General features: G+C 47.1%; 36 protein-coding genes and 1 tRNA gene. 9 read left to right on the top strand and 28 right to left on the bottom strand.

Going from position 1 to position 55310, the window contains the following annotated elements; all coding sequences use genetic code 11:
- The coding region (locus ACX93W_RS26350; protein ID WP_459395344.1) for an IS3 family transposase at nt 1-244 on the top strand (244 nt) is incomplete at its 5' end.
- A gap of 274 nt (nt 245-518) precedes the next feature.
- Here the strand turns inward: ACX93W_RS26350 and ACX93W_RS26345 are convergent.
- Nucleotides 519-1103, bottom strand: coding sequence for a hypothetical protein (locus tag ACX93W_RS26345; protein ID WP_459395343.1), 585 nt, complete (start codon nt 1101-1103; stop codon nt 519-521).
- A gap of 115 nt (nt 1104-1218) precedes the next feature.
- Between ACX93W_RS26345 and ACX93W_RS26340 the strand changes: the two genes are divergently transcribed.
- Together ACX93W_RS26340 and ACX93W_RS26335 are read left to right on the top strand one after the other, a co-directional pair.
- The gene (locus ACX93W_RS26340; protein ID WP_459395342.1) at nt 1219-2202 is read left to right on the top strand and encodes an alpha/beta hydrolase family protein; all 984 of its coding nucleotides are present in this window, start codon (nt 1219-1221) and stop codon (nt 2200-2202) included.
- A 77-nt stretch (nt 2203-2279) separates the two neighbouring features.
- Nucleotides 2280-2798, top strand: coding sequence for a DinB family protein (locus ACX93W_RS26335; RefSeq protein WP_459395341.1), 519 nt, complete (start codon nt 2280-2282; stop codon nt 2796-2798).
- 158 nt (nt 2799-2956) lie between these two features.
- Here the strand turns inward: ACX93W_RS26335 and ACX93W_RS26330 are convergent, their stop codons facing one another.
- The 10 genes from ACX93W_RS26330 to ACX93W_RS26285 form a co-directional block, all read right to left on the bottom strand.
- Nucleotides 2957-4003, bottom strand: a complete 1047-nt coding sequence (locus tag ACX93W_RS26330) for a LacI family DNA-binding transcriptional regulator (protein ID WP_459395340.1) — start codon at nt 4001-4003, stop codon at nt 2957-2959.
- 254 nt (nt 4004-4257) lie between these two features.
- Nucleotides 4258-8010: a DUF5695 domain-containing protein gene (locus ACX93W_RS26325; RefSeq protein WP_459395347.1), complete on the bottom strand. Its 3753-nt coding sequence runs from the start codon at nt 8008-8010 to the stop codon at nt 4258-4260.
- Between the two features lie 239 nt (nt 8011-8249).
- Nucleotides 8250-9080: a carbohydrate ABC transporter permease gene (locus ACX93W_RS26320; RefSeq protein WP_459395339.1), complete on the bottom strand. Its 831-nt coding sequence runs from the start codon at nt 9078-9080 to the stop codon at nt 8250-8252.
- The gene (locus tag ACX93W_RS26315) at nt 9081-10004 is read right to left on the bottom strand and encodes a carbohydrate ABC transporter permease (RefSeq protein ID WP_459395338.1); all 924 of its coding nucleotides are present in this window, start codon (nt 10002-10004) and stop codon (nt 9081-9083) included.
- Between the two features lie 88 nt (nt 10005-10092).
- Entirely contained in the window at nt 10093-11478 is a 1386-nt protein-coding gene (locus tag ACX93W_RS26310) for an ABC transporter substrate-binding protein (protein ID WP_459395337.1), read from the bottom strand.
- Between the two features lie 171 nt (nt 11479-11649).
- Nucleotides 11650-13623 carry a glycoside hydrolase family 127 protein gene (locus tag ACX93W_RS26305; RefSeq protein WP_459395336.1) on the bottom strand — a complete coding sequence of 658 codons (1974 nt, stop codon included), beginning with the start codon at nt 13621-13623 and terminating at the stop codon, nt 11650-11652.
- A gap of 33 nt (nt 13624-13656) precedes the next feature.
- Nucleotides 13657-14508 carry a carbohydrate ABC transporter permease gene (locus ACX93W_RS26300; RefSeq protein ID WP_459395335.1) on the bottom strand — a complete coding sequence of 284 codons (852 nt, stop codon included), beginning with the start codon at nt 14506-14508 and terminating at the stop codon, nt 13657-13659.
- 1 nt (nt 14509) lies between these two features.
- Nucleotides 14510-15382: a carbohydrate ABC transporter permease gene (locus ACX93W_RS26295; protein ID WP_459395346.1), complete on the bottom strand. Its 873-nt coding sequence runs from the start codon at nt 15380-15382 to the stop codon at nt 14510-14512.
- Between the two features lie 180 nt (nt 15383-15562).
- Nucleotides 15563-16918, bottom strand: coding sequence for an ABC transporter substrate-binding protein (locus tag ACX93W_RS26290; protein ID WP_459395334.1), 1356 nt, complete (start codon nt 16916-16918; stop codon nt 15563-15565).
- A 409-nt stretch (nt 16919-17327) separates the two neighbouring features.
- On the bottom strand, nt 17328-18473 hold the full coding sequence (locus ACX93W_RS26285) for an SGNH/GDSL hydrolase family protein (RefSeq protein WP_459395333.1): 1146 nt from the start codon (nt 18471-18473) through the stop codon (nt 17328-17330).
- A 323-nt stretch (nt 18474-18796) separates the two neighbouring features.
- Between ACX93W_RS26285 and ACX93W_RS26280 the strand changes: the two genes are divergently transcribed.
- Entirely contained in the window at nt 18797-20863 is a 2067-nt protein-coding gene (locus ACX93W_RS26280; RefSeq protein WP_459395332.1) for a methyl-accepting chemotaxis protein, read from the top strand.
- A gap of 24 nt (nt 20864-20887) precedes the next feature.
- Nucleotides 20888-21334 (top strand): YdeI/OmpD-associated family protein, encoded by a 447-nt coding sequence (locus ACX93W_RS26275; RefSeq protein ID WP_459395331.1) that lies wholly within the window; start codon nt 20888-20890, stop codon nt 21332-21334.
- A gap of 402 nt (nt 21335-21736) precedes the next feature.
- On the opposite strand, the gene ACX93W_RS26270 is transcribed toward ACX93W_RS26275, so the two are convergent.
- The 5 genes from ACX93W_RS26270 to ACX93W_RS26250 form a co-directional block, all read right to left on the bottom strand.
- Entirely contained in the window at nt 21737-22819 is a 1083-nt protein-coding gene (locus ACX93W_RS26270; RefSeq protein ID WP_459395330.1) for a helix-turn-helix transcriptional regulator, read from the bottom strand.
- A gap of 176 nt (nt 22820-22995) precedes the next feature.
- Nucleotides 22996-24594, bottom strand: a complete 1599-nt coding sequence (locus ACX93W_RS26265; RefSeq protein WP_459395329.1) for an S-layer homology domain-containing protein — start codon at nt 24592-24594, stop codon at nt 22996-22998.
- Nucleotides 24591-30281 carry a hypothetical protein gene (locus ACX93W_RS26260; protein ID WP_459395328.1) on the bottom strand — a complete coding sequence of 1897 codons (5691 nt, stop codon included), beginning with the start codon at nt 30279-30281 and terminating at the stop codon, nt 24591-24593. The genes ACX93W_RS26265 and ACX93W_RS26260 overlap by 4 nt, the downstream gene beginning before the upstream one ends.
- Before the next feature lie 3 nt (nt 30282-30284).
- Entirely contained in the window at nt 30285-37130 is a 6846-nt protein-coding gene (locus ACX93W_RS26255) for a hypothetical protein (RefSeq protein WP_459395327.1), read from the bottom strand.
- Nucleotides 37131-37175: 45 nt separating this feature from the next.
- Complete coding sequence (locus tag ACX93W_RS26250) at nt 37176-38930, bottom strand: clostripain-related cysteine peptidase (protein ID WP_459395326.1); 1755 nt, start codon at nt 38928-38930, stop codon at nt 37176-37178.
- Between the two features lie 194 nt (nt 38931-39124).
- On the opposite strand from ACX93W_RS26250, the gene ACX93W_RS26245 reads away from it, so the two are divergent.
- Both ACX93W_RS26245 and ACX93W_RS26240 read left to right on the top strand, forming a co-directional pair.
- Entirely contained in the window at nt 39125-39736 is a 612-nt protein-coding gene (locus ACX93W_RS26245; RefSeq protein WP_459395325.1) for a stalk domain-containing protein, read from the top strand.
- A 159-nt stretch (nt 39737-39895) separates the two neighbouring features.
- Nucleotides 39896-40261, top strand: a complete 366-nt coding sequence (locus tag ACX93W_RS26240; protein ID WP_459395324.1) for a DUF4870 domain-containing protein — start codon at nt 39896-39898, stop codon at nt 40259-40261.
- Between the two features lie 80 nt (nt 40262-40341).
- Here the strand turns inward: ACX93W_RS26240 and ACX93W_RS26235 are convergent, their stop codons facing one another.
- The 5 genes from ACX93W_RS26235 to ACX93W_RS26215 all read right to left on the bottom strand — a co-directional run bounded on the left by ACX93W_RS26235 (nt 40342) and on the right by ACX93W_RS26215 (nt 43298).
- The gene (locus tag ACX93W_RS26235) at nt 40342-41397 is read right to left on the bottom strand and encodes a hypothetical protein (protein WP_459395323.1); all 1056 of its coding nucleotides are present in this window, start codon (nt 41395-41397) and stop codon (nt 40342-40344) included.
- 197 nt (nt 41398-41594) lie between these two features.
- The gene (locus ACX93W_RS26230) at nt 41595-41747 is read right to left on the bottom strand and encodes a small acid-soluble spore protein P (protein WP_459395322.1); all 153 of its coding nucleotides are present in this window, start codon (nt 41745-41747) and stop codon (nt 41595-41597) included.
- Nucleotides 41748-41776: 29 nt separating this feature from the next.
- Entirely contained in the window at nt 41777-41953 is a 177-nt protein-coding gene (locus tag ACX93W_RS26225) for a hypothetical protein (protein WP_459395321.1), read from the bottom strand.
- Between the two features lie 13 nt (nt 41954-41966).
- Complete coding sequence (locus ACX93W_RS26220) at nt 41967-42314, bottom strand: hypothetical protein (RefSeq protein ID WP_459395320.1); 348 nt, start codon at nt 42312-42314, stop codon at nt 41967-41969.
- A 207-nt stretch (nt 42315-42521) separates the two neighbouring features.
- On the bottom strand, nt 42522-43298 hold the full coding sequence (locus tag ACX93W_RS26215) for a hypothetical protein (RefSeq protein WP_459395319.1): 777 nt from the start codon (nt 43296-43298) through the stop codon (nt 42522-42524).
- A gap of 99 nt (nt 43299-43397) precedes the next feature.
- On the opposite strand from ACX93W_RS26215, the gene ACX93W_RS26210 reads away from it, so the two are divergent.
- Nucleotides 43398-44288, top strand: a complete 891-nt coding sequence (locus tag ACX93W_RS26210; protein ID WP_459395318.1) for a hypothetical protein — start codon at nt 43398-43400, stop codon at nt 44286-44288.
- 607 nt (nt 44289-44895) lie between these two features.
- Here the strand turns inward: ACX93W_RS26210 and ACX93W_RS26205 are convergent.
- From ACX93W_RS26205 to ACX93W_RS26175, 7 genes are all read right to left on the bottom strand, one after another.
- Nucleotides 44896-44984, bottom strand: a tRNA-Ser gene (locus tag ACX93W_RS26205).
- Nucleotides 44985-45103: 119 nt separating this feature from the next.
- Nucleotides 45104-46384 (bottom strand): serine--tRNA ligase, encoded by a 1281-nt coding sequence (gene serS / locus ACX93W_RS26200; protein WP_459395317.1) that lies wholly within the window; start codon nt 46382-46384, stop codon nt 45104-45106.
- Between the two features lie 70 nt (nt 46385-46454).
- Nucleotides 46455-47039 carry a pyridoxal 5'-phosphate synthase glutaminase subunit PdxT gene (pdxT, locus tag ACX93W_RS26195; RefSeq protein WP_459395345.1) on the bottom strand — a complete coding sequence of 195 codons (585 nt, stop codon included), beginning with the start codon at nt 47037-47039 and terminating at the stop codon, nt 46455-46457.
- A 70-nt stretch (nt 47040-47109) separates the two neighbouring features.
- Nucleotides 47110-47991 (bottom strand): pyridoxal 5'-phosphate synthase lyase subunit PdxS, encoded by an 882-nt coding sequence (pdxS, locus tag ACX93W_RS26190; protein WP_459395316.1) that lies wholly within the window; start codon nt 47989-47991, stop codon nt 47110-47112.
- Nucleotides 47992-48111: 120 nt separating this feature from the next.
- Nucleotides 48112-49413, bottom strand: coding sequence for a D-alanyl-D-alanine carboxypeptidase family protein (locus tag ACX93W_RS26185; protein ID WP_459395315.1), 1302 nt, complete (start codon nt 49411-49413; stop codon nt 48112-48114).
- A gap of 162 nt (nt 49414-49575) precedes the next feature.
- Nucleotides 49576-51033 (bottom strand): IMP dehydrogenase, encoded by a 1458-nt coding sequence (gene guaB / locus ACX93W_RS26180; RefSeq protein WP_459395314.1) that lies wholly within the window; start codon nt 51031-51033, stop codon nt 49576-49578.
- Nucleotides 51034-51176: 143 nt separating this feature from the next.
- Nucleotides 51177-52397 carry a GNAT family N-acetyltransferase gene (locus ACX93W_RS26175; protein ID WP_459395313.1) on the bottom strand — a complete coding sequence of 407 codons (1221 nt, stop codon included), beginning with the start codon at nt 52395-52397 and terminating at the stop codon, nt 51177-51179.
- A 369-nt stretch (nt 52398-52766) separates the two neighbouring features.
- On the opposite strand from ACX93W_RS26175, the gene ACX93W_RS26170 reads away from it, so the two are divergent.
- Nucleotides 52767-54461, top strand: a complete 1695-nt coding sequence (locus tag ACX93W_RS26170; RefSeq protein ID WP_459395312.1) for a methyl-accepting chemotaxis protein — start codon at nt 52767-52769, stop codon at nt 54459-54461.
- Nucleotides 54462-55310: the final 849 nt, after the last annotated feature.

Below are 55310 nucleotides of genomic sequence, written 5' to 3'. Positions count from 1 at the left end.
GACCTTTAAAATTGGACGCTCTCTTAGTAAGAAGGCCTGTCCCTATGACAATGCGGTGGCAGAAGCCACTTATAAGATCATGAAAACCGAGTTCATCAACCAGATGAGCTTTAACAGCCTGCAACATCTTGAATTGGAACTATTCGATTACGTGAACTGGTTTAATAAGCATCGGATTCATGGAACGCTGGGATACCTGACACCTGTTCAGTATCGTCAAGAAGCCCTTAAAAAAGTTGTCTGATTTACTGTTGACAATCCAGCAGCAACTTTCCGCATAACGAAAGGCCTTGGGTATGCCTCTGCACTACGCCTGATGATAATGAGGAATTTAGAAAATATGCTTTATCGCTTTGATCTGGATGGCACCTTTATCCAAAACTCCTTTTGAATCTAGCGACCAGTCTCAGTAACATGGGTTCCACTTTGATTAAGCTGCTGCCCCTTGAGCCGTAAGATGACGGTTTAAGGGGCAGTACTTCTGTTCACATCAACTTTGACGTTAAACCGCAATTCATCTATATGCACAGATATAATTCTTGGGCCCTATCAGCGTCCCAATGATCAATCAGATATTCATAACTCTCCAGTCCACCCACGTTTTGCGGCAATTCACCCCATACCTTTGAAATACGTTCTAACTCCAACTTCAAGTCATCAATGCTGACAAAAGTTCTGGTTTTGCAAGTCCTCAGCTCAAACGCCTTATAATCATCCCTGTAATAGTCCAACAGCTGAGATTGGAAGGAGCCGATATAATAAGAGGTGTTTGCGATCGAGTCGAGCGTAGCGGCTTCGGGAGTTCTGTTTTGAAAGCTTTTTCGTAAGGTTTTGGCCGTAATTTCCGCTACCTCCGCATGACTAAGTAGTCTGGTCCACTCTCTAGCATCCGCTACTTTCCCCTCATTGTGCAGCTTGATTAAACTCTCAATATTATCGAACATAGACCTATAGGCACCCGATAATGTCTCTCTCAAATCATTCTGCGTGGATTCCTTGCTTTTGCTCACGACGGAGTATTGATTCCAGCCGTATAAGCCCGCGGCAAGAAGAACGATAGAGAATACACTAAGGATTTTAATGATGGCTTTATGGGGGGCCATTTTTCCACCTCATTTTCTGCATAATTTTCCCTCAATAAAGTGATATGTTATGATTATACTAAATTATCCCTATTAAATGAAATTATAGAGAATCCAAACGAGGTGATGGTGATTTATGCTCAACATCAATCCAGCATTTTCGACAAAGCGGCGTTTGTTATGGCTTATTTCCTTCATTGTTCTGATAGCGGCATTGGCGGCCAGCGCGGTCATTTTGTTTTCAAAGCTCCAGTCAACTACGCCTGATGGAACAATCATTTCCAGCGAGCTGATAAAGGTGCCCGGACAAAATCCCAATATCAATATTCACAAAATCTTTTATTATAGCGACGGGGTCAAAGTTGAGGCGCTGCTGACTGAGCCCAAATGGTCCTCCGGCCAATATCCTATGATTGTAAAGCTTCATGGGGGGCTGATTTTTGGGGCCGAACCCGTCATCAACAACCTCCCTGAAAATATCCTCGATGGCTATAACGTCGAAAACATCAGTAAAGAATCTCATAAAGTGATTACGCTCTACCCGCAATATCGCGGATATGGGGAAAGCGATGGTCAGCCGCAGGGACTGGTCGGGAGCACTCTCGATGCGCAAAATGCAATTAAAGCCGTACAGTCGATGGTAGGCGAAAAATGGCAGCAGGATGAGTTGTACCTGATCGGTTATTCATTTGGCGGTGGCATAGCATTACGGACAGCCTCCGAGCGAAACGATGTTAAAGCCATCGCTACTGTTGCGCCATATGTTGGTTCAGATACGATCGTGCGGTGGCTGGAGGAAAATCCGGAAGATGAAACGTTACCCGCGCCAATTTATCGAAACACCATCGAAAGCTTTCGGAATGAGGCTCTTCGTAACAAAGGCACGTTATTAAATGTCATACCACAAATTAATGCTCCTGTTCTTTTCCTGCAAGGGAACTACGATCACTCCATTATGTGGGAAATGGTTCAACTATTCGTTAACGAGATGGAAGAAGCGGACAAGACGGTCAAGTTTATTAAATACCCTAGCGGGCAGCACAACCTGATTCAACAATTTCCAGAAGCAGAGCATGAAATTTGGTACTGGTTCAATGAATATGGCTTGGAGAAATGGTGATGCGCCCTAGCGTTCCTATACCTTGGTCACGGGATCATGATACAATTAAATGAAAAGAATAATTGGAGGTTTTAGCAATGATCGGAACACCATCGGCAGAAGAATACGCTTCCTTTTATGAAAAGTACGTCACACTTGTCCCGGAGGGAAACGTCATTGAGCATCTGGAGGAACAGGGGAAAGATGTTCAAGCGTTGCTGGCATCTCTAACCGAGGAGCAGGGCAATTACAGATACGAGACCGGCAAATGGAGCGTAAAAGAAGTTATCGGTCATCTTAACGATAGCGAAAGAATTATGAGCAACCGGCTCCTGCGCGTCGGTCGCGGCGACAAGACGCCACAGCCTGGCTTCGACCAGGATGTGCTGATGCAAAATGATCCGTTTGGCTCCTACACCGTTGCTGAAATTGCAGAGGATCATGCAGCCATTCGCCGCTCGTCGCTGGCCCTCCTCAAAAAGCTAGCTCCCGAAGCTTGGCTGCAAATGGGCGTCGTAAGCGATCATCCCGCTTCGGCACGTTCCATTGCTTATGTAATTGCCGGCCATGAGCTTCATCATTTGAATATCATTAAAGAACGGTATCTGGCAAAATAAATCCACTGATTTCAGCAAAAATAAGCCCCTCCGGCTGCCGCTAACATCGTTAACGGACAAGCCGGAGGGGCCGTTTAAATTTCGTGGTTCATGTTTCATGCTACTTGGTTTCTGGTTCGCGCGCATTACATCCCTTTTGATTCCGATTTCCCCCGCAGTCACTGGCCTCCCGCAATTGGCGAGGATACGGAATCCCGCTCGATCAACGTACACAAAGGAGAGAAATTGCCTTCTGGCGGCTCGCCTTTTATCATGCCGGTTAATGTCTCCATAGAGCTGTATCCCATCTGCCGAAGCGGCAAATCCATCGTAGTGATGCGCGGCGTCAAATATTCGCTGAACTCCCGGTTGTCGAAACCGATGAGCGACAGGTCGCCGGGAATGGAGATGCCTGCCTGTTGAGCCGCCCGCAGCGCGCCTACCGCCATAATATCGTTCATGACCAAAATGGCAGTGGGTGGAACTTCCAGCTCCAGCAGCTCCCGGGTCATCGCGTACCCGGATTCCAAACCCCAATCGCCCACCTTAATCAACGACGTATCAAAAGGCAGCTCGGAATTGGTAACTGCTTTGAAATAACCATTAAACCGTTGTCTTGATGGGAAAGAGTCCATCGGACCGCTAATAATGGCGATTCGCCGATGCCCCCTCTCTGTCAAATAAGACATTGCATCGTAGGAGGCCTGTTCGTCATTGTATTGAATGGAGACTCCATCCTGGGTATAGCAATACGTATATACGATGGGTTTGCCCTTGGCATTGATTAGACCCGTCACATCCCGAGGATGTACCCCGATATAAATAATACCTTCCACCTGGTTGGACAACAGATCCGCTACGGCGTTTTCCGCATGGCGGCGATATTTATCCACCTCGCTGTAATTATGGCCGACCCGACGATGCAGCCTCAAATTGGTAAGAAGAATATGCATGTCGTGCTTGTCTGCGTATTGGTTGATGCCGTCGATGATTTCAGGCACGTTAAATACCGTTACGTCCTCCGCAATTACCCCGATGGTATTGGTTCTGTTGCTTTTTAAGCTTTTGGCAATGGCATTGGGAGTGTAGTTCAACTCCTCGATTACCTTAAGCACACGTTCGCGGGTACGCGGTTTGACATTTCGTGTCCCATTCAGAACGTAGGAGACCGTGGCAGTGGATACGTTTGCTTTTTCCGCTATGTCCTTGATTCCGACTCTGCTCAACGTCAACACATCCTGACTATTAAACGTTTAGATTTATTATGTTTATACCATGAAAACGCTGTACAAAGCAAGTTATACTCCCTATTTTGCCAAGATTGCCACAGGTTTAATCGGCTTAACAAGCTTGCCTGGTCTGAGAAGTTTGGTCAATTTGATCGGTCTGGTCATCATGGCCGGCTTAGCCGTTGGACCAACACAATTCCGAATCGGATCTTGAATAAAACATGCTGTCTGATACCGACGGTATTAGCCAGTTAATAGCCATTTACACGCCAGCTCTGAATGCCGGTGGAGGTTGTTGCTTTAGCCGTAATGTTGACCCGCACACGATTAGTGCTGACGGGATCAAACGTTGTCGTGTTGTATTGGTTGCCCAGCAAGCCAAGTCCCGAGGGGTTGGCTACGTTGATCCATGCCGTGCCATTCCAATATTGAATGGCGTAGGAAGCTGGAAGATCAATGCCTCCGTCGTCATCAAACCAATACAGATCGACGCTGCTGATAGTGTAATTTTGGCTCCAGTCGTATTGCACCCATTGGGTCGTACCCGGATTGTTCCAGTTTCCGTAAACGGGATGCCCGCGGTCGCTGGAGCTGGTTGGCGTATAGCCGTCATTCAGACCCGCCAGGCTTTCCCACGACGATACATACGAAGTAGACGCCGTTGCAAGCGGCGCAACGTTCGACGTTGGCGTCACTCCGCCGCCGCTTCCCGCCGCTAACCCTTGTACCTCGACCGCGCTCAAGCCTCTGCTGTAAATGCGGAAATCGTCGATCGCTCCGTTCAGGTAAGGGTCGGAGAATTGCGAGCGGCCAATATAGTTTTGCGTTGTATTGCCAAGACCGGACGGGCTAAGCGTAAGACTATTGTTGCGAGCCACCTCCACGCCATCCACATACAAGATGCCGACATTGCCCGCTTTCGTTACGGCAACATGTTTCCATGACCCCGTAGCCAGAGGCGTATTGGTGCTGATCTGCTGTTCGCTGCCGTTTCCGCTTGTCGTAATGCCGAAGCGCAGGCCCGGCGTTCCACCGGCATCAGCCGTCAGGAACATGTAATTGCTGGTGCCCGTGCCAAAATCAAAGATGCGCGCCCAGTCGGCGTTTGTGTTAATCTTCACCCATGTCGCCACCGTGAAATCGTTCACGCTGCTCAAAATGCCAGCTGGCAGATTAGCATAGGCGTTAGTTCCATTTAGACCCAGCGCATTGCCGGTTTGGCCCGCTACCCAACTGGTGCCGCCAAACAAGGAGGCGTGGCGGTTTCCTCCCGATGAATCGGTTGCCGTTGTTCCGCTGGTTTGATCCATTGCATAAAGGGCAATAACTTCTGGAACAGCCACCGGAGGGCCGGCCTGCAGCTTGATGTCATAGGCAGCGGCTGTGCCGATGCTAAGATTAACTACGGCCGGCTGGCCGCCCACGGCATTGACCGTGCCCGCTGCCGCATTATTAATCAATACATTGTACGAGCCTGCCGCCAAACCCGTGAAGGTTACCTTTGTGGCGTGGGCTTTGCCCGGAGTTGCGTTAGCCAGCGTAAAGGCGACATCGTTTTTCGCCTTGGCTACCGTTGCCGTTGTATACGTATCCCGCTCCAGCGCCATGCCCAGCTTTTCCGTAATCAAATTCAGCTTTTGGAAAACGCCGTCCTTCGGAATGACCGTGTAGCTGGTGCCGTTGTCCGTCACTTCGCTTCCGTAACCGTATACGCCAAAAAGTGGATCGACTGCAACGTCGGCGCTTAGAATTTTGATCGCGCCCCATAGTCCCAGGTCGGCTTCGCCCGCCATTCCGCGCCAGCCGTTGAACAGAGGCCCGCCGCCCAGGCCAAGCGCGCCATGATTGCCCTTCGACATCTGGTACGTCCAGGAAACCGCGCCGATATTATCGGGATCGGAGCTGATCTGGCCGGAATTGATCGCGGAGATGTTGCCGATTTTTGATGCATACGTAAGCCGTTGCTCCACCTCTGGATTACTGGAGTGATTGCGGACCCAATCATCCATTGCATACCCTTGAAGGGCTACGGTATATTGGAAATTCCACCATGGCTCGCCCGTAATCGTCACCGGCACAGAGTAGAAATACCACAGCGGCATTTGGCCGCGCGTCGCACGGGTTTTGGTGTTGATTTTGTTCTGCATCGTCGTGTTGTTATTCATTTTTGCCAGCATGTAGACCGATTCTTCTCCGGTGTTGTCATAGTTGTATTCCGAGCCGTAAGGATAGGTCGTCGTGCGGAAGTTGTTGTATTTAGTGGTCATTTTGGCAATGATGTCGCCCGCTTGCGCCGTGAAGCCCTCGTCCTGCAGAGCCTTGATGATGTCGGGCGTAGTAAGCTCGCCCATCAGACCCGTATTCCAGTTGTAAGCAACGGGACCGTCGTACAAGGCTTTGAAAATATTATATGCTCGCAGCAGGTACGTATTTCGAGGATGCGTATAGGTAGTGAGGTCGGGGTAAAGCTTGGCAATTTTGTACATGCTGAAATACGTGTTGTAGACATGGGGATACGCATAGCCGCGATAAGTCGGAGTCGTGTTAGGCTCCGGCATGAGGAAATCATGAATGAGATAATCGGTATGATGGCCGTTCATCAGATTGGTCCATATTGCGGTCTCCAGGTATTGATCGACGGCGGTAATTTCTGAAATAACCGGCTTTTGCACGTTTTTCTCCGCAAGGAACTGGCCGTGCGTCAAGCCCCAGTCATCGCCCCAGCCCCAATAGCCGTTAAACACGTTGCGGCGGGACTTCGTCTGCATCATCCAGTCGTCGAACACCTTGTCCCGAATATCCCCGGGCAAATTCCATTGCGTTTTCTCCACCATAAAAGTGGCATGTCGCTGAAGCGCCGCTCCAATGGATTCTATGGCGTAAAATTGCAGCACGGTTTTTTCGCCGTTTCCGTAGTTGACGGTAATGTCGTTTTGGCCCATGCGGCTCATCTGCAGAGAATACAGCTTGTGTCCTCCGGGCGCCGTACCCAAGGATGTAATCGTGGTTTGCCCCGGATATTGAGCCGTTACGGAGCTGATCGTTTTGGACGTGCGGAGGCTGAACTTCGCCGTTTGATCCACGGGCACGATCATGCCGGGAACAACCGTAAAGTCGATCATGCCTTCGCTGTACAGTCTGTCCTTGACCGCCTGCTCGTTTTCCGCCTTGAAAAACTTGAACGCATACGTTTTGCTTGCCCCCGGAGCCAGCGTCAGGCTCGTATTGGGCAAATAGCCGCGATTTGTGCTTTTGATAACATTGGAGTGAATGTAATAGACCGTCAGCCCTTCAGGCCAACCGCCCTGGTCTGCGGACCAGTTGCTGCCGGGATGTTCCTCCACGCGCCAGTTGTCCATATACTCGAAGCCCGCGCCTGTGGAGCCATCCGGCACCATCAGCAGAGTATTGCCAATGCCGCTTGGGCGTTGAATGGTAATGTAGGAGTTGTTATTAGCGACATTGGAATGCGTCACCACTCTGGATTCGTAGATCTGCTCGTTGCCTCCTGCAGACCAGAACTCATTGAACGGAAGCGGCAGACCCCAATCGCCGATTTCCAGCGTCCCCGTACCGGTATTGGTGACCGTCATCGACCACAGCAGGTGATCGCCAACAAGCGAATACGACTGATTAAGCCGGAAATTGCGAATGCCCTCCGCATTGGCTGAATTTTGATACGTCAGATTAATCGTGCTGCCGCTTTGATTCTGTACCCGCACATCTGCCGACTTACTGGTATAGGCCTTCGTCCAGGCTCCGTTGTTGACCCGATAGGTGAACATCAGCTCACCGACCCATTGATGATCTGCCGTGTTCTGGTTGGGCGCATTAGTTCCGTTCATGACATAATTGGTTGGGAAGCTGTCGCCAATAATCCGCAGGCTGCTGATTTCACCATGATTACCGGTCGTGACGTCAAACGTGCTATTGGAGATGGTTAATGCCGATGCTGCCAGCGGCAGTCCGAACAAGATCAGCGCCCCGGCAAACGACGTGGTCAGAAGCGTCCGCAGTTTGCCCGAACTCAGAAGTCCCCATTCTTTCACATTCATTCCTCCCTCTCACATTCAATATCGCTCCCCCCTCTAAGCTGTGTCTCTGTGTCTCTGTCTCTCCTGCCACCAATTTTGGTCGGCCATCACCCCCTTCAAAATGAACCCGTGATCCTTTTAAGTTCGGGAAAAGGCTGAACTCTTGAGCCTCTGCCAGCCTTAGCCGCTTTTTCGGAAGCAGCAGTCACTCAGCCTTTTATTCCTGTAGTCGCCACGCCTTCAATAAAATATTTCTGCCCGAACAAAAACACAATGACTGCGGGAATAATCATAATCATGGCGCCCGCCATAATGAGATAGGTCGGGGAGGTGAGGTTGCTTCGAAGCGTAGACAGTCCCAGCGCCACCGTATATTTATCCTGATCGTTCAAATACACGAGCTGCCCCAGAAAATCGTTCCAGACGCCCACAAACGTAAACAGCAGCACGGCCACCAGCGCAGGGCGGATAAGCGGCATAATAATGCGCGCATAGATAGTGAAAAATCCCGCTCCGTCCATCACCGCGGATTCGTCCAGTTCCTTCGGAATCGTCAGCAGAAACTGCCTCAGCAAAAAGATATTAAACGCACCGCCGCCAAAAAAAGCCGGAATAATAAGCGGCAAATACGAATTGGTCAGCCCCAGCTCCGTCCAGGCGATAAACAGAGGCACCAGCGTAATGATGCTGGGCAGCAGAATGGTCATGATGACCATCGCGAACCAGAAATCCCGCAGCGGAAACTGAATGCGCGAAAAGCCGAAAGCGGCCAAGCTGCTCGTTAAAGCCACGCCGATCAGCACCGGCACGATAATGGCAAACGTATTGCCAATGTAGCGAAAAAAATGTACCCGGTTCAGCACCTCGATATAATTTTCAAAAGTGAGCCGGAGCGGATACATCTGTGGCGGATATTGATACGCCTCCACCAGGTTCATCATGGATGCCCGAAACATCCAATAGATCGGAAACAGAAAAAGCAGGGAGAACAGCGCAAGCAGCGCATAATTCATGATTTTTCCTCTGGTCCGGTAATTCATCTATCGCTTGCCTCCTTCGTAGTGCACCCAGGAGGATGAGGTTTTGAACAGCAGCCAGGTAAACACAGCCACGATGACGAACAGAATCATGGCTAGCGCCGCCGCATACCCCATGTTCTGGTGCCTGAACGCTTCCCTGTAGATGAAGAAGGCGTACAGCAAAGCCGAGTTGTCCGGCCCCCCGCCCTCGCGGCCCAAAATATACGTCTGGGAAAAAGCCGTCAACGAATTAATGAAGGCCAATATGAGATTGTAGAAAATAACGGGCGACATCAGCGGGATCGTAACCGCAGTCATTTTGCGCCACCAGCCGCCGCCGTCGATTTCCACCGCCTCCAGGAGCGGTCTTGGCACATCCTGCATGCCCGCCATAAAAATGACGATGACATTGCCCGCGCTCCAGACCGCCATAATGATCAGAGAAGGAATAACCATATCCGGCGAACCCACCCATGGCTGCTTGGGTACCCCGATAAAGCTGAGCAGATAGTTGATAACGCCAAAATCCGTGCTGTACATCCAGACCCAGATAATAGAGCCGGCCAGCACCGGCACGATGGCGGGCAAATAAAACGCCGTGCGGAAAAAAGCTTTGCCTCTGCCGGCGTGATTGAGCAATAACGCGATAAAAAAGCTGGTGATGCTGATGGCAATAACGCTGCCGATGGAATAGAAGGCGGTGACGCGCAAGGCTTTGTAGAAGAAATAATCGTTGGTGAGGATAGTGGTGTAGTTGGAAAATCCGACCCATTGCTTGGGCGTAAGAATGTTCCAGTTGGTAAAACTGAGGTAGATGCAATAGATGAGAGGCGCCAGCGTAAACAGCAGCACGCCGAGAATGGCCGGCGACACGCTAAGATACCCTGCCACAATACGTTGTCTTTTGTACGTCTTGTAGCTGGCGTAACGTTCCGGTGTGGACATAGTTTCCCTCCGCTGCGCAGCCGTCCGGGAGTCCGTCAGACGCTCCGGCCCCCGGCCGGCTTGCCTGCATGATTATATTGTCTTCCGCTTATTCGCTTGCTTTGCCGCTGTCGAAGATTTCCTTCAGCTTGGGCAACATGTCCTTAACGGCTTGCTCTGCCGTTTTGGTGCCTAGCCAAACAGGGTCCAATCCCGGGTTTAATACCTCCGTCAACCGGCTATACGTAGGGAGAAAATGCCACGGCGTCGGGTACGTGTGGTTTAGAGCGTAATCAACTACGGCCGTTTTGTATTCCGGCGGATGAACAGGCGATGCCGTCCATTTTTTGACCAGTTCCTCATCGGTATACCAGCTCAGCTCGGCAGGCATCCAGACGCCGCTGTCGAAGTTGGCCTGGTTCATTTCCGGATTCATCAGCCATTTGTACAGCTCCAGCGCTTCTTCGGGATGTTTCGTGGAATTGTAGATGACCAGCGGCAGCCCGGCATTGGTGGTGGCCGGTTTCTTGAAGATCGGCAAGACGCCAACGCCGTTCACCAGGCCGTTCTCCATCTGCGGACCGATGTTGACAAGCTCCCATTGGCCCGAGGTGACCATGGCGATTTTTTTGGAAGCCAGCTTGCCGCCGACATCGCCGGGAAGGCCTTGCGCCTGTGCCGGCGTAGGCGACACATTCTCCACCAGAGCCAAATCGGCGATTTTCTGAATGGCCTCAATCGTCTCCGGCTTGTCGATTAACAACTCCTTGCCGTCCTGGCTCACCTCGCCGCCCCCGTTGCTAATTGCGAACGGAGTCCAGAGGAAGCTGGCGGAGTGGTTGACCTCAATGCCGTATTGTACGATGTTATTGGCATCAAATCCGGACTCGCCGGGATGTTTGCCGCCGGCGTCGACTGTCAGCTTGCGTGCTACATCCAGCATTTGGTCCCATGTCCACGCCTGATCGGCTTCCGCAGGAGGATAGGGAATGCCGGCGTCGTCGAACAGCTCCTTATTGTAATGGAGAATAATGATTTCATTGGCTACGCTGTACCCCAGAATTTTGCCATCAGGGGATACAAATTTGTTGCTTTCCATTTTCGGAGAAATGGCACCGCTTTCATAATAACCCGAGAGATCCATCAAAATGCCGGACTCCGCCCATTTGAGCGCCTGAGGCTCCAGCATGGCGCTAATATCGGGCAACGTCTTGGATGCGGCCATAGCGCTCAGCTTGGTTCCGAATTCATCATACGCGACGCTTTGGTAGTCGATTTTGATGTTGGGATGCGCCTCCATAAACGCGTCAAAGCTTTTTTGCTGCGATTTGCGCTCTTCATCCGGCGCCCAGTCCACATACTTGAGCGTAACGGTATCGCCGGACCCCGAGCCTTGCTTGTCGCCTCCGCTGCCGGCATTGGCGCAGCCGGCAAGCAGTACGGCGGTTAAAGCTGTCAGTAACAACCCTTGAAATGACTTCCGTTTGACCCCCACATTCATTCCTCCATTTGCCTAATGGGCTCCCGCTTCCGCAGGGCGATTGCTTCGATCGCATTCCCTACATTCAGACTGATGTGGCTGTATGGCGGAAAGTCACTCCTTGGAAAACCGGCCTCCCCTCCTTTCTCTCAGGCATTTATGCAAACTTGATGCGCCCTAGGCCCGTTATTTATCGTTAATCCACACTCTCATTTCGCCGCTGCCGCGATTGGCCCATGCGAAATAAGGAATAAACGTTACTTCTTCCGTTTCCTGTGTCCATCCAGACTCTCGTTCATCGCAATACAGCTCCTCCCGGGCCCAACCGGCGGAACCCGCGCGAAGCGCGGAAGCCTTGATTAGCGGCAGTCCTTCAAGCACACCGGCGCCTTGCGATACGGTGGGTTCGCTATCGCGGGGGAGCACCAGCCGGTGCAGCTGCGGGCCATTGTCCGCTTCCTCCAGGCAATAGACAAACGGGCCGCGCTGCAGCGCTACCTTCGCCGCCGTATGGCGAATGGCGGGATGCCCCTTCATCCGGCGCACCGGCATGGAGAAGGCCAGCTCCACCTTATCTCCAGGCGACCAGACACTGTTGATCTCCAGATAGCCGCCGCGCACCTGCCAATCACTCTCCGGATGGGGCTTGCCGTTCACTGTAACGGCGGTATGATCGGTCCATTCCGGCAGACGCAGCGCAAGCGTGCAGGAAAGCGGCCGTTCCGGCGTCAAGCGAAGCGAAACCTTGCCGTCCTGTATATAGCTGGTCTCCATGGCAATGCCAATACTCTCGCCATCCAATTCCAGAGTCGTTTCGCTGCCGATGTACAGATGGGTATAAATCGTTCTGTCGCGTACCGTGTAGATATAAGCCCCCAGCGAGGCCAGCAATCTGGCAATGTTGGGTGGGCAGCAGGCGCAGCCAAACCAGCCTTGCCGAACAGGCTTCACGTGATCGTACGTGTGGTTTTTGCCAATGACGCCAGGCTCCACTTCAAGCGGATTAACATAAAAAAACTGTTTGCCGTCCCGCGACATGCCGCTTACGACGGTATTGTACAATGCCTTTTCCAGCACATCAGCGTAATGGCTATCCGGCTCGATCCGCAGCATCCGGTGGGCGAAGAAAATCAGGCCGATGGATGCGCAGGTTTCGGCATATGCCGTATCATTGGGCAGATCGTAGTCCGTCGTAAAAGATTCGCCCTCCGCCATGGACCCGATTGCTCCGGTAATGTACATCCGCTTGTTGACGATATTCCGCCACAGGCGGCGGCAAGCCTCCAGCAGCTCCGCATCTTCGCTTTCGGCGGCCAAATCGGCCATGGCCGTCAGCATATAGACAAGGCGGACCGCATGGCCTTCGGCGGTATCCTGCTCCCGAATCGGCTTGTGGGCCTGGCTGTAGGGCAAGTCATACGCCATATCCAGCTGCGGGAAATGTACGGTTCCGCCTCTCTTGCCGAACTCGCTGTCATAGAAATGTGGCTGCGCTCCGCGCTGGTTAAGAAAATAGCCGCATAACTTGAGGTAACGCTCCTCTCCCGTCACCCGGTACAGCTTCATCAGCGCCAGCTCGATTTCCTGATGTCCGTCGTAGCCGTTCAGCTTGCCTGGCAGCGCGCCAAACACCGTATCAATATAATCCGCAAAGCGGCAGACGACGTCCAGCAGCTTTCTTTTGCCGGTCGCTTCATAATAAGCAACGCCTGCTTCGATCATATGGCCCGCGCAATATAGCTCATGGCATTCCGCCAGGTTGCTCCAACGGTTATCCGGCTCCTTCAGGGTGAAATAAGTGTTCAGGTAGCCGTCGGGATGCTGCGCTTTTTCAATGATGTCGATCATCGCGTCCGCAACCTTCTCCAAGACGGGATCGGGTTTGCCTTGAAGCAGATAACCAACCGCCTCCAGCCATTTGGCGACATCGCTGTCCTGGAATACCATTCCGCCGAATTCGCCCTGCTCCTCCCCCGCCGCTATCTTGAAATTACGAACGGCAAAGCTTTTCTCGGCCTCGGGGATTCGGTCGTTCAGCGCTTCCCATTGATAAGGGACCACCACATGGCGCACCAGATGGATATACGGGCTCCAAAAATGATCGGAAATGCTGACATGTTGCAGCGGCAGCGTACGAGATATCTTTTTTTGAGTTTGCATGCTATTTACCACCTGTCTCTTCTATTGGATTAGCTACCCCTTGACTCCGCCAACCGTCAATCCTTCGATAAAAAACCGCTGGAACAACAGGAACAGCAGCAGAATCGGCACAATACTCAGCACGGCGCCCGTCAGCAGCACCTCGTAGTTGTTGCCGACCGGAGACAGCAATCCCGCCAGTCCAACCGGCAGCGTAAAGTTTTGCGTGGAGCGAAGCACAATGACCGGCCACAGGAAGTTATTCCAGCTGAACAGGGCCTGCAGAATGGTCATGGCTCCAAAAGCGGGCAGCATAATCGGCAGCATGATTTTGAGAAAAATACCTATCTCGGAGCAGCCGTCGATTCGTCCCGCATCCATAAAATCCTTCGGAATGCCCATAGCGAATTGCCGGAAGAAAAAAATCGGCAGCGGCGCAACAACGAAGGGAAGAATTACGCCCCAGATGGAGTTGATGATCATCAAGTCAATCGCCAGTCTGTACAACGGAAGAATAATGATTTCCACCGGAATCATCATAACCGCCAGCACCAGCATGAAGATCAGCGTACGCCCCTTAAATCGGTACATCGCAAGGCCGTAGCCCACCATCGACGAGAGGAAGAGGCAGATGACGGTGAAGATCGACGTAATAATCAAGCTGTTTTTGTACCAGGAAAAATAGTGCTTGGACCCGCCTTCGCCCGCAAAAATGGCCTTGTAGTTGGCAAGCGTCATCACATCGAAGTCCAGCCGCACATTAAGTCCGTAGCGGAACAGCTCCGACGCCGGCTTGATGGATGCCAGCACCAGAGCATAGAGCGGGAACAGGGACACCATGCTCAAAATAATGAACACCAGCAGCAGGATGAGGGATGCCGGGTTTCGCCTTGTTGACTGCTTCATGTCAGTCCTCCTTCCCGAACATGCCCATGACCTTTAGTTGGAGCATGCTGACGCCAAGCGTAAGCAATAGCAGCACCAGACCAATGGTGGAGCCAAAGCCGAGATCGAAATATTGGAAGCCCTGCTGGTAGATATAACCCACCATCGTAAGGCCGATATCCTGCGGCGACCCTCTGCTCCCCCAGAGCATAAAGCTTTCGGTAAACATCGCAAAGCCGCCGTAAATGGATATGGTCATCACATAGATGGTGATTGGTTTGAGCATGGGCAGTGTAATCTTAAAAAATTTTCCCAAAATACCCGCTCCATCTATATCCGCCGATTCGTAAAGCTCCTTCGGAATATTTTGAAGCGCGGACAGGAAATACAGAATATTAATGCCCGCCCAGCGCCATGTCGCCAGCACCACCAGCGCAAACATGGCAAGCGAGGAATGCATCAGCCACTTCTGGCTGGAGAAACCGAACAGGCCGATAACGGAGTTCATAATCGCTCCGTCCAGCTCGCTGAACATCAGACGGAAGATAATAGCTGCCACCGCAACCGAGGTTAACGCCGGCAGGAACAAGGCCGACCGGAACAGGTTCCGCGTCTTCATCAGCTTGGAATTCAGGAATACCGCCAGCAAAAGGGGCAGCGGAACCAGGACCACAATGGTCCAGAAGGTATATCTCATATTGTTGTACAGCGCTCGGTAGAAGCTGTCGTTGTGCAGCTTCTTGTAATTGTCCAGCCCAACGAAGGTAACGTTGTCCGGCAGAATAGACTGAAAGCTCATTAGAAACGCCTGTATCAAGGGATAGGAAAAAAAGATCAGAAACGATAGCACAAACGGGGCCACGAACATGTAGGGAGCCCATTTTTGCGAATTCATTCCTCCAAAACGGCGGTTACGCTTTACAGGCTCCGGCTCCGATAATTTAAGCTGCGGCATGATGTCCTCCTCCACTCTCTATGTCCGGCTCGCGACGACTTTGGGCGACTGTACGGCTGCCCTCTCTGCTGAGCGAACGAAGGCCCGCCCAGCGGAATAGGGTCAATATGCTCCGGCCAATCAGCCTTTACGCAGTTTTTCGGCTACTTCCTTGATGACTTTTTCGGGATCTTCGCCAAATTGGAATATTCTAGGGATAATATCATTGCGTACCGAATCAAACACGACTGGCGAAATTTCGCGAATATTAACCGGATAAATTTCGTCCTTCACTTCCAGCAGCGTAGCGAATATGTCGGTGCCGAAGTAATCGGTGAATTTGTTCGGCTCGCTCATTGCCGGATCGCTCCAAACCTCCGTACGGATGGGATCCATACCAAGCTGCGTCCATACCTGGATATTGCCTTCCTTGGACAGCTTCGCGTAAGCCAGGAACGCTTTGGCTACATCAAGATTTTTGGTTTGGTTCGTGATGGAAAGTCCGGTTCCGCCCATACCTGCGGAACGATTGCCGCCTTCATCCCAAGCCGGCATCGGCTTAATCACCATTTTGCCCTTCAGATCGGGCATTTCGTCCGTAAAGCGGTTCATAAACCAAAACGGCATAAACACGGAAGCGGCTCCGCCGCCATTCATAAAGGCTTTGTACTCCGGCGTGTCATGGCCAACGCCTGGAGAAACGGCTGCAATCCCCTCATCAACCAGCTTTTTGAAAAATTGCATGGCGCGGATATTGCGCGGATCATCAACTGTCACTTCTCCATTAACGCCAACCTGATCGGATTCTAATTGATTAATGGCGGGCCACCAGCTCCAATTGCCCGCGCCTTCGAAGGTAATAAACGGTTTCCCGGTTTTCTCTACGACCGTCTTGCCGTATGTCTCTACATCGGACCACAGTTTAATATCATCCGGATTAACGCCGGCTTGATCCATTAGCTCCATGTTGTAATACATGACGGTTGCGCCTACATGCAGATCGACGCCGTAGTACTTGCCGTCTTTGCTGTATATGTCGACTCTGGATTTGACGATATTGGGAAGCTCCGGCTCAACGATATCGTTCAGCTCCACCAGCTGCACGGAATCGCCTTTCATGAAGTTCGGGAATTTGGATTGCTCGATGTCGACCAGATCGGGAGCGCCTTCTTTGGTTTGCAAAGCAATGAGCAGGCGGGTATGCATATCATCGTAGGGAATATTTTCGGTTACCAGATTGATCGGTTTATCGGGATTGCTCTTGTTCCACTCATCCGCCATGTAGGCGTAATAATCGGCGTGCTGCTGGACAAAGGTCCATAGCGTCAGCTCTACAGGATTGGCGGAAACATTCTGTGTCTCTGTCGGTTGCTTGGTTGCCGTTCCTCCGTCAGTCGTTGAAGACGGCCCCGGATTATTGCTCCCGGAGCTGCAAGCCGCCAATACGCCCGACAACAGCAGCATTGAGGCCAGCAAAATCGACATTTTCTTTCTCATGTACTCATCCCCCACTTTGTGATTTATGCTAAATCCGAATCCGGAAGATAGCCAAGCACTAATTTAATCGTTTAAATTTTGTAAAAGAAAAAATGTTTTCTACAGGCATTCTCAGGTGTTTGGCCGCGTTTTGCGGAAGATTAGATCCCAAAACTAGAACTGGTTTTTCGGAAAAGCTGAAAACTTATGGATTTGCAGAGGTTCAAACGATGAAAAGTAAGCGTTTTCTCGAGGTGTCGAAAATAAGCCGGATTTGTAACGGTAACAGGGGGTTGAATCCTGTCAAAACCACAAGCCGGCTTTTTAATCGTTTAGATTTTGTCTGATTCATTTATATCATGGCAAATCCGATTTTGCAAGCGCTTTTTTATTGGCGATTTTGCCTGCTGGACTTCAAGCGGCTGTATCTTCAATGGGACAGGTTCGGCTTAACGCCCAGAAGTTCGCCGATATGGCCTGCCAGCTCCGACGCTGCCTTGGCATGGGCAATCTTGCCGGGATGGCTTCTTGCGCCAACGCCTTCCTCCGTCATTTCGGAAAGCTGAAAAACGGTTGCACGGCGGTCTCCCGTCTGCTCGGCATAGGTATCAACAGCTTGGCGAAGCGCAGTCAGCAAAGGCGCCCCCAGCATGCCATAGGCCCACAGGAGGTGAGCGCCGGGATTGCAGCGGCGCAGCTTGCCCAGAAAATGCTGAACGGCTTGCCGGAAACGTTCCAGGTCTTCAGGATGGAAGCTGCCGTCGGGCAGGAGGCGCTGCTTAAATGTTTCCCCGGTCGCTTCGTCCTTCCACTCCGGCTGATAAAACGCATTTTGATCATTTGTGCCCAAATTGATAACAACAACATCTGGCTGCCACTCCGCAAACCGTTGCTCTTGCAGCGCTCCTAACGCTTTATTGCGCTCTCCCTGAAGCAGGCCGCATACCTGCTCATAATAATGGGGCAGATTGTAATGGGGGTTATTATCCCAACTGCTGAGCACGCCCCAACCGCTCTGCGACAACACCCGATAATCCGCGCCAAGAGCTTCGGCTGTCAGCCTGGCATAGCTTTGCCCTGCGCTGAACCACATTGGAAGCCAGTCCGTCTCCGCTTTTGCCCCTATGATGCCTTCTCCCGAAGTAATGCTGTCGCCAACAAACTCCAGCTTGCACATCGGCTCCTCGACGGGATGGAAGCTGCCGTTAGTCCGCACGGCGTGCAATTGGAGCAGGCTTTTTGCATCCGCGCTCATGGCCTGGACTTCTTTGAGCACCTTCACATTTTTGACCGTATCGGCATTCATGCCGCGAAACACCGTCAGCCACTGCCGGCCCTTCGGCAGCATCATCCGGCTGATCTCCGCTCCGTTAATCCAGATGGCGATCCACTGCTCGTATTGAGAATAATCCGTTTCGATCTCCAGCAAGAGCTGACTGCCGGTTACGTTCAGCTCAATGCCGCTGCCCGTCCAGAACAAGGTAAGCGGCGACCGCTCCCCCGTCGTTCGTCCATGCACCTTACTATTCTCCACTTCATTCAGCACGTACGTCTTCATGCCATGTTTTTGGCTCATTGCCTCAATCTCCCCTCGTGGCGCCCGGCACGACATGCCCAAGACGCCTCTCCACCCTTTGAAAGGGCTTCCATACTATAAATGTAAAAGATTGCGAGCATTTCGGCAACAAAAAAAGCGTCCGGAATTTATTGCTCCGAATGCTTCCGTCAAGACGCTTCATTAGGCCGCTATACGTACCTGTCAATCGTATGCCTCAGCAGGTCGGCTATATAGATTTGCCCCTAGCTGTCGCATTCATTGTAAAATATTACCTTCACACATTTTTGAAATTAACCGATATAGAGTAATGCAATGAAAAAAGTCACAGGAGCGAATGCGATATGAAAATACCGACTCAACTCAACCGTTTTAACACTCGAAAAATGAATGTGTCTATTAAAATCTGGCTACCGCTATTTATCTCTCTGCTCGTAGCAGCTGTTCTATTTGGAACAAGCCTGGCGCTATATTCCTTCGGCTCCACCCTTCTGACCCGGGAAGCCCGCGATCAAATGAAATTGAACGGAGACCGCACGGGGGAAAGCATCTGGACGGCTGTCCAGCTGCAGCAGCAATCTGTCTATCTGGCATCGCTCCATAGCGTCTTTAACGAATTGTTGGACTATCGCACAACCGTTGCGCCCGACGACTCCTTCTTTTCTCCAGACAATCCATACCTGAAAAAAGCAAAAGACACCTTAAAATTAAGCCTCGGCGGCATGGAAGGCGTCGAAACCCTGTTTATTACCGATAACAAAGGCATCATTACGGCAAGCACGTTTGACGAAGCGCTCAATACGGATCGGTCGGACCGGGAGTATTTTCAAAAATCGATGCAAGGCGAACGTTTCATAAGCGACGCGCTCGTCTCCCGCACCACTAATAATCTCGTCGTCGTTTTCTCCCAGCCGATCTGGGATTCCGCAGGCAATACCATCGGCATTATGGCCGCTACGATTAACACCGACTTCTTCACGTCAAAGCTAAGCAACGTCACGGTTAACGATAGCGGATCAACCCTTGTTTTAAGCCGGACCGGATTAACTCTGTACAACTCAGCGGCACCGGATACAGTCGGGCAACCTTTTGAATCGGCAAATCTTGAGGAGTTTCTGGCCGACCGTGCCGAGGGAACGCTCAAGCAAGGCGATATCGACACAGAGAAAACGTATTACCGCTATACCAAAATACCGGTCGCAGATTGGACGGTTACCATTTCCGACACGTACGAAAATATTAACAAACCCTTGGAAGAACTGCTAAACGACCTGGTGATCATTACTGCCGTTTCTTTAGTTATCGCCATAATCGCGGGCTGGCTGCTCTCCCGCCTTATTACCCTGCCGCTCCTGCGCCTTAACGGATTGTTCCGGCAGCTTGCAACGGGAGATCTGACCGTCGAGGCGCGCGGTAAATACAATTCCGAATTCCGCGGCTTGGCGGACAGCTTTAACGCCATGGCCGAGATGAATCGGGTGCTGATCTCCAATATGAATCACTCCATTGGCATTTTGGACCAAAGCACGGAGGAACTGGATCAGGCCGCAAAAAGAACGTCACTAAACATCAGCGAAGCTGCCAAAACAAGTACGGAAATTGCCGGCGCAATTGAATCCCAGGCAAGGGACACGGAGGTCATAGTGGATAAGTTTGCTGGCTTTGGCGACCGCTTCGCATCGCTGGCAGAGCAAACCGAAACGATTCGTGGACGGGCGGAGCAAATCGTAGAGGTTTTCCATTCAGGCAATAAAGTGATGGATGAATTAGCTGCCGTGAAGGATCAAAACGAACGGGAAATGGAAAAAATAAGCGGGATGACCAAAAGCCTGCAGGAGAGCTCGCAAAATATCAGCTCCATTACAGCAGCCATTGCCGAAATTGCCGAGCAAACCCATTTGCTGGCCTTAAACGCTTCCATCGAAGCCGCCAGAGCGGGCGAAAACGGGCGGGGATTTGCCGTCGTAGCGACGGAAATTCGCAAGCTGGCGGAGCAAAGCTCCCGCCAATCCAAGGATATTAACGATATCATCAAAACCAACATGCTGCTGGTTGCTCAAAACGATGCCAGCGTCAATGAAATTCAGGCGCTTTCCTTCAAGCAGGAGCAAAACGTGGAGCAAGCAAGAGAAGCATTCCGCGCTATTTTCGGCAATATTGGAGACATATCGGAGCAGATCAATTCCATGAACGAGCATGTGTCCTCCATGACGGTGGAAAAAGACGATGTGTTGGACGCTGTACAAAGCCTTTCTGCAACAGGCGAGGAAGTGTCTGCATCGGTGGAGCAGGTGACCGCATCCACGCAAGAGCAGGCCGCAATGGTTCAGGAGCTTGCCGGTATGGTTGAAACCATTGACACGTTGACTAAGGAATTGTCGGAAGCGGCGGCGAAATTCAAGACGGAATAAGCTTTCCATAAAGGAGCGATTACCTTGAGGTTTAACACTGTCATTTTTTTAAGCGGGAAAACGGCGACGGGAATGGAAGTGCCAACGGAAGTGGTGGAAGGCTTGGGCAGCGGCAAAAAACCGGCGGTAATCGTCAAAATCGGCGATTACAGCTACCGCAGCACGGTTGCGGTCTATGGAGGCAAGTTTATGCTGCCGCTTAGCGCGGAGCATCGCCAGGCTGCAGGCGTCTCGGCAGGCGAAGAAGTCGAGGTGGAATTAGAGCTGGACCTGGCGCCCCGCGAAGTGGAGATGCCGGAGGATCTGGCCTCCGGGCTAGCCGGGGATACGGCTGCTGAAGCTTTTTGGGCCGGACTGAGCTACAGCAACAAAAGACGTATCATTCTGAGCATCAACGATGCCAAAACGCCGGAAACCAGGGCTCGCCGCGTCGCCAAGGCGATGGAAGGACTGCGCAACGGCAAGGTGTGAGCAAGACGGGCTCGTCTTCTTCCGTAAAAGATGGCGCAGACCTCCTCGTCCTTGATGGATGATGAAGCCTGTGCCTTTTTGCATTGTCATGATGTCTAAAGCCTAAGCCTCCATGTAATACTCCAATCGCTCCTCCAAGGCCTGCTTTAAAGGCGCTTCGGCAGCTTTTATCGTCTTCTTCAACTTGCCTGGGGTAAGTCAAGGAAAAGTAACGCAGCAGGGGGCGGAAAGGCGGTGACAGATGCCCCTATTGGGGTTTGCAAACACGCCCTAGGTGAACGGCGTCGAAAAAATACGCTTTTTTTCTTTTTCCAGCAAATCGATATAAAAAGGCCACACTTCATCCAAAAAAGCTACTGCCGCATCATGCATGTTGTCTAAGCTCCTTGTCTATGTATCAGTCTATATATTATATTCATCGATCATCATCTGATATTGCAAATCGCCAAGCCCGTATTCGGGAAAAAGAGTCAGCAAGTCAGCGACGAGATTTTCTTTGCCTGCATTGCTCTTAATGTACTTTACAATCGGACTTTCGCTTATCCGGTAAGTCAAATACATGTTCACTGCTTGATACGTAACCGGCATCAATTCTAAAGCTGGTTTTTGGCGATTGCACAAAACAGCCTTGTACGTATCCCAATAACCATTACTATCAATTTCAAACGCATGATCCAGCATTTCATCGCTTCTTTCAAGCGCCATGCAAAAAAGAACATCGCCCTTATAGCCGGTTTGTTCCAAATACGCAACAATCGTAATCAAATTCATCTGACAAAACATGTCGTCTCCAAACCACAGAACGATAATGCCAAATTCCCCTTTGAAAAGAGGCTCTAATGCCCCCAGCACTTTTTTTCGATATTCATCTTCCGTCGTCTGCAAGGATTGAACTCTTTTTTCTATAAAAGAATGCGAAAATATCTCTATATCCGTCTCTCCCCAGCACATCGCCTCATTAAATGGCACGTATGTTGCATTTTTATTCATCAGCTTTTGTTTTGAAAATTTTTCAATCATACAGGAACCATTCAAAATATGAAGAATGTTCACGTCATACCTGGCTTCGATTTTCTCTTGCAGATTTTTTATAGTTTCTTTCATCATTTCTCCCCCTCTTTCATAAAATGGCGGCTTGTTTTTTGGATAGGTTTCCTGAATTGGCGATTGTATCCGTCTATATTTATGGGGCGCTACACCAAACCTATCTGTAAAAGCGCGGGAAAAAGCTTCTTGCGAGGAATAGCCGTATTTCATCCCAATATAGATAATACTTCTATCCGTTTTTTTAAGCTCTTCCGCTGCACGGGTAAGACGGCGGTTCTTAATGTAGCTTTTCATTGTTGCGCCAACGTTTTGATGGAACAATACCGAGAGATAATATGGTGAATAGTTGCAGTGCCGTGCCACATCATTTAGAGAGGGATTATTTTCTAAATTTTCTTCAACATACAAAATCGCCTTTTCGATTTCAACTCGCATCATAAAGCAGGCTCCTTTCGATGATAGAATAACACAATAACTGTGCTCTGCTTTGATAATAATTGTGATGATGCCGTTTAGATTTCTAGGAATGGGTCCTTGTATCAGGATTAAAACACAAATGACCCACAAGAGGATCACTTTTTTAAAGTGTCCTTCTTATGGGTCACGGTGTTAAATTAGTTCAACTCTTCAAATCTTTGGAGCATAGTAGCAACCTCTGCTCTGGTTGCAAGACCAGAAGGGTTTAGCGTCAAATCAGAGTTGCCCTGCATAATGCCCTTTGACACAGCCCAAGCAATGGACTCTTTGGCAAAGTCTGAAATTTTATTGGCATCCTTGAAGCTGAGGCTTGAACTGGCGGTGTGAAGGTCAAACCCTTTGCCCTTCGCGTATCTATAGAGCATAACCGCAATTTGCTCACGAGTGATTGAATCATTGGGGGCAAATATTCCGTTGCCCTTTCCGTTCACAATTTTGCTTTGGTTCGCCCAAATAATAGGATCTGAATACCAATGACCGCTTTGAACATCAGAGAATACGTCCCCAAATTTAACATTTGGTTGATTTTCCATACGATACAATACAGTGGCAAGCATTGCACGGCTCATTTTCCCGGAAGGTTTAAATTCGGTTTCAGAAGTTCCCGTGAATAACCCCTTGTTATAGGCATACCTTACAGATGAATAGAACCAATCGTCATGCGCGATATCTGTAAAAGGAGGTTTTTTCGCAAAGGTAACAACAACAATCGTGTCACGGCTAACCTCTGGAATGGTGTAGATGTCACGGCCTATAAACTTTTCACCGTTGACAAAGATATATTCGGTTTCAAATCCTTCATCAGGAATCATTCTGACCGTTGCAGAGGTTGTTGCACGAACGGTTTGTGATTCAAAACCATCGGCAATTCTGCCATTTCCGCCTTCAACAGAAGCCGTAACCGAATACTTAAGATCAACTGTGTTGTTACCGGCTGGGGCAGCCCAACGTTTCGGCCCAATAATTTTTGAGCTTTCAAAATTGGAAACGCCAATGCTAAGCTTTTCGATTGCTTCCGAAATTTCCGAAGCAAGAGCATCATCTTTGTCAAAAACAGCCTCAGCTGCGGCAATAACATCCCTCAGTTGTTGAGCGGATTTTGTGGGATACCAAAAATCCGGGCTATATATGGTTTTGGGATTATCCGCAATCGTAACGGTAGCAAGCAAAGATTTTGCAGCGGCAATGTCTTCGTATAGTGAAGATTTTGAGGCTTCCTTTATTCCAGAGCCAACAATGATTTGCACATCTTCAAACGGTTCAATATACCGCTGTGTCGCATCTTTGTTGGTTAGAATCAAGTTGCTTAAAGAAAAGCTGAACGTTCCGCTGTTTCTAGCTTGGAAAACAGCCGTTCCCATATTTTGAAGCATGGAGTCCTCTTTACCACCCGCGGTCATATCCAGAAAGATATAGTTGATGGCACCATCGGAAAATTTCATTGAAATGTCCTTTTCCATCTTAACACTGGTGTTTTTCAGAACATAAGAATCAAACTGCAGCTTTCCTTGAAAGCCGTATACGGGTGCTCTTCCAGCACCCGTATAGGAAAGACTTAGTTTAACAAAAATTTCTTCTCCAACCTCAAATGATGATTTGGAGGAACCCGAGCTGTCGGTTACTGCGATGTCTACACGATAACCAAGGTCTGCGGCATCGTTTGCGCTGTAGGCATAGGATGGCAAAACAGCCACTAGAAGCATGATGCAAAGAATGCTTTTTACGTATTTTATCATCTCTTAAGTGCCTCCAATAGCGTGAGCTGCGCATCTACAATGTCAACGACGCCGTCACCGTTTTTATCCGCTCTCATCCAGTCTTCTGACGAAGTAAACCCATTGTAGACATTGTCCAAAATAGCATCCATTGTTGCCGAAATATCCATTTTATCAATAGTACCATTACCATCGGTATCCCCACGAAGAAGAATAGGAGATTTCACCGTTGGTTCAAAAACAAGGTTGGCCGTTAATTGCTCGCCTGTGACAAGTGACCTTGAAGAACCAATATAGGCTTTCTTCAGGTTGTCATATAAAAGAGTTTGTTTGTTGCCTTCAATCACAACCGTTGCCTTGCCCATGTTTAGTTCAGTGTATAGGGTGTACAACGAAAACCCTTGCGTTTGACGAACCTCATAACGATAACCAAGATCTTTTACTCTAATTTTGATAACGTCCGACAGTTCTTTATAGACCGTTTCCCCATTCTGACCTTCAAAAGCAGAAAGTCTATAGCTAACTTTAATTGCCGTTTCGCCTGGAGCTAACGCTTCAATTGTCCCGTCTTGTGAAAGGCTGATGATGTTCTGATTATAAAGAACGTGCCACACAACGTCTTCTGCTTTTAACACGGTGTCGCCAACTGTGCGAAGAGCTTTTACAGAAAGCGCCGTTTTCCCGCCTATGCCCAGCTCAATGTAATCGGGCTGATCATCGGAGCTCTCAAGGTCAGAGATTAGTTTAATGCTTTCAAACTCCGACAAAGCACGATTCACAAGATAAACTTGAACAACCGTTTCGTTTCCGGCATCATCAACCGCTTTAAGAATCAGCGTTTGGTCAGGGTCCTGGCTTGTGGTTTTACGACCCACAACAAATGTTCCGTCCGGATTTCTAACAATTCCGTCTGAACTGCCGTCTAACGTTAATACCGCGGATGGTTCTGTTACACCATGGAAGCTATAGCTTGAATTTGCGCCAACAAAAACAACCTGATTGCTGACGGTGTTTTCGACGTTTTCCTTATCAAGGCTTGTTTCAACCTCTTCGCCAAGGAGTAACACAGGTGCTTTTGTGTCGACAGTAAACCCAATTGCACCCGAAGACCTGCTGCCTTGGATCGTGTCAAGGTTTTCGCCAACCGCTATAAAGTCAACTAATTGCTTGCCGTCTTCAAGTCTTTCTTGGAATGACCAAACCGTTTTAAACTCTTCAGGTGTGTTTTTTTCTTCAGTGTTAAGAATAGATGTCATTTTTACAGGCTTGTCGAAGGTGTACGTGACCTCTAATTGGTCCGAATTTAAATAATAGAGCTCTTTTGATCTGTCAATATTTGTTTCAACGCTTAAAAGCTTAGGTTTGTCCATTGAAGGCATAACAAAGCTTTGCGATGATGCAAATTCGGCTGAACGATAGTATTCCGCATGTGTAAGAGGATCCTCCACAATTCGAACAGCCTGCGCTTTAACAAAATAAGTCTTGCCTTCCTCTAATAGAGGCCGGTTACTTTGGTCCTCTAATGGTTTTAGGATGATGTCGCTGCCAACTTTAAATTGACCAAAGGAATTTTCAACTTCAACGCCATCTTCGTCCTGGATAGCTACGAAATAGTGCGTTGCCGTTTTGTCGCTTCCCGTTATATCGACTTTCACATAGCCGTCGCCGCTGTAGACCGCAGAAACAGACTGTGGTTTTTGAGGAAGCAGCGGATTTTTGAAAGTGAATGTGGATGAAGTCATCTTCTTACTCATTCCACCTTGATGGTTAACAAGCATGGCAACAAGATAATATTCCCCTTGAGGAAAGGACTCAGGAAGTGTAAACACATGAGAACCCGATTCAATGCCATCTAACTCCAGGTTGCCAATACTAATTAAAGATGAAGTGTCTTGAATGCTAGATGATTGAATGGTTTGCATGACCGATGGGTCTTTTGTGACATAGACATTAAGCGCACCGGAATATTCACTTTGGGTATCTGTCGTCCAGGAAACGTTAATATCACGGCTTGCATTTTCGCTGTTAGAAGCACTAATTCCTGTCAGCTCCGGCATATCGTCAACACTGTTTACTTCAAAGTTGTCGATATAAACATCAGGCGTTGTAATTGAAATGGACCAGTTGCCGGGAACAATAAGAGATGGGTCAGTAATTGAAATGTACAAATAATTAACGCCATCTAAAGATTGAACAAGATAGTTTCCGTTGCCGCTATTATCGTCTTCAACCATTGTCAATTTGGTGCCGTCTGGATTGGTGACAATAATTTCGGATGCAGTAGGTTTGACAAATCCACGAAGTGGGATTTCAAACAGAAGTGAATCTTTTGTTGCCGGGCTAACCTCTTTTGTAACACCATTCCCGGCTCGGGTTTTGGCAACTGCCTTTGTAGCGAGTCTTCTCATATTCGTTCCATAGGCCATGGTAGTTGGTACAAGGTTGCCGTTTTGGTCTAGCGCTTCCGATTGGACATAGTGAACGGCCTTCCCTCTTGAAGAGAGGTCGATCGATCCGCCAAAGCTTAGGTCGCCATTCCAATAGTAGATAAAGCCAAGCTTGATTCCGATGACCTTAAAGTTTGCGCCAACAAAGTCGGAGGAAACAGCTGCCTCGACTCCTCCAATCTCCTTGCCCCCCACAAACGGGATGGAATCCGGAATGAACAGTCCTGCGTAAACATATCCATAGAAATAATCTTCCGTAATTTTTATCGTGATGCCGCCACGAATAATTCCGGCGTGAATGCTGATGCTGCCATAGGCATTTAGCTGAAAAGGCGATATCCATTGAATATTCATTCCCGCTTGAATATTTAAAATTCGTCCATCATCGTCGCCATTAAGATGAGCGGAACCTTCAATGGACAGACCGGATAGCTTTGCATCCAGCTTAAAGTCGCCTACCATAATGAGATTAATTAAAAGCCTTGTTTGCAGATGGATCGTAAGCGGCGGCAGTTGGCCTGCCGGTTCTCCAGCAATGGTGTCTGCAAGGTTTGATATGCCTCCGCCAAGTCCCATAATAAATACGTAAGGCGAAACCACTGGAATTCTCGTATTATCTGATGCTAAAAAGAACGTGATTTTGTCAAGCATCATTTTGGGAACAGAGTTAATCGAAACCTTTTTCAGCGCCAATGACCCTTCTACTTCCAGAACGGTTATCTTAACACCGGCATCAATGCTATAAATATCTTCAATGGTGTTAATGGTTATTTCGGCCTTGGCACCAACTTCGTTTCCTACTAATGGGCCTAATATATCTTCCGGAAGGTCAACAGAAAACGTTGTGTTAACGCCGCGAAAACCGATGTCGTCGCCTTTACTTCCATAGAGAACATCTTCAACGTTTGCCGTTAATGAGCCTTTATATTCATCAGGCTCGTCACCCTGCGATGGATCAGGAGCCTTTAAAGGAAGTGAAATCCTTCCGCCAAAGCTGATTCCGAAATCATCATCATCCTGGGTCATAACCCCATATTTAATATTAATCAAAAAACCCGCAATATTTTGCAGCATGGTTCCGGCGTCTCCAAGCTGAAGCTCAAGTGCTTGCGCCTCTTCCTCGGAAACCGCCTCCCGGTCCAGGCTGTATTTGGTTCCATTTTTGACTTCATAATACCACTTGTTGTGCCAAATATTGATCGAGTTGATCACTTTGATGGTACCGTCGCCTTCCAGCTTTGCACCATTGGTATTAACGGTCATCTTAAGCGCTTCATTGCTGTCATAGGTCAAAATGCTATTGATGGTAATGTCGCCATCGGCTCTGCTAGCCGAATAATATTGCTCTGTGCCCGTACCCATCAGCCTGATTTTCCCGCGAAGCGTCAACAAAATTTCTGTTTTATCTTCTTCAAACTGAATATTTTTGTGAAGAATACCGTCTTTTTTTACGTCGCCAGATACAAATTTTTTCATGACATCTTCGTTTGCAAAACTAATATAGTCATACATCTGTCTGTTGTTTGAGGCGTTTGTAAATCGAACAAGCGAAACAATGCCATAACTTGCACTTTTATCCGCTACATTATTTGTGACATCCAATGTAGTCGTTGCTGTGATTTTTGTACCAAAGGCATCGATTAGCTGTTGATTCGTAAATCGAAATTCAATATCATATTTGCCAACTGCCAACGTTTGATCAGTCGAAAACGCAAGCGTCTGACCTTCTTCAACAAAACTTATTTTTCTTTTGTCCATCAAAGCAGCCTCGCTGCTTGCTGATGAAACAAGGTAAAGACTCCATCCATCACTACCCGAAAGGGCCCCGGCCAACACCTTCATATCGCCGGAAACGGTAATATTTTTGTCGCCTTCATAATAAACGGCCGCCGGGAAAATATGCTTCATTGAAACTTCCGGAAGCTTTCCTTCAACTGCGGGAATCAAAATGTTTGTATTCGCACTATAGTCAACCAGTTTATGTGTGCTGGAATCAATAATTTCTGTTGCATTTAACGAAACGATCAAACGCTTGGAGGTTATCATAGGCTGAGTCTCTGCAATAATCTCTACATTTGGAATATCAAACACGGTTCCAATGTTAAGACCGCCAGAAATCTGCACATTGTATTCCCGTGTATTCGTTGCCGCAAAAACAAGCCCCTCGTCGAGGCTAAGCGTCACAACAGGTTCCAGGAGTTCTCTCGCTCCCGAGACACTGTTGTCAATGGTTACGGTAGCTTTGAAAACGCCATTGTTTTCATATGCTTTTTTATCGTTAGTCAGTACTACGTTTTCGGTTTGGATACCTATTGAAACATGCTCCTTTTGGGTTTGATCGGAAAAGTTGCCGATACCGTAGAGCATTTCGGAAACTCTGACTGCACCTGGCTCAATTGATTTTTCGTTCCAGTAATAAGCAGTTGCCGTGTCGGGGACTAAATATTTGTTCGAATAATTGGTAAAGTCGACATTAGGGTTTGGCGTGTAGTCGTATCTTGTGTTTGCAAGATTAACCCAGTGACCCACAATTACTTTATCAACGTTTACGTCTTTTTTGCCACTCCAGCCGGACAAAAGGGCATATGCCATTTTGTCCGAAGCCGAAAGAGAATCCACATATCTGATTTGCTGTGGAAGGTTGTCGCCGCTATATTCGGTTTCAACGATGGTTGGTTTCGTTGGGTCAACCAAAACATGAGGCGAATCAATTTCCGAACCAAGCGCGTTGTCCAGAAGAAGACGAATGCCAACCGTTCCGGCTTTCGCATTGTTATTTTGTACATCATAGGAGATACCAATGTTTCCGGCCCTCGCGTTGTTAGGATCAATCGAAATGGACACCTTCTGCGTAATGGTATAGCCCTTGATGTCCCATGCAACTGTCAAAAGCCTGTTTTGCTCGGAAACGACAGGTTCATGAAGCTTGGTATCGATTCCAAACCAGCCGTATTCCTGACCGAAAATATAATCCTTTCCATCGATCCGAACGGTTGTGAAGGATGTTCCGTTGCTCCTTGCCGCATCTTCTCTATAAAGAAGCGGAATGTTGTTGTCGAAAGCTTTTTGCGGGTGGCCGTCAATGGTTTCGATTGAAAAACCACCTGTTTTTGAATTGATAGAATATTTCATATATTCATTTGCAATTGAATAATCCGCATTACTAGCGTCTGCACGGTCAGGGAAACTCGCAAAAGTGAATAGCATGCTCAGAAAAAGGATTGAAGCTATGCTGCGTTTCATTGTTCTGGAAATCGTCATTGCCTATTTCCCTCCTTGATTTGAAACATAAACATGAATGTTGAAATAGTCGCGTTTATCCGTTTGGATATATACGGTGTACCAACCGTTCGAGACATTATCAATGGTGTACACGCCGTTTTTCTCCCGAAGGACCGTTCCTTTTGTTTTCATTTGACCTTGTGTCAAAGTCCCTTTTTCATAACGCGCATACGAAATTCCGGAAAAGTTTTTTAGTGTTAGTTCAACTTTGTTTCCAAGAACGGTTGCCGTATTTGTGCTATCCGGCATAACTCCGTTTACTAGGGCTATTGTGTCATAAAGGCCCACAAGGCGAACGGTTCGACGGATGGTTGTTTGATTTCCTGCATCATCTCTTACCGTATAGTCGATATAGTAAGGGTTCGCGCGAACAAATTCATTGGCCGAGATGTTGTCAGGGTTAAACACTCTCCCGCCTGCTCCATAGTTTATGGTGACTCGTTTTGTCAGATCAACATTTTTACCTGCGACCACGTCCCACGCTTCGAAGTCCAGAAGCTTTGACTTGTCATAGGCAATGGAGGCATCTTTTTTAGGCGTCATGCCTTCGATGAAGATCAGCTCTTCGCCATTTTTAAGTTTGAGCACAGGAGGCGTTTTGTCGATTAGACCAATATTGACGCCATACGAGGTATAGTCTCCTGTTCTTCCTTCAAGGTTAAAATTGTAAAGTCCGTTTTCTCTATAGTTCATTGACTTTTCTTGTTCCCAAGGGTCGTTCCCGCCCACGAATTTGGCATCTTTGTCCGTGATTACAGTGACATTGACACTCTGGTTCGTTGCCGGATTTTTGTCGATTCCCACGACATATCCCGCTTCTTTTCCAGATGTGTCGACACCAACAACAATCTTGTTTTGATGATCCTTTTCAATCCATTCGCCGGTTTGATTTTGTTCGAGATATTTATAGGTCCAACGAACTTCTTTAACCTTTGGTCCTCCAACTTCAATTCCTTCAACCGTCAAAAGAATTTTTTGCGTGATGCCTGTCCGGTCTCTAACTTGAAAGACGTGCTCCCCGTTCGTGTTAACGTTGATAACGGCATCCTTATAGGACACAACATCGCCGTTTTCATCCTTCACCTCAGTTAAAAGCGCATATTCATATCCACGATAAGAAACGGTAAGGTCTTCCATCTTTCTAAGAATGTCCAGCGGAACCCCGTCACTGTCACGGATTTGGTCAAATGTTACATTCACGCTCAGCTTATTTTCCGCTAATGTTGCAGTTGCTTTGATTTGCGGCGGCGTGGAAACAATATTAGAAATGGTAATAACCTCATGTCCTTCGTTGCCATAGTCGTCAACAAAGAACATCGTAACCGTGCCATTTTTCTTAAAGCGAACAGCTTTTGTGCCAGGGATATGTACAATATCATTGGCAGTTAGGCTTCCGGTACGTTCTACACCGGTGACTGTAATGGTTTTGATATCTTTGCTAAACTGTGTCAGTTCAACATTTACGCTTTGTGAAGTAATGGTAGTTGGAAGCGTGCTGTAGGTCTTTGCGGTTGCCGTTGGGGCCACTTTGTTAATGTTTGAAACAGTGATTGGAGAAGTCCACTTGTTTCCGGCATAGTCATAGGCCGTCACATAATAAATACCCGAGCTGTCAAGCTCAACGATATATTCATTTTCAAGCGGCTCGCCTTTGAATGGATACACCACATCGCCCTTTTTAACCTCCGCGAATGCAATCTCACCCGAATCATCACTTAACGTGATCGTTGCAAAGATATTTTGGTTTGTCTTGGCCGTGTTTGATAACACATAGGAAGTTTGACCAATTGTGTTGTCAAATTGGTGATAGCTAACCGTATGAGAACCTGTGTTTCCTGCTTGATCCCTGAACTGGAATGTGAATGAGTTAACATCCTCAGTCAGGGTTCTAGAGAGTGCCGCGTTGTTGTTTGTCATAGAAAGCGTTTTTTCGTCGCCGATAAACTTGAGCGTTGCCATAACCCTTCTATAGGCTTTTCCTTCTGTGATTGGAACCCAATTGCCAAGATAGTTTTCGTAGGCATATTCAACTGTGTAATGTCTGTCTTGCGTAATCGGCGTTTTATCAATGTTTGATACAGCGACCGGCACGGTTGTTTCTATTCCCGCTTTGTTTGTCACTTTGAAATAGACCGTTGCATTTTGCTCAAATGTTTCGGTGTGCGAAACAATGGAGTTAATTGTGCTGAAATTTATGCCGTCATAAGAACGTTCAAGCTTCAAAATCCCGCTTTCCGGGTCAGATATAGAAAGTGTTGCGTTCACATTTTGGTTTGTTGGCTCCGTGATCGAATAGTTCACATTTGCAACAGGCGCTGTTTCGTCAACCACTGTAATGGCAACATATTCCTCTTCCATCCGATCAGCTTCAATGCCTTCTGTTGTATATGTCTCGAAATAAGCTGATTTTGTTGTTTTTTCATCTCTTAACGCTTCAAAAACTAGCTTTGAATAAGCTATTTTCCCTTCTACTTCTGTAAAAGAAGGGTCCAGAACACTTAGCTCTGTATTTAGCTCTAATCCGGACAAAACTGCATGTTCAACATAGAAATATTGTCCAGAATACTTTGGATTGGGAACAACAACATAATAAAGCGTATCGCCTTGGTTATAGGCTATAAATCCTCCGTTTTGGATGGTTTGGCCATTTTTCTCTACATGGCCTGTAATGTCAAAACCTGTAACAAACTCAACATCAGGTGTGAATTGAACAACATGATCCCTTCCGACCTCGTCCTGAATATAGAGGCTGATTGGGTTATTGTTTTGAATCACAACATCATAATTCATCACATAGTCAGCGGATGTTGTTAACAAGCCGGTATAAAGAAGGTTGGACCTTGCCATATCACCCACAACATCACCCTCTACAGGTGCATTAGGCATTACGGTTACTGGAACGTTAAATGATACGGTAACCGTTGAGGTCGTTTTTGTTGTTGTAGGATTTGCGCTCACCCTTACAATGGATGCTTCCGCGTCAACCAGGTCCAGTTTGGCGTCATAGAAAACTTTTTCCGTCACATTCCCTGCTGTGTCGACGGCTTTGATCCCGATGGCATAGGTTCCGCTAAGCCCTTTCAAGTCAATGGTATAGGTTTTCTGTTTGTTCCCTTCGCCATTAACGATAACCGGGCTACTTTGCAGTTCCACGGAGTGACTTGAATCAAACAACGCATAGTCTGCTTCTGTCAAACTGTGATTTGTTGTCGGGTCTTGAATAAGCGCGAATGAAACGGTTGTGTCATTCTTGTCTGAGACATCAACAGTGACAACACCATCCTGCCTTGCTCCATTTGTCACGATTTCACTTGACGCAAGCGCGGATGGAGCGGTTTTGTCAATATTAGACACGGAAATAGGAACAAAAACGCTATTTCCGAGCTCGTCGGACAACGTCAGGTTAGTTGTTATGTTTTCGTTAATCGTTACGGTGAAGGCTCCGTTTGAATAGGGAGAAACCGAAATTTTCCCTGCATCCGCCGGCGCGACAGTTAGCTTGCTGATTCCAGTGCCAACATCATTGGCTACTATTCTGGCTGTCACGGATGCGTTTGTTGGCTGAATGGTGCTATAGTCCGGCAATTCAAAGGTTGGCGCCTGGCTATCATAAAGAATAGTGATCGGTCTAGCTTCCGTTAAAAACTCAGGTCTTTCATCAGCAGGATAATTTAAGAGCCCAAACTGAAGATAGATGGTGTTGACACCCTCTTGAAGCTGAACTGGCGTATCGAGTGTAAATATGAAATATCCGCCAAAGTTATTGCCGGCTGTAAACGTAGGCACTAAAACGCCGTTATCTGTTGGCATGCCGTCCGTTGTTGCATAATAGACCGGGTTTTGATATTTCTTTGTACTATTAAAAGTCCATGATACATGGGGCTCTCTCAAAACAGCATAGACACTATAGGTTCCATCCGTTGTTGTACCCATTCCGTTTAAAGTCTTTGACCCTGTATATGTTAATTCATCAACGATTGCAGGTCCTGACCTCATGCCGAAATAGGGGGAAACCTTTTTGCTTTCCCTGCCATGCAGGTCTGTTGCAACAACAACAATGCTGTACGCGCCTGACGGAAGTCCTGTTAGGGTCAAGGTTTGATCGACCTCAATTATGTTGTCGCTGTTTGGCGTCAATGTGAGCGTATAGTTTGATGTATTGTCAATTCTAATTTCCGTGTCCGGTCTGGATAAATAGTAATATGCACTTGCGATTCCGCTGTCACTTGTCGCTTTCACGTTAAACTGATGAGATGATTTAAAATGATCATGCTGACTACCGACGGTATAGCTAATTTCCGGGTACTCATTATCATAATAGAATACTCGTGAAAACTCGGAAGTGTTGCCGGATTGTATATTTGTAACCGTATATTCAAGGATATATCTTTCGTGCATCGTGATTATTCTTCCATTTGAAGCATTACGTTGTGAAGCATCGCCAACATCTTGCCCACTATATACTCTAAAGTTTTGTGTAAAGGTGGGCGTCCAGGTATTGCTGGGATGCGCAATCCATCTGTAGCTCGTTTCAAGGTTTGGATCGCTTGTGTCGAAACTGATGTCAAAACTTGGCTTTGGAAGGCTGGAATCCTCCGTAATAAGGGTATCGACAACACTTCCATTAAAAATCTGCACAGGCCTTGTATAATATCTTGACGCCTGCTCGTTTCTGGAGTCATTGCCAAGCGAGTCTACTGTGAAATAATAGAGAGTTCCTTCAAAATTGTCGCCTTTGGGAATAGATATTATAGCCGTTGAGCTATCACCCTCTGAGTCTACAAATGCCCACATGCCTTGAGTAGATGCAATTTCTTTGGATGCAGGTTCAATTTCACCGACAGGAGTGTCAGAAGGCTCCGCACTTCCGTTTATAAAGGTATAATAAGTCCTTGACCAGCCGTTATTGCTTTGTTGAAGGTCATCCATTTCAAAACGATAGTCATTTCTTTTGCGAAGCTGCGTATCTTGCGGATGTACCGTTTCGTGAATGCTCACTCTCGGAGCCAGGTTATCGATTTTGATGTTTTCGATTTCCGCGTATCCCGCATCTCCGCCTAATGGATTGTCAGCTCTATCCCATCCATACAGCCGAAGCTTGAATTCGCCTTCTGTTGGATCGATCGGGCTTAATTTTATGCTGACTCCATTTAACACCTGCGTGTTTATAGGCGCGGTAACTCTTGTTTGGGTTCCCGTACCATCAAAGTTTGTTATTCTTGTCATGGATGGTTCATAGGAATCGCCGGACTTCTTGTACAGCTCATATTTGAAATAATTTTGATTCGAAATAGTATGGGCGACATTTCCCTCCGGATAAAGCGTTTCGCTTGAAACCATATAAAACTCGTGCTTCTTTTTGATGTTGTTCTGAATGGAATTCCCCCCCACGAGGTCATTTCCATTCTCATCGGTAACTCTTATGGTTGGTGTTTTCGTGTCCACTTTGTGAGTTGAAAAATAAAAGCTCTGTGATGTCGCTGATTCCGGTGTCGGATTTTCCAAATGATAGGCCTGAACCCGCCCATTTTTCGTTAGATGGGTAGACACATTGTTAAGCTGCAACCGTATGCCCTCGCTATCAACTGCGCTAACATCCAGCGGAACTTTTCCAGTAAACTGAAGCTTTCCGTTTGGTTTTCCGTCATTGCCCTGCAGCTTTGTCATGGTAAGATTTGCAAGCGGTGTTTCCGTACTGTTTCCAAGATACAGCACAGGCGTTGCTTGGAAGTTTGTAATGAGCTCCGTTTTTTCTTCTTGCGTCATGGTTTTTTTATGAATGGAAACCGCGTCAACTGTGATCGCAACGTCTGTAAATTTTCGATTTAGATAATAATTGTCAGTGCTTGGCGAATAGGTAATCGTTTGATCTATATTGGGGTTGCCAAGGTCATATATGCTGCGATAAAACGTATACTTAATATCTTTATAATAGTAATCCTGGCCCCCTATCTTTTCTGTTAAATAGGTTTTCACTTCAGGATTTCCTGAACCTGTGTGGGCAAAAGTACCCCCAAGGCTTTCAGTATTGGTAGACTGGGCAAGCAGCGCCACCCTATAGGTTAGCGAAATCTCTGCTTTGTCCTGTGCAACCATTGCATCGTGAAGCTTTTTACGGTCAATATCCAATATGAAATTTTGAGTTTTTGTTGGCTCTTGAAATGTTAACCAATCCCTGCCTACAGCATCATCCGAAACTTTATAGCTGAAAACCGGAGCATCCTCATATTGCATAATGTCATAGTGGCCATATTGATCCCTGACTTTTTTGTCCCACTCTACACGTTCAGAGCCTGATGAATTAGGATCAAGATAGAACTCTCCCCCACGCGTATCAACGTCACCTAGACTTGTAAATTTCCTTTTGGTTACGTCTGAAATATCGCGATAAATTCTACCGCGATTTTTTGTCGTTGTGTATAATTGAATAGTTTTCGCTTGTATTGGATTTATTTTCCCATCAATGTAAGGAAGCCACAAAGTCACAAAGTCGACTTCCCATTCATCAGATCCCTCCAGCCAAACAACAAATTCATTCATTCTCCAGGGCGGCACATTCTTCGCCCAAAAATCATATTGCTTTTCGGTATTAGCATTAAAATTGGTGCCACTTGCAGCATACCTTGAAGTATGATCAGATTGCTCACCTGTTTCGTAGGTACTCACGCCCATATGAACAACATCGTCAGTTCCGGCGTGTTCGCCATTCCTCGTTTTCACATTGAACACATAATTATAATCGGTTGCCACATTCGCATGAGCAGGTGCTGCGGGTATTAGCGGTATTAGAAGCGAAAGCACTAGTATCAAGCTTAAAATCTTCTTCATATAAATACCTCCTCGTATAGTCGTACTGAACGTCTCTCTTGCTGCCTAATTTCCGTTGAAAATCGTTTTAATATAGGTTGAGCTAAGACCAATGGCTTTGAGCTCTTCTTTCATTTCATCTGCCTGCGCGATTTTTCTGTTGGGGACGTATAACGCCACGCCGTTGCGATTTTTATAGCCTGCAGAATTTCTTACTTCGAATGCAAGCGCTTGGGCTGCAGCAGTGATTTCTGATGATTGGCCCATTAAATCAATCAGATCATATTGATCAAATATCCCTTCGTTTGTACCTAATAGCTCTGAGCCCTTTGCAAGGTCTGTCAGTGAAAAATCAAATTCTGCATCCTCTATTGCCTTAACCAATGCTTCAGCCTGAGAAAGCTTCATCATCGATATTGTTGTTGGCATATTATTTGATTCAATTCCCGAATGAAGGGTAAAGGAATCTAAAATTAAACGCCCCAATCTTTCCGTACTGATTTGTGGATTTCGCTCCATTGCGCTTATCCATGTCGTATAATACAACCCGGCTGCGGGGGTTGCATCTTCGGAAGCGATGAGATATTTGCCATGGTTTCTAAGGGCATAGGCCGTTTCAACTGTTCCCATCAGACATGCGTCAAAGACGATTAAGTCGAAATACATATCCGATGCGCCGATTGCCCCCGAAAGCTCCGAAACTTTCATCGTTTTTCGGTCGTTGAGCTCATCCGCCCCAAATCCACCCATAGTACCATACCCATGGTCCCATAAAATCAGTATGTATCGCTCGCTTGGTGCAACGGTTTTGCCCCAAACCAGAAAATCCCTTAGTGTTGCAGGGTCTGATGCGGCGGTTTGGATGAGGCTTTCGTGCTTTTTAAGTCGTCCATCGCTAACTTCAAAGCGTTCTGATGCTCCATCCGTCATATAGTTGTTGTGATAGCCCAGCGTTCCACCTGTTTGAATCAGGATTTTTGTATTTTTGTTTGGCTGACCACGAAAAATTTCCTCCAAGTCAGCTGTTAGCCGACCTTGTTGTGATTCAAGATCAGAGCCAACTGCATAGATTAAAATCGTCGATGAATCCAGCTTTTTATCCTGCTCCCAAAGCGACCTTGCCTCGTTTAAACTTTGCGTTGTGAAAACACCCCTTTCACTATGGATCTGGCCTAATGTTGCAATTTGGTTTTTGGGTCTTGCGTTTAAAACATAACTGCTTATTTTTGCAAGAGTTCCCCGATTGAATTCGCCTTCTTTTGCAAGGTCTACTCCTAAAACCAGTGAAGCGAAAGAAACCGCGGTTTTATAGGTGAAATCGCCCTTTGTCTCTGAATATCCCAAAACCCTTAAAACCATTGAAGAATATTGGTTTAGAGAGGTTGGTTGGTTTCCGCCAAAACGATGTTCACTCATTCCGTTAACGATGCCATTTGCATAGGCAAACGACACATAGGAACTTTCCCAAGTCGTATCATTAAAAGGATTTTTGTGAGTGTTATTCAGGATATCTTCTTCCTTTCCCCACAGACGAAGCATCATCACAAGGGATTCTGCTCGGGTAGGCACCCTCGAAAGTTCATATCCATTCCCCGTTCCACCGAACAATCCCAAGCGGTTAAGACCTTCTGCATAGCTTGCGTTTTGTGCCGCTGCTGACGGAGTTATTGCAAGAAGAATGAATAAAAAAAGGATTAAACTCAGGACATTTTTCATCAGATTTCGCCCTTTCCATTTGAAAACTCCCTTTTCAGTCTCCTGCGTAAATTGCTTGTTGTCATGCTTGTACCTCCATTTGACGATTAGTGTCGATTCGTGCATGCTATAAATCCAATCTTATCTCATGGCAATGACAAAATTATGATCAACTTTTATTGGGCACAGGACAGCTTTAAAAACGTATTCACGGGACTTTAGACATGGTATAGTAAAATGGAATCGTGCAATTTTATCCAATTTTGTATGTATGGCTGGGGAAGCTTTGCCTTATACCGGCTAATAGGGGGGAATCATTCATGAAGGTTTTTGCAAAAACAGGTGTTATCGTTTTAACCGTTATGCTGCTCTTTACAACCGTCGCATCTGCACACTCTGGCAGAACTGATGCCAACGGAGGGCATAACTGCTCGCAAAAGTCCAAAGACAAAGGGCTGTGCACGGGTTATCATTATCACAATTCCGGCAAGTCCTCCGGCGGATCAAGCTCATCCAGCGGGACAAGCTCCGGCTCAGAGAGCTCCAGCAGTTCAAAGGGCAATACGACAGGTTCAAACTCAAGCTCCTCCGGGAGCAAAAGCTCAGCCGCGCAATATAGTAAATCCTCCGTCCAGCTGTATGTCAATGACAAGCAGGTTGCTTTGAAAACAAGTCCGCTGCTCAAAGACAACACCAACTATTTTCCGATCAAGGAAACAGCTGAGGCACTTGGAGCGACTGCGGAATGGGATTCGGCCAAAAGCACGTTAACCATCGCCAAGGACAAGAAAAAACTCGCTCTTGATCCCAAAAAGGACAAACTGCTGCAGGTGGATGCAACCGATTATGCCCCCATCCGTATCATTGTTGAAGGACTTGGAGGAACGCTCACCTTCGATAAGGCCAAAAACACCATATTTGTTAAGTTGTAATTCGCAGCAGGGACTTTGTGCTTAGCTGGCCATGTTTAACGATAGAACTAATTTCCGTTGTACAGCAGGACTGAAATTGGTATATTGAAGCATATATTTACAAAAGCGGCTCAAGTACTTATACTGAGAGGCAGCTTGCATATCGAGGAGGTTTTTTTGTTGTACAACAACGCTTATAATTACGTGCCCAACAAAGAGGAGCGTACATACGGCATGCTCTGCCATCTGCTGGCGCTTAGTACGTTTATCGTTCCTTTCGGCAGCATTCTCGGGCCTCTCATCATCTGGTTGATCAAGAAGGATCAATCGCCTTATGTGGATGCTCAAGGCAAGGAGTCGTTAAACTTTCAAATCAGCATTTTGATCTATTCAATTGTGGCTTCTATTTTGATCCTTATCGCAATTGGCGTTTTCCTTCTGATCGCTATCGGCATATTCTGGTTGGTGTACGTCATTATCGCCAGCACAAAAGCCAACGATGGCATTGTATATCGTTACCCGCTTACGATTCGCTTCTTTAAATAAAAGTTAATCACTTCCGTGGTATAAAAACAGCCCTTGCAAACCCGCCAAACGGCGAAGCCTGCAAGGGCTGTTTTTTTGTGCTACAAGCCAAATGGCAGCTTGATGGAGGACATAACTTCTTCAATGGTCGTTGTATCCGTCGGCAGTTCATTTGAAAACTCGACAGTTTTCCCAATATCGGAATATTTCCCGGTAAACGATACATCCAGTTTAATATGATGGCCAATGTCGGAGTTTGTTGCATCAACCGCGATGCGCCCTTGCTGATGTACCAGATAATCGTCCTGAATCGCTCCAGTCAGCTCCAGCGCCGTCAGCTTCACTTCGTTCTGGAGCACGTTCAGCAGCTCCGTTTTATTAGTCTGCAGCTCTTCCTTGGCTTGCTCCAGTGTGGCTTTTTCAACCTGAATGGTTTCCAGCAATGCGCTATTCGCCAGCAAAATATCCACGATTTCCGGCAAAACGTTATTGACCAGCGTTTCTACGGTTTGCGGATATTGTTCGTCCGTGACGGCAAACTTGATCATTCGGTCTGGCTTGATGTCTTCCGGCAGATTTGCATCCTCCGGTTTCAGCTGTTGAAAATACGTCTTATCATCAAAATGCTTTAACACGGCCGCAGAGATCTGCTGCCCAAGCTTTTGCTGATCCTCGATATTAATGTTGGCGCCTTGCCCTTGCTTTTCCGCCAATTCCTTTAAATCCATCGCGATATATTTGTCGGTAACTTCTTGCGGGATCGGAAGGATCGGAATCGATGGAAGCTTCATATAGAGGGTGTCCTTCGTCATAATTAGCGGAAAGGCCAGCTTCATCTCCATCATACCCGGCAGCACCAGCTCCAGATTCATATCGGTACGGCCTTTTTCCTTGTCGTGCAAGGCATCAATATTTATAATAGCATCTTTGAGAATTCCGGCCATGCTGATTGGCGTTATGCCGGCAGCACCGCTTTGCGGCAGCTCAAGCTCTTCCACCTGCATCGTCATTGACAGCCTGTAAGAGCTGGCATCCATTGTGTTAAGCATCGCTTCCTGCAGTGACGCCTTTGGCGTTTTACCAGTACTGCAGCCCGCCAATGCAACCATCAGTGCCAACAACGCCGTCAAAACAACAATAGATCGGGTTGTCTTCATTCCAAACCTCCGCTTTCTTTTTTTACCGCTATATGTTGAGAAAGCTTGATTGAATCCTTATTGCGGCCAACTTTATTTTATACTAAATGCAAGCGGAATAGAAGCATGACCTATGTACCACATCAGGCATTAAAAAGGAAAAACCGCACTCCGGCTGATTAAAACCTGGCATCCGGGCACGGTCCTCCATGACTTTTTTAGCCTTCTGGATTGTTGTGGTCGACATGATTTTTCTGCTTTGTTTTTTTTGAACCGGACAGGGGTTTCTGATTGGCCCCGTTCCTTTCACGATGTCCACCGTCGCCTCCCGGCACGCTTTCCGGAACCGGTATGGATTTGGGTTTGCTCATGCTAGATGCAACCTCCTTATGACATGTTATCAGCTGCGGGGATGACTGAGATCGGTTGGTTGATCAAAATTAATGGAATCCTTATGACGCCGATCATTTTTGTCCTGCTGCAATTGCTGGGCATGATGGCTGTTAACGGGGGTGATGCGGAAGGCTTCCGTTACGTTTGACAAATTTTTATCCAAACCGTCTTTGGCTTTACTCATCGCGATCGCCTCCTCAGGAATGAGTTAATCGATGCAGCGCCTGCGCACATTCATGCAGATGCCGCTGGTAATCATGAACAAGCTGCTGAATGATATCGCCGCGCTCGTCAACAGAAACATTGTCCCTCTCCACATCCACCAGCTCAACCCGAACCTCGCGGCTATCTATATAGGCCACTTTAAAATCCAGCTCGTACATCTGATGGCCAGGCACCTGTATCGTAATCCGCAATGCCTTTGGATCGCCTTCGTCCTTATACACTTCGCAGCGCTCAGATTTATTCAGCACATGCGGAAGCCGTTCTCTCCAAGCTGCTGCAAGCCTCTCTTGATCAATCGCAAGCTCATCAACTTTTGCCATTGTCTTTGACACCTCCACATGTTTAAGATGTCATTGCAGCACTTTTTTTATTCGGCTTGAGGGTAACTGTATGGCATTGCTCCCCCCTAATTTAGCTTTTACTGCTTTGCATGTTATTTTTTATTTCCAAATTCCCTAAATCTAACGATTGATTGTTATGACTGCTAAGTCGATGTTCAATCAAAAGAGATATTTGATGCTTTTTCATTATTTATTTTTCTCTAATTGTTTTTGATAATTCGCAACATTTTTATTTAAACTCTTTATTTTCTCTATATACTTTTTTTCCTTTATAAGTGTATAAATTGATCCTCTCTTTATTTGATGCTGAAGTATAAGCTGATTTAATTCATAACTTTTATTCATTAGTTGAACTAAGTTTAACTCCTCATCCACACTTTTTCTACCTATTGAATTAATTTTAAATATTGTTTTATCCACTTGCTTTTGTAATCGGATAAGACTATCAATATCTGTAGCTAAACTATCTACTACATCATTATATATATTATAAATTTGTATAAGATTGGTTTGTAAAGTAATGTCGCTAATCAGACTGACTTTACTCCATACATCTGAATTTAATCTTGGATAATAACCTAATGAAATATTGCTATTTAATTTCTGTTTAGATAGTGTGTCATATGCTTCTACAATTAGTAAGAGATCAAGTTTGATAATATCAAGGATGTTTTTTTGATCAACTCTGCTGGATGCTTCACTTCTTTTCTTCTCTTCATTGATTTGAGTTTTTGCTATGAGATACGCAAAAATCCCACCTATAATACCACCAGAATAGTTACCAAAAAAACCAATCCACGTATCTCCATCTCCAGAAGAACTTAGAATATAATAAGGAAGTAACCGAACCACCCAATCAGGAAAGCTAAAAGAAAATTGTATCAAAGCGTTCGTTAGAACAGGACCTAGTGTTACGAGTAATATTAATAAGATGTACCGTAGTCCCTTAAAAATGATCCTCATGATATCATTACCTCCGAAATAATTCTATCTTAGAACCCTTCATTTTGGTATAATTTAAAACAATATATCAAAAATCGTCGCTTTATGGAAGGTGATCTGATGGAACCAATTAAAGTTGATTCTCATAGAAAGTATTGGTTAATTAGAACAAGAGGCGGGAAATTATACGATATTTTTTCTGATTTGAATTTTATTGCAATTGGCTGGGATAAAATTACCACTGTTGATGGCAAACCAGATGTTGTAATAAACGAAATAAAAAATGCTTATAAAAACGAGGCTCATCCAAAATATGCTTATAACCAAATGAACAGATTCATAAATGACTTAAGCATCGGGGATGTGGTGTTAATTCCAAGTGCCAGTTCCCAAGAGGTTCGTTTCGGTATAATTACTAGTGATGTTTTTCTATATAAAGGTGACGACAAAATTAGTGCCGAAGAAACTTTGGTTAAAAGAAGAAAAGTGAAATGGGTAAAAGAACCTATTTCTCGAGGGAAATTAGATCCAAATTTATACTGGTTGTTTCAGTCACATCACATCGTTTCTAATATTGATAATTATTCAACATATATCGATAAGACAATTCATTCATTTTTTATTAAGGGAGATCAGGGGCATCTAGTCTTGAATGTAGAAAAAGAGACTAGCATTTCACCTCAAGATTTTTTTGATTTAACGGGTGGCCTTAACAATATTATAAATATCGTCAATCGAATAAATAAAACTGAATATACTCTAAGTGATCTTGAACAAAAGTCCAATATTCAGTCACCAGGGAATTTGGAGTATATTGGCGACCCATCATTAATCACCCATATCGGGTTAATTATTAGTCTGATTTCCAAAAGATCTTTACCATCTTACGTTGCAAATAAATCTGATGATAATGCATTGATTTATGATGCGGAAGATCTACAGATGAGTTACGCTAAAGCACTTAAAAATGTCAAAGTAACAGTACCAACAGATTCGAATGGAAAACAATGATGGATAACATGCCCTTTATCTGTGTGAGTTAGATAAAGAGCATGTTTATTCAATTTCATCTTGTAGAGTCAACCATAATGGTTAGTGGCTTTCATGAACATACTCTTCATATCTTTTATTCAGATTAACATCAAAATGTCCACCTCTAAAGCCCCAGCTAAAATCACTTACAACAATATTTTCATTTTCAAATCCTTAGATTATCTGGTAAAAAAATCACTTACAATAAAATTGTAATAGTTTTGAAACTAATGCATCCCGCTTTAAACAAAAATTGGCTTAAAGCTTTCAACTTCTTTTCTAAGAAAAGCATTGTTAAGATTCAAGGTTATTAGTAATCTTTATCAGCCTCTGGTTGTATCAAATGGAGAGTTTCCAAGAGCGAATTAATAAAATGGTTTAATTACCGCTGAGGAGTGTCTAAATTTTTCTTTCTTTGCTCGCGTCATTATGGGAGGTGCCTGTGTTTTTACTAATTGGACGTCCTACGTAAGACTATCCTCTAATGGTCATTATAAAAAAAACGCACCAGACCACTGTTCAGCAGTCAAGCGCGTTTAAGATGTAGTCATGGCAATTATTTGCACGATAGCTCGTTGAAATATACTGGCGGAGAGGAAGGGATTCGAACCCTTGTGGGCTTGCACCCTAACGGTTTTCAAGACCGCCCCGTTATGACCGCTTCGGTACCTCTCCGCATCATGAAGTGTAACAAAGGATATTGTACCACAGGTCAAAATTGAAGCGCAACTTCTTTTTGCTCCCAGCTTGACCTGTGGCTGAATCATTGATTATTCTGGCGCGAAACAACGCCTTTAGCGTGGCGCAATAACTTCAATGCCGCCCATATAAGGACGAAGTGCCTCAGGCACAACAACCGTACCGTCCTCTTGCTGATAATTTTCCAGAATAGCGGCAACCGTACGGCCAACTGCCAGCCCGGAGCCGTTCAGCGTATGTGCAAATTCCGGCTTGCTTTTCGGTTCTCTGCGGAAACGAAGGGCAGCGCGGCGCGCCTGGAAGTCTTCGCAGTTCGAGCACGAGGAAATCTCGCGATAGGTGCCCTGACTCGGCAGCCAAACCTCTAGATCATAGGTTTTGGCGGCGGAGAAGCCCATATCGCCCGTACACAAGGCCAAGACGCGGTATGGCAAGCCCAGAAGCTGCAGGACGCGTTCAGCATCAGCTGTCATTTTCTCCAGCTCTTCATAGGATTCCTCAGGCTTGGTCACTTTAACCAGCTCAACCTTATTGAATTGATGCTGGCGGATCAAGCCGCGCGTATCTCTGCCGGCTGCTCCCGCTTCCGAGCGGAAACAAGCGCTGTAAGCCACAAAACGTTTCGGAAGTTCCCCTGCATCCAAAATCTCATCGCGATACAGATTGGTTACCGGAACCTCTGCTGTTGGCGTAAGGAAATACTCCGTATCCTCCAGCTTGAACAGATCTTCCGCAAATTTGGGAAGCTGTCCTGTTCCAACCAAGCTGTCGCGGTTAACGATATAAGGAGGCAACACCTCATCATATCCATGACGATCGCTATGTAGATCCATCATAAAGTTGATCAAAGCGCGCTCCAGACGAGCGCCCAAGCCGCGATAGAATACAAAACGCGAACCTGTTACCTTTGCAGCCCGTTCAAAATCCAGTAATCCCAGCTCCGCTGCGACATCATAATGCGCTTTTGGCTCGAAGGAAAACTCAGTAGGTTCGCCAATACGGCGAAGCTCGACATTATCGTCTTCGGAAGCGCCCACCGGCACGCTTTCATGCGGAAGATTAGGAATCGCAAGCAGAATTCCGTTCACTTGCTCCTCCAGCACTCTCAGCTCATCATCGATTTCCTTAATCCGGTCGCCAACCTCTCTCATTTCCAAAATGAGAGCTTCCGCGTCGCCGCCCGATTTTTTGAGCTTCGCCACTTCTTGCGAAACCGTATTGCGGCGGTTTTTGAGCTGCTCGGTTTCCACGATCAAACCGCGGCGTTTTTCGTCCAACTGGGGAAAATCAGCAACAAGCTCCATGGACGCGCCACGGTTACCTAGCCCCTTCTCCAGCTTGTCCCATTCCGTGCGCAGCAATTTTACATCCAACATGTCATATGCCCCTCTCCATATCCGGCTTCAGGCAGCCCTTCCGCCTGATCGCCCCATCCATTCGTTCCCGTTACGCTTTCGACGCAGCTGCTTCCTTTGCCATCTCCAGGAAGTACGCATGGAGACGGTAGTCATCCGTTAATTCGGGATGATAAGAGGCAGCAAGGAACTGTCCTTGGCGCGCTGTGACGATTTCGTCCTTGTAAGTAGACAAAACCTCAACGCCCGCTCCAACCGATTTGATCAGCGGAGCCCGGATGAAGACCGCACGAATAGGGTTGTCTATGCCTTTAACGTCAAGGTCGGTTTCAAAGCTTTCACGCTGACGGCCAAACGCATTGCGCGCCACCGTCATATTCATCAGGCCAAGATGCGCTTCCTCTTGGCCTTCAATTTCACTGGCCAAAATAATCAGGCCGGCGCAAGTTCCAAAAATCGGCTTGCCTAACGCAGCAAAATCCCGGACGGCATCCATAAAGCCGTATTTCCGCATCAGCTTGCCGATCGTTGTGCTTTCCCCGCCAGGTATAACGAGTCCGTGCAGGTCTTGAAGTTCTTCCGTGCGCTTGACGGCGACCGCTTCAGCGCCCGCCGACTCCAGGCTGCGGATATGCTCCGCAATTGCCCCTTGCAGCGCCAATACACCTATTTTCAACATAACCGTCGCCATCCTTTTTAAAAGGCCGGCCTCTCCTAATGGACAGGCCGGCTTGATTGATTCTGTATTAAATGCCGCGGTCTTGCATACGCTCAGCCGCGTTCAGCTTGGAGATTTCGATGCCTTTCATCGGTGTGCCCAGGTTTTTGGACACTTCTGCGATCAGCTTGTAATCTTGGTAATGAGTTGTTGCTTCAACAATCGCGCGGGCGAATTTCTCAGGGCTGTCCGATTTGAAAATACCGGAACCTACGAATACGCCGTCAGCGCCCAAATGCATCATCAGGGCCGCATCGGAAGGAGTTGCTACGCCGCCAGCAGCGAAGTTGACGACCGGCAGTTTGCCTGACTCGTGAACGCCCAGCAGCAAGTCGTAAGGAACGCCCAGCAGCTTGGCTTCATTGTACAGCTCGTCCTTGGACAACCCCTGGATTTTGCGGATTTGACCGTTAATCAAGCGAAGGTGGCGAACAGCTTCTACGATGTTGCCTGTTCCCGGTTCGCCTTTTGTACGAAGCATTGCCGCGCCTTCCTGGATACGGCGAAGCGCCTCTCCCAGGTCCTTGGCTCCGCATACGAACGGAATCGTGAATTCATTTTTGCTAATATGGAAAACTTCGTCCGCAGGAGTCAATACTTCGCTCTCGTCGATGTAGTCGACGCCCATGGATTCCAGCACCTTAGCCTCAACATAGTGGCCGATACGGGCTTTTGCCATAACCGGGATGGAAACAACCTTCATTACCTCTTCCACGATTGTAGGGTCAGCCATACGGGCAACGCCGCCCGCTGCGCGAATGTCGGATGGAACCCGCTCCAGCGCCATAACAGCCGTTGCGCCTGCCGCTTCTGCAACCTTAGCTTGCTCCGCGTTCATGACGTCCATAATGACGCCGCCTTTTTGCATTTCTGCCATACCGCGTTTTACGCGCGATGTACCTGTCTCCATTAGCTTCGTGCCTCCTATTTTATCCATCAAAATATATAATTACCGCAGTTGCTCTAACCATTGATTTTACAGGAACAGCGGTTAATCGACAAGCCTTATGTCCATGTTATGGACTCGGATTTAGAACAAATTTACGATGCTGTCGAACAGACCCGCAAAAAAGTCGCCGATTGCCCGGAAAAACAGCTTAAACCAGCCTGCTTTTGCCGCTTCCTCAGCCGTAACCAGATTGACGGTATAAGATAAATCTTTACCTGTCGCCTCATCGCTATACGTATAAGTAACCGTGCCAACCTTGGTGCCTGCCGCCAGCGGAGCGATAAGTTCATCTTCCGGCGTTACTTCGCTTGACGTCATTTCGATCTTGGGCTCTTGGTCCTTCTTGACGATAAACGTGATATCTTTATCCGTTACAACAGGTACCGTCTTGTTGATGCCTTTTTTTATTTTTACCGTTTCAAGACTTTCTACTACCGTCTTGGGCGGAAGAACCGTTTTTTTCTCAAATGCGCCGTAGGCGTAATCGTAAAGCTTCGCCGTTTCATAGAATCGGGTATTTTTAGTCGCCGTATCCATGACCACGCTAATAAAGCGCAAGCCGTTACGCATTACCGTACCGGCAAAGTTGTAGCCGGCTTTTTCGGTGAAGCCGGTTTTCATGCCATCCACGCCTTGGTAGGTCAAAGGTTTGAAGGCGGCATCTGTGTGGCTTTCCAGCATGGAGTTAATATTAACGATTGGAGCTTTATCCCGCTCCCGGAATTGATATTTGGAGATGCTGGAGAACTCCAGAAACTCCGGATACTCCTTCAGTATAACACTGGCAAGCTTGGCGACATCTCTCGCCGACATAATCGTTGTATCCTCAAATCCGGTTACGCTGGTGAACATAGCCGAGGTTAAACCAAGCTCTTTGGCCGTTTCGTTCATTTTGGACACAAACCCGTCAATGCTTCCCGCAACGGTGATTGCAAGCTGCTTGGTGGCATCATTGGCCGAACCTACCGCCATAGCGGTATAAAGCTCCTTCACTGTATGCTTGTCCCCTGTTGCGAGGTAGATCTGCGATTCCGACGGGTGGGTATTCGCGGCTTCCTGGCTGACGGTAAGCATCTCATCCCAGCTCAGACGGCCTGTAGAAATCTCCCGCAGAACGATATACTCTGTCATCAGCTTTGTCATACTAGCAAGTGGAAGAGCATCGTCCGAGTTAACGTCGAACAGAACTTGCCCCGAGTCCGCTTCGATTAATATCGCCGATTTCACCTGTAAACCCAGTGTATTTTCCGTGCTGGGCCGATTATTGTATCCGACTGCGAGTGCGGTTGACGCACCCTGCGACAAGACGGCTGTCCAAACCAGTAAGAAGGCAGCCAAAAGCGACCAGAATCGAAACGGTCTTCCCTTTGCTTTCACAATCATTTCCCCATTTCCGCATTAAATTATACGTCCATAATTGTAACATAGGAGAGCACCCCTGTTAAACCTCTTTAAAAAATGGAAAAAGCCAGACCGGCACATACCCTTGGGACATGTACCGATTTGGCTTTTGCTTTTGTATTGAATACGCCGTTAAGACTGCTATTACAGCGAGTAGTTTGGCGCTTCTTTTGTAATTTGCACGTCGTGCGGATGGCTTTCGCGCAGGCCCGCGCCTGTAATGCGAACGAATTGAGTATCGTTGCGCAGTTCATCCAGGTTGTTGGCTCCGCAATACCCCATGCCGGAGCGCAAGCCGCCCAGCAATTGATGGACAGCATCTGCCAGAGGCCCTTTGTAAGGAACGCGGCCTTCAATGCCTTCCGGTACTAGCTTGTTTTCGTTCTCCTGGAAGTAACGGTCCTTGCTGCCTTCTTTCATAGCGCCCAAGGAACCCATGCCGCGGTATACCTTAAAGCTGCGGCCTTGGAAAATTTCCGTTTCGCCCGGGCTTTCGGCTGTACCTGCAAACAAGCTGCCGATCATAATGGCGCTTGCTCCCGCCGCGATTGCTTTGGTAATATCGCCGGAGTATTTAATGCCGCCGTCAGCGATGATAGGCACATTGTATTCGCGCGCAACAGTAGCGCAGTCATAAATTGCCGTAATTTGCGGAACGCCGATACCTGCAATTACGCGCGTCGTACAGATGGAGCCTGGTCCAATACCGACCTTAACGACGGATGCGCCGGCTTCGATCAGGTCGCGAGTTGCTTCGCCAGTCGCCACGTTGCCTGCGATGATCGTCAGATCAGGGTAGGAGGCGCGCAGACTGCGTACGGCTTCCAGAATATTAATATGATGGCCGTGAGCGGAGTCGACTACCAGCACGTCAATGCCTGCTTGTACAAGAGCAGCCGCACGATCTGCCGTATCTTTGGAAATGCCGACAGCCGCGCCGCAGAGCAGACGGCCATGGGTATCCTTCGCCGCATTCGGGAATTGGATGGCTTTCTCGATATCTTTAATTGTAATTAGACCTTTGAGCGTGTTCTCCTCATCGACAAGCGGGAGCTTCTCGATTTTGTGGCGCTGGAGAATGCCTTCAGCCTCTTGCAGCGTTGTTCCGACAGGCGCCGTCACCAGATTGTCGCGAGTCATCACATCGCTGATTTTAATAGAATAGTCGTGCACGAAACGCAAATCCCGATTCGTCAAAATGCCTACAAGTTTCTTGTCTTCATCCACAATCGGAACGCCGGAGATCCGGTATTTGCCCATCAGCTCTTCCGCGTCGTAAACATGATGATTGGCTGTCAGCGAGAATGGATTGGTAATAACGCCGCTTTCCGAACGTTTAACCCGATCAACCTCTTCAGCCTGTTGAGCTATGGACATATTCTTATGAATAATGCCGATACCGCCCTCACGCGCTATTGCAATCGCCAAGGCAGCCTCCGTGACGGTGTCCATGCCTGCGCTAATCAACGGAATGTTCAGCTTAATGCCGGCGCTCAGCCGAGTTGAAACACTTACCTCTCTTGGCAGAACTTCCGATTTGCGCGGAACAAGCAAAACATCGTCGAACGTTAGCCCTTCCTTAGCGAATTTCGTTTCCCACACGAGTTGTTTCCTCCCTTAATTGTAATGCCTCTCACGTATATTATTAGCAATATTAGCAGAGGGGGTAGGGGCTGTCAAGGAGGATTGAAAGCCCCGGAAGCCGCTTGTTTCCTGCCTTCTCCCAAGCTTGCCCTCCCATTTCCTCAGAAAAAATCAGGCAGCCACGTTGTTCGTTCGGGTATACGGGATTGTAAGCGATTAATCATCTCTCGGCTGCCCTGAATTCGCCCGGAAGCCGATAATTGCGTTCCTTTGCGATATCCAAGCAGCAGCATAGTGAGCGAACCTATATCCAGACTTATAGCAGAATCACCTTCAGCACCTTCAAAGCTAACAGGGGTTGCTGCTGCAGCCAAATTCTGTTTTTTCAATAGAGCTTTTCCCTCAGGGCTAATCGCCAGCTCATACATCCCCTCATTCCAAGGCGCGTGTTTATCCGTGATATGGAGCTTGAACGTGTCATGCTCTGTTCCACCCCGGAAGGGATATTGCTGCAAAAAGGCATCCACATCCACAATCCGCGCCATAAAATAAGGATGTATTTCTTGGAGTATTCTAGGATCAGGCAGCATGTCAGGCAATGTGTCATCAATCGGCATGCTGATTCGGGCTTGCTTAATCATGGAATCATGCTGACCGATAAAGCTCCAAATCGCTTTTTCGGCATGATGATCCAGGGCCATCAACTCATGAACAACAAGCTCCATATCCTTCACTGTGTACAGCAAGTACCCTTGATCACTGCCTTTTTCGTCAACATACACAGCAACTTGCGACTCATTGCCTCCCGGGACATGATACTTCCACCACAGCGGGGTTCTGACCAAGCTTCCATTATAACGCGATGCGACGGCATGATACAGACCGTGAAGACTGTCGCGACTGCTTCTTCGTTCTATTTTTCCGGAAAATAGGGTGCGTGGCGGCAGCTGTGCGGCGGTTAGCGTATATTTCTTTTTGTCGGTATACAGCTCCCAGCCGAATTTTCGGTAAAAACCTACAGCGAAAGGATGCAGCATGGATAAAACTTGCCCTTTAGCTTTCATCTCCTGTAATGAATGCTCCAGCAGACGGGCAACCAGCCCTTGGCGCCGATATTCCGGCCATGTCGCGACCCCGGCGACGCCACCGGCTTTAAACACTTGTCCGCCTACGTAAAATTCAAGCTCCAGCACTGTCGCTTTTGCCGCAATACGTTCTCCATCGTATACGGCCCAGCGATCTGCGGGTTCTTCTTGAAACTGCGTTGTAAAACTCTCCACTGCTTCTGGTTCCATCACGTATTGGAATGCAAATTGGGACAATTCCAAACTCTCCTGTATCATGGATTGCTCCAGCCGTCCGATTCGCAGTTCTGTTTCCACACCAACCAGCTCCATTTCTCATCTTTTTATTTTAGTTATGTCCATAACCAATTCTCATACAAAAAAACAATGCGCCTCGCGCCTAATCTCCCTTACTTGACGGGGAATTAAACATTTTTTCATACCTTCAACGCCCTTGTGTCTAGTTGTACCATATCACGCGTTATAGGCTCTGTCATCTCAAAACTGTATCAAAATAAATAGCAAAGGCTCTTAATATAAGAAACTTCGATGAAACGATAGGCATTAAGTCCCGTAATGTAGATTTATACATGCATAAATTGGTTTTCAAGCACTACATATGATATGATTATTCCAATTAGTTCATCCATCTAACTATTAGCATTCTTAAAAAATGGGAGGCAGCTTATGAGAAACATGACGATTCGCACCAAACTTTTTTCTGGCTTTTCGGCAGTAATTGCACTACTTATCATGATTATTGTACTTGGCTTGTATCAGGTAATTACGTTAGATCGTACATACACACAGCTACTGGATGACCGCGTCCAGAAAGTGATTCATATCAAGGACATGCTCGTAACAGCAAAATCCCAACAGATTGCCGCACGAGGTTATATTCTGATGGGAGATGAAACTTCATTTTCCAATATACGCAGCACGCATGACCAATTCGTTCAGATGATGAACCAGTTGAGACAAACATCCAGCTCCACAGACATGAAAGACATGCTTGACCAAACCGAAAAGCTGGAGTCCGAATATCATACTCTAGTACTGAAGTTAGTCGATTTTAAAAATGCCGGTAACGAAGACGCAGCCATAGATCTTATGGTAACCGAAAATAGGCAAAAAATCGCCGAGTTGGAGGAAGCATTGGATGGAATGGTTTGGTATCAGGCTCAACAAATGGAATCAGGCATTACCGATTCCAACAACACGATTGCAAGCATGCAAAGTTTAATTATTATTTTGGGTATTGCAGCTATAGTGCTAGGTATCGTAATTGCTTTTGTGATGGGGAAAATGATTGCAACACCTCTGGTGTCCATTTCCCGTGTCGCCCAAAAAATTGCTTCCGGCGATTTAACCGGAGAAAAAATTATGATGAAAAGCAATGATGAAATCGGGAAGCTGGCCAGCACATTTAATGTAATGTCAAACAATCTCAAAGACATGATCACCCATGTTAATGAAGGATCGAAGCAAGTTACTGAGGCTGCCGAAGAACTGACCGCCAATGCTGGACAAGCGGCAAGCGTAACGGAACAAATCGCAACAACGATGCAGGACCTTGCATCTGGATCCGACACTCAAGTCCAGCTCGTAACAGATGGTTTACAGACGACCAATGAAATGTCGGCGGGCTTCCAGCAAATCGCCGCAAGCACTCAAAATGTGTCATCCAAAGCTGATGAAGCTACACACAAAGCCGATATCGGAAATCAATCCATTACAACGGCAATCCAGCAAATGAATGCGATCCAAACCAAAGTGAAGGATTTGGGCGTAATCGTAGATGAATTAGGCGGCCAATCCAAAGAAATTCGTCAAATCGTGGATACAATTACGGATATCGCATCACAAACCAATTTGCTCGCCCTGAATGCATCAATTGAAGCAGCAAGAGCAGGTGAACACGGCCGTGGATTTGAAGTCGTGGCAGGTGAAGTGCGCAAGTTATCGCAGCAGTCGGCCCAATCGGCAGATCAAATTTCAACATTGATTAATTCCATTGCCAATGGCGTGGACAAAGCGGCAGAGTCTATGGATAGCGTTTCAGAGGAAGTACAAGCTGGCATAAGTACCGTTCATGTTGCAGGGGAGTCCTTCCAACACATCAGTCAGGCAGTTAACGCTGTGGCTGTCGACACAGTTGAAGTTTCCTCCGCAATCCAGCAAATGACGGCCGGAGTTGAAGAGATGGCTAATGCCATGAAGGTCATTTCAGGCGTAACAGAAAACGCTGCTGCAGGTACAGAGGAAGTCACGGCTTCCACCCAAGAGCAGCTTTCCTCCATGGAGGAAGTATCGGCAGCCGCTCAGACCTTGTCTCAAATAGCAGACAAGCTTCAAACAACAGTAAGCCGCTTTACTGTATAGTAACCTTGAAGATATAATACAAAATCACTTACCGTCCAGGTCCATTCAGTGGTCCAAGAAGTTGTTTGCTCCCAAAGCAGACAACACCTTGGACCACTCCAACTTGAACTGCTTATAAGTTATAACTCTACCGTGGATTTGTGTCCGGTTGAGCCATTAAAATATTCATTATACTAATTAACTTGTAATGGACATCCATGACCGTTAGCCAGCCATATCGTAGTAAATGGATTTTCTAACGGTCAAATCCGTCCATTAGAAGCCAGAAACGCCGTTTTTTCATCAAATGTGATCGCTAACAGTCACATTTGACCATTAAAACATGCAGAGTGTGTAATTCACCCCTCTAACGGTCAAAAACGTCCGTTACAAAACCAACCATAATTCAAATAAACAAAACACTCCAATCAATAGCCAATCACAAAACGCACAAGCTCACAAATCATCAAAGCGTCCAACCGACAAACCGACAAACCGACAAACTGACGAACGTACAAATTGACAAACGAATCAACTCACAAAATGACAAAATGACAAACAGACAAACTGACGAACGTACAAATTGACAAACGGATCAACTCACAAAATGACTAACTAACTATAGTCCTTTGCGAAGAAACTTTAAACGATAACAAAACGAAGAAACGCCCTACAATATCTATAATAGCCGCATATTCACACGAATCCCATCCACTATATCTATCATCGCTCTGCTACACTAATATCCTCCTATAGGTTTTAGTTCTGTTGTGCTCTTTAGCTCCGTTATGTATATTAGCGGCGCAGTTTGCATTTTAAAATTTTAAATACATAAGCTTACTTAACCCCAACCGAAACAGCCTGTCGCAG

The organism is Paenibacillus sp. CAU 1782 (assembly GCF_054551715.1).
Note: the sequence above shows the minus strand (reverse complement) of the source record. Positions and strands in the feature narration are given on the sequence as shown.

Bases quoted from the DNA above. Each gene is read 5' to 3' on its own strand.
- ACX93W_RS26345 (WP_459395343.1), bottom strand. From the start codon at position 1,103: ATGGCCCCCCATAAAGCCATCATTAAAATCCTTAGTGTATTCTCTATC.
- ACX93W_RS26340 (WP_459395342.1), top strand. From the start codon at position 1,219: ATGCTCAACATCAATCCAGCATTTTCGACAAAGCGGCGTTTGTTATGG.
- ACX93W_RS26335 (WP_459395341.1), top strand. From the start codon at position 2,280: ATGATCGGAACACCATCGGCAGAAGAATACGCTTCCTTTTATGAAAAG.
- ACX93W_RS26320 (WP_459395339.1), bottom strand. From the start codon at position 9,080: ATGAATTACCGGACCAGAGGAAAAATCATGAATTATGCGCTGCTTGCG.
- ACX93W_RS26315 (WP_459395338.1), bottom strand. From the start codon at position 10,004: ATGTCCACACCGGAACGTTACGCCAGCTACAAGACGTACAAAAGACAA.
- ACX93W_RS26305 (WP_459395336.1), bottom strand. From the start codon at position 13,623: ATGCAAACTCAAAAAAAGATATCTCGTACGCTGCCGCTGCAACATGTC.
- ACX93W_RS26300 (WP_459395335.1), bottom strand. From the start codon at position 14,508: ATGAAGCAGTCAACAAGGCGAAACCCGGCATCCCTCATCCTGCTGCTG.
- ACX93W_RS26295 (WP_459395346.1), bottom strand. From the start codon at position 15,382: ATGAATTCGCAAAAATGGGCTCCCTACATGTTCGTGGCCCCGTTTGTG.
- ACX93W_RS26290 (WP_459395334.1), bottom strand. From the start codon at position 16,918: ATGAGAAAGAAAATGTCGATTTTGCTGGCCTCAATGCTGCTGTTGTCG.
- ACX93W_RS26285 (WP_459395333.1), bottom strand. From the start codon at position 18,473: ATGAGCCAAAAACATGGCATGAAGACGTACGTGCTGAATGAAGTGGAG.
- ACX93W_RS26280 (WP_459395332.1), top strand. From the start codon at position 18,797: ATGAAAATACCGACTCAACTCAACCGTTTTAACACTCGAAAAATGAAT.
- ACX93W_RS26270 (WP_459395330.1), bottom strand. From the start codon at position 22,819: ATGATGCGAGTTGAAATCGAAAAGGCGATTTTGTATGTTGAAGAAAAT.
- ACX93W_RS26265 (WP_459395329.1), bottom strand. From the start codon at position 24,594: ATGATAAAATACGTAAAAAGCATTCTTTGCATCATGCTTCTAGTGGCT.
- ACX93W_RS26260 (WP_459395328.1), bottom strand. From the start codon at position 30,281: ATGACGATTTCCAGAACAATGAAACGCAGCATAGCTTCAATCCTTTTT.
- ACX93W_RS26255 (WP_459395327.1), bottom strand. From the start codon at position 37,130: ATGAAGAAGATTTTAAGCTTGATACTAGTGCTTTCGCTTCTAATACCG.
- ACX93W_RS26250 (WP_459395326.1), bottom strand. From the start codon at position 38,930: ATGCACGAATCGACACTAATCGTCAAATGGAGGTACAAGCATGACAAC.
- ACX93W_RS26245 (WP_459395325.1), top strand. From the start codon at position 39,125: ATGAAGGTTTTTGCAAAAACAGGTGTTATCGTTTTAACCGTTATGCTG.
- ACX93W_RS26235 (WP_459395323.1), bottom strand. From the start codon at position 41,397: ATGAAGACAACCCGATCTATTGTTGTTTTGACGGCGTTGTTGGCACTG.
- ACX93W_RS26230 (WP_459395322.1), bottom strand. From the start codon at position 41,747: ATGAGCAAACCCAAATCCATACCGGTTCCGGAAAGCGTGCCGGGAGGC.
- ACX93W_RS26225 (WP_459395321.1), bottom strand. From the start codon at position 41,953: ATGAGTAAAGCCAAAGACGGTTTGGATAAAAATTTGTCAAACGTAACG.
- ACX93W_RS26220 (WP_459395320.1), bottom strand. From the start codon at position 42,314: ATGGCAAAAGTTGATGAGCTTGCGATTGATCAAGAGAGGCTTGCAGCA.
- ACX93W_RS26215 (WP_459395319.1), bottom strand. From the start codon at position 43,298: ATGAGGATCATTTTTAAGGGACTACGGTACATCTTATTAATATTACTC.
- ACX93W_RS26210 (WP_459395318.1), top strand. From the start codon at position 43,398: ATGGAACCAATTAAAGTTGATTCTCATAGAAAGTATTGGTTAATTAGA.
- serS (WP_459395317.1), bottom strand. From the start codon at position 46,384: ATGTTGGATGTAAAATTGCTGCGCACGGAATGGGACAAGCTGGAGAAG.
- pdxS (WP_459395316.1), bottom strand. From the start codon at position 47,991: ATGGAGACAGGTACATCGCGCGTAAAACGCGGTATGGCAGAAATGCAA.
- ACX93W_RS26185 (WP_459395315.1), bottom strand. From the start codon at position 49,413: ATGATTGTGAAAGCAAAGGGAAGACCGTTTCGATTCTGGTCGCTTTTG.
- ACX93W_RS26170 (WP_459395312.1), top strand. From the start codon at position 52,767: ATGAGAAACATGACGATTCGCACCAAACTTTTTTCTGGCTTTTCGGCA.